The organism is Nonomuraea aridisoli (genome assembly GCF_003236395.1).
Lineage (GTDB): Bacteria > Actinomycetota > Actinomycetes > Streptosporangiales > Streptosporangiaceae > Nonomuraea > Nonomuraea aridisoli.
On sequence record NZ_POUD01000004.1, the window covers coordinates 1 to 55,182 of the forward strand.

Below are 55,182 nucleotides of genomic sequence, written 5' to 3' on the forward strand. Positions count from 1 at the left end.
GTGGTGGGAGGGGTGGGCAGAAGCCGGACAGGGCTTGGCGGCAGGCGGTGGTGGCGGCGGTGAGGGTTTCCTCGTCGGGCTTGCCTTCGGACATGGCGACGGCCGCCGTCGCGCTCACCGCCCCGATCGCCGCCCCACCATCGCGTACGCGGTCATCCGGTCGATCTCGCAGGCGCTCGCGAGCGCGGCGGCGAGCCGCTCCAGGCGGGCGTTCGAACGGTCGATGGACGCCTGCGGCGAGACGACGGGCGTCGTGCCGGGCCTGGTGGTGCCGCAGGACGCGGTGAGGTGGTTCCCGGTGGGGTGGATGCGTGTCGCCGCGCCGTACGGGGCCGGGCGGTGGTGGGTGCTTCTCGTCCCGCTGGCCATCGCCGTCGCGGCCGTCGCGGTCACGTACGTCGTGGCGGGGCGCAGGGAGCTGGGGGCCGGTCTGCTGCGCGACCGCGCCGGCACCGGCGGACCGGTACGGGGCCGGCTGCGCGGCACCGCCGGGCTGGCGTGGCGGCTTCACGGGGGGCGGGTCGTGTCCTGGGTGACCGCCCTGGGGCCCTCGTCGCCGTCGGCGCGGCCGCGTTCGCCCGGCGGGATCTGCTCGCCTGAAAGGAAGCGCAAATACGACGGGAGGCTACGCCTGGGCTTTACCCGGAACAATCCAGCCTTAGAGTAATCGAACCACGACCCAAAGTTACGATGGCGGAAGTTCGCGCATCTATCGCTCCAGGGGGGCTGGAATGACTGACGAGACCCGGGCCGACGAGGTACGGATCGACACACTGGACGGCGAGGCCGCGCTGCTGCACGTTCAGGACGACCCCGTGGCCGCCGCGGCCGTCGACGTGGCGGTCGAGACCGAGCTGCTGGACAACGCCCCCGCCCGCGAGGCGGTGGAGGCCCGGCGCGAGGCCGAGCGCCGCATCATCGGGCTCCCGGATGAGGAGCGGGCGCGCGTGCAGCGGCTCCAGCAGGAGCTGCGCACCATGGGTGCCGAGGTGTGGCCGGTCGCCCGGTGGTGGGGCTACGAGATCCGCCTCAACGAGTCGGCCGCCCTGCTGTCGGCCGAGATCCCCCAGCTCGTCGGCGAGATCGCGGGCATCATGCTCGGCGCGTGGGTGGCCCCCGTGGTCGAGCGCAGCGTACGCGCCAAGGCCGACTGGATCGCCTCCATCGCCCGCCCGTACGGCGTCAAGCTGGTCTCTCCCTGGACCGCCCCCGGCATGCTCGTCCCCGCCCGCCAGGACGGCCGCATCCCGACCGACGCCCGGCTCTACTGGACCGTCCACGAGCCGGGGGAGGGCTGGAGCCCGGCGCAGCGGTTCGTCGAGCACTTCGACGTGTCGGGCGCGGCGCTCGCGGTGTTCCAGGACCGGCTCCACCTCGTCCACCGCGGCGTCGCCGGCGACTCCGCCCTGTGGTGGACGGCCTACGACGCCGAGGAGGGCTGGCGCGAGGACGAACGGTTCCCGAGCCACCTCACCGACGCGGCTCCGTCGCTGACGGCCTACGACGGGCAGCTCTACTGCGTGCACCGCGGCGCGGGCGACGACACCTCGCTGTGGTGGACCCGCTGGGACGGCTCCGCCTGGACGCCGGACGAGCGGTTCCCCGGCCACTTCACCGACGAGGCCCCGGCCCTGGCCGCCTACGACGGGCAGCTCTACTGCGTGCACCGCGGCGCCGGCGACGACACCTCGCTGTGGTGGACCCGCTGGGACGGCTCGACGTGGACGCCCGACCAGAAGCTGCCCGGCCACCACACCGCGAAGGCCCCGGCGCTGGCGGTCTACCGCGGCCACCTCTACTGCGTGCACCGCGGCGCCGGCGACGACGCGTCGTTGTGGTGGACCCGCTGGGACGGCTCGGAGTGGAGCCCCGACCAGAAGCTGCCGCGCCACCACACGGCGCAGGCCCCGGCGCTGACCGTCTTCAAGGACCGGCTGTTCTGCATGCACCGCGGCGCCTTCGACCACAACCTGTGGTGGGCCGCGTTCGACGGCGCCGCCTGGACCGCCGACGAGCAGGTGCCAGGGCACCGCACCTCCGAGCGTCCGGCGGTCATCGCCTACCGCGACCGGAACGCCAGCCACGACCAGCTGCTCTGTGTCCACCGCGGCTGAGACGAAGGGCTGAGACGAAGGGCTGGGACGAAGGGCTGGGACGAAGAAAGTGCCGGCTCGCGCGAGGCGGGCCGGCACTTTCGTGTCCGTGACCTACCAGCCGGCGAGCTGCTCCAGGAACCACTCGATCAGCGGCTTGGACACCGCGCCGTGCGCGCGGTTGGCGGTGTCGCAGCAGAACGCGTCCAGCAGCGTCTCGTCCTTGGGCAGGTCCCTGAGGTCCCGGTAGAGGTCGGCCTGCCACCGGTACGGGTCACGGGCCAGCGCGATCGCGCTGACGGTCGGGACGAAGCAGCTGTCGCGCAGCCGCTCCTGGATCGGCAGCCCCATCGCGTCGGCGACCCGCCCCCACGAGTCGAGCGTGCCGCCGGGGGCGCCGTCCCACGCGGCGACGTGGGAGGTGGCGCTCGTCCACACCGGCGGGCCGAGCTTGATGGTGCCGATGTTCTCCAGGGCGCCGCCGTCCGGCTGGACGCGGGCGGTGAGCTGGAGATCGGCGGACTGCAGGTCGAAGACCGGCGTGCCCGGCCCCAGGTCCAGGCCGGTGCCGGTGCCGAGCCCGCTCGCCAGCCCCAGCTTGTACGGCCGCATCGGGAACCAGCCGACGCGGCGCAGGTCGTCCAGGAACTCCTGGCGCAGCGGGTTGGCGGTCACCGGCCCCGAGTAGTCGGCGCTGTCGACCCAGCCCCACAGCAGCTGCTGCGCGGCCGGGCTGCGGATCAGCTCGGCCTGGCCGGGCTCGCCGCCCACCGGCGGCTGCAGCGCCTCGTGCAGGTACGCCAGCTGCTGGAGCACCAGCGGGATCCAGGCGCCGAGGTGCGGCGTGTCGTAGGAGAAGTACTTGTCGGTCTGGTGGTCGAGGCCGTCGGCCTCCATGCGGGCCAGGGCGTACCGGGTGACCATGCCGCCCATGCTGACGCCGCCGACCACCAGCGGGGCGTCTCCGGCCCGCTCGGCGAGGACGCGCTGCACGCAGCTGACCGCGACGGCGGCGTTGGCCTGCAGGTAGGTGTGCCGCTGGTTGAAGCCCAGCAGGACGACGTCGATGCCCATCGCGCGGAGCCGGTCCAGGAAGCCGGGCCTGCCGTCCTGGTACGGCGTGTTGAAGTGCCGCCACAGGGCGTCCAGGTCGCTCGGCCCGTGGCCGAAGCCGTCGGCCAGGATCAGCGGCCGGGTGAGCGTGCGGTGGCCCTCGGCCAGGTGGACGGCGGCCCGTCCCTTGGCGGTGACGCCCTGGTGCGGGCGGTCGCCGGTCAGCTCCCAGGTCGTCTCAGGCCTGCGGGTGTCGGCGTCCCCGTCCCGCTCGGCGGAGAACCAGACTCCCTGCCAGCCGAACGCGTCGGCGATCTGCTCGCCCTGCTCGTCGCTCAGGCTGTTCCTGATGCCCTGGGCTCTGGTCTCGACGTCGATTCTCGGTTCCTGCGCCATGATCGTTCCTCTCGCTACGCTGCGCGGCCGACTGGGGCCACTGACGCCACACTACGGTGACGTTCAGTGACGGAACGGGGACGGAATGCAGTGGCACGGTCATCTTCCCGTATCGTGTTTTCGCAGGTCAGATGAGGTATGCGCCGTTTCGCAGGCCGACGCGTGACACCCCGCCGACCGGGGGCAGGGGGGCAGGAGGGACAGCGGCAGCGAGCAGCTCGGGGGAGTCATGCAGGCGTTCTGGATCGACGCCACCCACGAAGGGACGCAGGAGCGTTACGGCGAGGAGTTGCGCAGGTGGCGGCACGCGTTCGCGGACGCGGAAGGGGAGCAGGGCGCGGGCGGCGTGACGCTCGACCCGGCGCACTTCGCCGCGGCCGCCTGGGAGGCAGCCACCCGCCCCGCCGCCGAGTTCCCGTACGTACGGCGCCACTCCCGGGTGCTGGACGCGGCCTGCCGCCGGCCGGAGGAGGCCAAGGGCCTGCTGGCGGTGGTCGAGCTGGCCGTGCCCGCCCCGGTGCGGGTGCCCGCCGGCTGGGCGGGCTGGCAGCACGAGGGCGGCGACGACCGGACGTACGCGCCGCCCCCGTACGAGCGGCAGACCGCGCTCACCACGCTGGAGCTGCGTGTGCCGGTGCCCCCGGACCGGCTGCCCACGCCCACGCACGCCAGGGCCGCGGGGCTGCCGAACCTGGACGACGCGCAGGCCTCGCTCGAAGCGCTCGTGGCCGAGCTGAACACGATCGTCGCGCCGTTCCTGCGCGAGCTGGAGGGCGGCGGCGACGCCGGTGCGATGCCGGAGTGGCTGCGCACCCAGATCGAGGCCGACAAGGCGACGGCCGAGAGCGCCGGCGGACGCGCCTGGCGGTACGTGCCCGCCCACGAGGGCAACCGGCTGGAGTTCGACGAGGAGCGCGGCGTCGAGGCGATCGGGTTCCGCGAGGGCGACCTGCTGCAGCCCGTCGAGGCCATCCACGTCGCGCTGCACGACCCGGCCGACGTGATCGCCCGCTGCGAGGCCGCGCTGGCGCTGCTGGCCTTCCACGGCCGTGACTGCGAGGAGTGCTGGTCGGGGGTGCCCTGCCGGTCCGTACGGCTCCTCGCGACCGGTTACCGGTGCCGTCCCGGCTGGCGCGACGAATGGGCGCTGCCGCCGGTCGGCGAAGCAGAGCCCGGCGGCGAACCGAAGAGGGGATGACAGGCATGACGAGACGGGACGACCATCCCGACGACGAGTTCTTCGCTCCCGTGCTGAAGGAACCGCCGGCGCCCGAGGACGTCAGCGAGACGGGGCAGGTGAGCGACACCGGCGTGCCGGACGTGTCCGGCGCGGGCCGGGGAGACTGGGACGAGTCTCCGCCGCCCTCCAACAGGCTCAGCGTGACCCTGCTCGTGACCGGCCTGGTGCTGCTCGCGGGGGTGGTGCTGACCGTGCTGGCGCTGATCGCCGGGCGCCCGCTGCTGGCGATCGTGCCCGCCGTGGTGGCGCTGGCGGCCGCTTTCGGCCTGGTCGCGTACGGCGTGCGGCGTACCCGCTCGAACGGCGGGCCGCCCACCTTCGGCTGAGGTTTCACCCCGTTCGGCTGGGTATTCGCCCTGCTGGACGGCATACGACAAGGAGCCCGCAATGCCGCTGATCGATCGTGAATGCGTACGGCGACTGCTGGAGTCGGACGATCCGGACGCCACGCTGGTGTTCGTCCGGGGGGACTGCGTGGTCCTGCCGGGCGGGGAGGTGGACGACGCCCACAAGGGTCTCGTCATCGCCCGGCGTGACGACATGCTGCCCCACGTGCCGGACGGCGCCCCGACGGACCAGGTGCTCGACGACCTGGCCCATCGGCTGGACAACGTCGTCCGCGACCTGGGCGGCTGAGCTCAGAGGTGACCCTGGCTGCCGGCCGATGCCAGATGGCGCAGGTCCTGTGACAGGCTGTCGCGGACCTTGTCCATGATCTTGCCCTGCGTCGCCTCCTCGGTCACCTCCAGCACCACCCGCGCCAGGTAGGTCGCCCGCGACGTGTCGACCCCGGCGCGGTCGGCTACTCGTTGCACGAACTCCTCCCGTCCGAAATGTTGCCCCGAGCCGAGGCCGCCGAGGACCTCCGTACGCCGGAGGTGCTCGCCGATCTCGTGGGGCAACTGGGCGGCCAGGTGGTCGGCGAGCCCTTCGGTGATGCGCTCGCCGAGCGTCTCCAACGTCGCCCTGCACGCCCGCTCGGCCTGGTCACGAGCGCCGAGGTGTGCGCGTGCCTGTACCTTTCCGATGAATTCGTCGTGTTGCACGATTCCTCCACACGGCTTGGTGTCTGCCCTGTGCGTGGATTTCCTGAGACGAGTATCCGCCCGCTGTGGCGGGCGGCCCTCCCCGCGCGCATACCCGTCGCGACTATACGGAAACGACTCCGCGGAGCCGCTCGCCCGGCGGCCTTTTCCGGCATGGTTCTTTACTGATTCCACACCCATGTTCGACGCAATGTCCGTTTTTATGATAAAATTGCCCCTTATTGAGCCGTGTAGCGTCTCAAGGGGTATTTTGTGGAAAAAGGCACTGAAGGCCAGGTAGATCAGGACGTCTACGTGCAGCAGGAGCTGCACCGGCTGCGCGACAGCATCGACAACCTCGACGCCGCCCTCGTCCACCTGCTGGCCGAGCGGTTCAAGTGCACCCAAGAGGTCGGCCGGCTCAAGGCCCGATATCAGTTGCCGCCCGCCGATCCCGAGCGTGAGGCGGCACAAATTCGCCGGCTGCGCGCGCTCGCGGAGGAGTCGAAACTCGACCCCGTCTTCGCCGAGCGGTTCCTGAATTTCATCATCGCCGAGGTGGTCAGGCACCACGAGCTGATAGCGGCCGCCGCGCGCGGCAATTAGACCCGGGCGAGGAAGGCGAGCACGCGCTCGGTGAGCAGCGCGGCGGCCTGCTCGTCGTAGGAGGGCAGGCTCGGGTCGGCGAAGCCGTGGCGGTCTCCGGCGTAGAGGAACAGCTCGGCGTCGGGGGCCGACTCGACCAGGGCGCGGGCCGCGTCGAGGTCGCCCTCGCCGGCGAAGACCGGATCGGACTCCATGCCGTGCACCTGCACCGGGACGTCGCCGGGCCACGCCTCGCCGAACTCGGAGACGGGCACGCAGCCTTCGATCAGCAGCGCGCCCTTCGCCCCGGGACGCGTCTGGGCCAGCAGCTGCGCGGGCAGCACGCCGAGCGAGTAGCCGGCCAGGACCAGCCCGGCGGGCAACCCCTCGGCGGCGGCCCGGCCGCGCTCGATCAGCGTGCCGAAGCCGATTTCCTGGGCGTGGGCGACGCCCTCCGCCGACGTGTCGAAGACCCGGCCGTCGTACAGGTCAGGCAGGTGCACGGTGTGGCCGGCCGCCTCCAGCACGCCGGCGAACGAGCGCATCCCCGGCGTGAGCCCGTGCGCGTGATGGAACAGCAGGACGTCGGCCATGCCGCCTCCTCGGTTCGATCAGGTTTTCGAAGAGTATGTCACGGCCAGGGCCTCGGCGTACGCCCCTACGCGGGCAGCTGAAAGTGCCAGACGATCAGCGCCGGCGAGCCCTCGACGGCCGCCCGCGCCGCCTCCGGCGCGAAGCCGACCAGGGACCACGGCCACAGCTCCCACGGCACGAGACTCGCGGGCCCGCGCTCCGGCGGGTCGTCCGGATCGGCTGCCGGCGACGGCTCCTCGCAGCGCCGCACGGCCAGCCCCGCCCGCAACGCCGCGCGCACGTAGTCGCCGGTCCGGTGGTGGTACGTCGCCACCCGCCCCGGCGACCCGTCGGCCAGCCGTACGGGCGGGACGACGCCGCGCGCCACCCCCTCGGGATGGATGTCGGAGGTGATCACGTGACCGCCCGGCCGCAGCACCCGGGCGAACTCGGCCAGCACCGGGTCGAGGTCGGGCACGTGGGCCAGCGCCAGCGAGCAGACCACCAGGTCCACCGAGCCGTCGTCCACCGGCAGGCGGCGCAGGTCGCCGAGGCGGAAGTCGCCGTCCGGCACGCGTACGCGGGCCCGCTCCAGCATGTCGGGCGAGCTGTCCACGCCGAGCACCCGATGACCCCGCCCGGCCAGCGCCGCCGCGAACCGGCCGGTGCCGCAGGCCGCGTCGAGCGCGACCCCCGCGGGCAGCTCCGCCACGATCTCGTTGACGATGGGCTCGTCGTAGTCGAACGCCGAGTTGGGCCCGTCGTACGTCTTGGACCAGATGCGGTAGCCGTCGACCGTGTCCACGCGGGCGACCTCCACGCCCGCGCCGGCCAGCGACTCGTCGTCGAGCAGCTTGCGGATCTCCGCGACGCGCGCCTCGACGAACGCACGCCCGTGCTCTCCGGTGAACGACCGCATCAGGGCCATGCCCTGCAGCCCCAGCACGTACGCCAGCGGATGCTCGTACATCATCAGAGGGACGCTAACCGGGCGCACCGGCCGGATGCCACCGAATATCGGGCTCGGGCCCGCGTCCGGGCCCGAGCCGGCCGGGTCAGGTGACGTCGGCGTTCTGGGCCGCCTGGTAGACCGCCATCGCCTCGTTCCCGAAGAAGGGGCCGAACATGAAGTTCGGGGCGAAGGTGTAGGTGAAGCTGTTGACCGAGTTGAGCCAGCCCTGCCCCGTGGACTCGTCGAAGCCCTGGAACCACGGACCGCCGCTGGACCCGCCCGTCATGCCGCAGCGCAGCCCCTGGTCGCGGGTCTGCACGGTGTCGTCGAACGCCTGCCCGCTGCAGTAGATCAGGTCGGACCCGTCGAACGGCTCGGCCGCCGGGTAGCCGAAGGCGTAGTTCTGCCGGCCGCGCGGCTGGTTGAACGCCACGCCCTGGCCGCCGACGACGTCGGTCAGCGTCCGGCCGTTCAGCGGGGCGACGACGACGGCTGCCACGTCGAAGTTGATGTCCTCCTGGTCGTTCCACTGCCGCGTGGTCAGCATGCGCGAGGCCGCCCACGTCCCGAACGGCCGCCGGCCGTCGTCGAAGGCGGGGACGAACACCCAGTTGCGGTGGGCTGCGCCGTCGAGCTTCACGCAGTGCCCGGCGGTCATCACGACGCTCTCGTTGGCGCTGGTCACCGCCGTCCCGGAGCAGGAGGAGTTGCGGCCGTCGGCGGTAGTGAAGAAGACCCGCCCCACGGTGCGCACGACGGCGCCGCCGTCCTCCCAGGTGAGCCCGGAGCTGTTCGGCACCGCGGCGGCGAGCGCCGTGCGCCCCGTGGTGGCCGAGGAGCTCTGGTAGGTCCACGGCGTGGAGCGGGTCGTGGTGGCCGCCGTGCCCCGGGAGGCCCAGGGCGTGCCGCGGGACGGGCCGTTCGACGAGGTCGCGCGCCGGGGCGGGGGCGCGTCCAGCGGCTGCGCCGCCCGCATGCGCTGCGAGGTCCAGTACCGCAGCACGGTCCTGCGTTCCGACCAGGAGTCCGTGGCGCTCCATCGGGCGGGCCTGGGGTCGGGGCCTGCGGCGGCCTGAGCGGTGCCCGGGAGCGCCGGCGCGCAGGTCAGGGCGAGCGCGGCGGCGATGAGCAGGGCGGCTCTGCGGTGCATTGACGTACCTCCCGAAACGCGGAATCTGCCGCTCGGAGGTACGTACGGTCACCGCCATATTCCTCAATTCCTGCTCATGCCGATATAGCACTATCACGGAGCGCATGAGTGCCGACACCGACCGTGAGGAGAAAGGCAGTCTGGGGCCGGATGGTGATGCTCTTTCCGGCTTCTTTCCTCGGAGGGGAAATTCGGATACGGCGTGGCGTTACAGGGTCGCTGTCCGTAACTGTAACCATCGTTGATGGTTCTCGTGCCTGGCCGTTTCGGCAGGCCAATCGGGCTGCACGCCGGCCTGCGACTCACGCGACCATGGGTCGCATTCCGAAAGGTAACGGTATATGTTCACCCGGGATAATCGGACAAAAGTTACAGCCGACTCGGCGCGGCCGAGGGTGCGCCACTCGCTGAAGAAAGCGGCGGGACTGGCCAAACACGGTGCCCTCGCGATGGCGCTGGTCGCCACGATCGCCCCCGCGGCACTGGCCGCTGACCCGTTCGGCATCGAAGACGACATGCCGCCCGCGAGGCCGAGGCCGATGCCGACCCCGACCCCGACCCCGACGGCGTCGCCCTCACCCACCGAGACGGTGTTCGACGACGACCGCCGCCGGCGCCGCCATCATGTCCACATCCACCGGGAGCACGGCCGCTGCTCGCCGCACACCTTCTGGCGCGTCCACAGCCTGTCGCCGAGGAACTTCTTCCTGCCGCGGACCAGGTTCATCGACGGTCCCGGCGGCACGATGACGGTGACGGTCACGCGTGAGCACGAGGTGACGGCCTTCCTGGAAACCGAGAACGAGCGCACGTGGACCCATACGCGGCGCCTGTTCGAGCGCCGCCGCACCGACGACGCCTTCGAGAACCTCAACGTCGCCGACGTCGTCCACCAGCTGCGCAAGCTCGGCCTGCCGCACCTGGAAGAGCGGCACATGGTCTTCGCCGGGCACGAGTACACCCGTGACATCAGCGACAAGAAGTACGGCAACATGTGGTACCGGGTCTTCGGCTACCGCATCGGCTACTCCGCCTGGCGGGTGCTCGGCACGTGCCGTCACGTCCCGGTCGCGCGCGGCCTGGTGAACGTCCCCTCCCGCGTGGAGGGCTGGCGCTACTGGGAGACCAAGCGCCCGATGTTCAAGGGCCGGCGGCTTCCCTGGAAGAAGTAGCGCGTCACCGCAGGTCGAAGGGGGTTCTCGTAACCGATTCCCGGGTATGAGAGTGGCTCGGGGAGCGCCTTCCGCGACGCCGCCGTCCGGCCGGCGCCTCCCTTGCCTTCCGCGAGGAGGACACCATGGCCGTCGTTCTTCTGGCCATCGCGCCGCTCATGATCCCGCCGTCGAGTCCCGGTGGCCAGAGTTCCAGCCGCTCCCGGCGCCGTCGGCGCCGGCACCGGCGCTTGTGACGCCGACGACCACCCAAGCGCAGCGCGGGGGAACGACAGGGTCTCCCTGCGCTGCACCGGCCGCGGACGCAGCCCTCCTCCCCGGGCGCGCCCGCAGCCGGCATGTAAGGCCCCGTTCGATTTCCGCAGAACGGCTCAGGACGGCTCAGGACCGCTCGGCGAACGACGCCAGGACGATGCCGAGCGTCCGCTGGTTCTGGCCGGACGCCTTGGCGTCGGTGGAGTTCACCCAGTAGACCAGGGTCCGGCTCAGGTCACTCCAGCGAGTCGGGCAGGCGGGGCGCGGGCAGGCCGCTGGTGTGATCCGTCTTCTTCACGATGACTCCAGGTCAAGAGGATGATCAGTGCGCCCATCGTGCTCGCCGCGGGGCCCGGGGCGGATCGCCGCCGCGGGGGATTTCCCCTCGCTCGTGTGAGGGAGGCTCGCAATCCCCCGCACCGGCGATGTGCCCCGACGCCCGCGGCGGTGAGGATCTTCGCCATGAACCCTCGCATCTCCTTCGTCGCCGCGCCGCTGCTCGTGCTCGCCTACGGCGTCATCCGGATCCTCGACGGGCTCGACGGCAGCCGGGGCCCCGGTCTGGCCTGGACCACCGGGCATCTCGCGTTCATGGCGGCGCTCGTCCTGTTCGTCCAGATCTTCTGGCGGATGCGGGCGATGGCCGGGCGGAACGCGCTCGCCACCGTCACCGCGGCGCTCGGCACCGTCGGCGTCGCGACGCTGCTCGCGCAGTTCGGCATCGACATCGTCGTCGGGTTCATGGCCGCCGACCACGCCGCCATGGGTCCGCTGTTCGACCAGGTGCGGAGCGTGCCGGGCGTGCGGCTCGCGGTCTACGACGGAGGGCCGTTCCTGTTCTACCTGGCCCAGCTCGGCCTGGTCGTCCAGCTCGCCGCCCGGCGCCGGATCAAGGCGTGGACGCCCGTGCTCGTCCTGCTCGACCTCGCCCTGCCGTTCGCCGACAAGGATCTCATCCCGGTCGGCGCCGTCCTCCTGCTCGTCTCCTTCCTGCCGCTCGCCCGCCGGGCGGACGAGGGGACGGCGCGGCCCGCCGCGGCGCTCGCATGACCCGCCCGGAACCATGGGATGCCATGTCCGAGGTACGGGTTCTCGCACGGCCGCGCCGATGGGCGAACGCGCTGCCGCCGATCTGGGTGGACTCCGCGCTCGCTGCCGCGGTGCTGGTCGCCCAGCTGTGGCCGCTGCTGTCCCGCGACAACCCGCACGGCGGACCCTGGCACTGGTGGGGGTACGTCTCCGTGATCGCCGCCACGGCGCCGCTGGTCTGGCGGCGGCGCTCGCCCGCGCTCGTGCTGGTGACCTCGCTCCTCCTGGGCGAGAGCTACGACCTGGTGGACGAGGTGGCCGCCCAGCCCATCTGGTACGCCGGGCTGGTGGCGCTCTACACGGCGGCCGCCTACTCCGGGCGGGTGACGCGCGTGGCCCTGCTGACCGTGACGCTCGGCGGCGGACTGCTGATGGTGGGCTCGTGGGAGACCGCGATGCGCGGGATCGTGCTCTTCGTGGCCGCGTACGCCATCGGCCGGGCCGCCGCGGCCTCCCGCGCCCGGGCGGCGGCGCTGGAGGAGCGGGCCGCCCGGATCGCCCGCGACATGCACGACATCCTGGCCCACGCCGTCAGCGTCATGGTGGTCCAGGCCGAGGCGGGCCCGCTGGCGGTGGAGCGCGATCCCGCGCGGGCCGTGGCCGCCTTCGACGCCATCGCCGCCGCCGGGCGCGACGCGATGGAGCAGTTGCGCCGCATGCTCAACGTCCTGAAGGAGGAGGAGGGTCCGCGGGGGCCGCAGCCGACGATCGCCGCCCTGCCCGCGCTGGCCGAGCAGATCCGGGCGACCGGGCTGGACGTGACATACTCCACCGCGGGCGAGCCGCGGCCGATGTCGCCCGACGCCGAGGTGGCCGCGTACCGGATCACCCAGGAAGCCCTCACCAACGTCGTCAAGCACGCGGGCGCCGGCCGCGCCGGCATCGCCCTCACCTGGCGGGAACGCGAACTCATGATCGACATCACCGACGACGGCCGGGGCCGCGGACCGGGCCTGCCGTCCGGCGGCAACGGGCTGATCGGCATCCGCGAGCGGGCCGCCGCGTGCGGCGGCCCCACGCCAGGCCGGGCCGCCGCCGGAGCGGCTGGCCGCGCTCACCGCCCGGCGAACGCGAGACGCTGCGGCTCATCGCGCGCGGCCTGTCCAACGCCGAGATCGCGCGGGAGTTGGTGGTCAGCGAGCACACCGTGAAGACGCACGTCAGCAACGTGCTCACCAAGCTGGGGCTGCGTGACCGGGTGCAGGCCGTGATCGCCGCGTACGAGACCGGGCTCACCGTCCCCGGCGGGCACTGAGCCGTCAGAACGACGCGGGCCCGATCAGGCTCATCAGTCTCCGCATCTGGTGGGGGACGTCGCGCACCTCCACGTCGCCGCCGGCGGCGAAGTCGCGCAGCGTGCGCACCGCGGCGACGTCGGCGAAGGTCACCCCGGACAGGTCCACGATCAGCTCGTCGTCGATGAGCCGGGCCCGTTCCAGCGTTCGCCGCAGCTCGGCGCTGTTACTGCCGTCGATCTCGCCGGACAGCCGGATCACCGAGGGGCCGGGCATGATCGCGCACGTGATCCGCAGGGTGTGGTCGACGTACAGCACCTGTTCGGGCGGTGCCCAGCTGAGAGCCGGGCCGGTCGCCTGGTCGGCGATGCGGTGGGGGTCGAGGGCGGCGTCGTGGCTTGTGGTCATCACCTCAGCCCATCGGGGCGGTCCTTCGCTCGGGGTCGGTCAAACGGCACCGGATCGGACAGATTGGCCCTTTCAGGATAACGGAGTAACGAGAATACCGGAATACTTTTTCGTTAGTGGATCTTCGCCCATGCGGCCTGTCCTCCCCTTAAGTCGATCACAGACGAAAGGTCGGTGATCGACCGCGATTAGGCCCTACTCGATCGGCGTAACTCGGGTTACATTCACGTTAATTTGCCCTCTCTTATCCCCCGAGTAGACCGAAGGAGAGGCGTGAGAGCGAGAACCGCGATCGCGGCGTTGACGGCTGCGGCATTCCTCCTGCCGGCCACGGTGGCGCAGGCCGCCGGGGCCACCACCGCCGTGGCACCACCCCCCGACGACCAGTTCCAGAAGGTCACGCTCAACGATCATCCCGGCGAGCCCATGGACCTCGCGGTCCTGCCGGACTCCCGCGTCCTGCACACCACCAGGCAGGGCGAGGTCTGGCTGCACGACCCGAAGACCGGGCTCAACACCCTGGCCGCGGAGATCGACGTCTACCAGCACGACGAGGAGGGGCTGCAGAGCATCGCCCTGAGCCCCGGCTTCGGCAAGGGCTCCAAGAAGGACGACTGGATCTACCTCTACTACTCCCCGCCGCTCGACACCCCGGAGGACGACCCGGACACGCCGGACGTCAACGAGGGCGACGCCCCGGAGACCGGCACGCCGGAGGACTTCGAGCCCTTCAAGGGCCACATCCAGCTGTCGCGCTTCCGTTTCACCGGCTCGACCATCGACCTCGGCACCGAGCAGCAGATCCTCCAGGTCCCGGTGGACCGCGGCATCTGCTGCCACGTCGGCGGCGACATCGTCTTCGACGCCAAGGGCCTGCTCTACCTGGCGACCGGCGACGACACGAACCCGTTCGCCTCGGACAGCTTCGCGCCGATCGACGAGCGCGCCGACCGCAACCCGGCGTTCGACGCCCAGCGCAGCTCCGCCAACACCAACGACCTGCGCGGCAAGATCCTGCGCATCAAGGTCGGCGAGGACGGCTCGTACACGATCCCGGACGGCAACCTCTTCGCGCCCGGCACGGAGAAGACCCGGCCCGAGATCTACGCGATGGGTCTGCGCAACCCGTTCCGCATCGAGCTCAACCGGACCAACGGTGACCTGTACGTCGCCGACTACTCGCCCGACGCGCGCCAGCCCGATCCCGAGCGCGGTCCGGCGGGGCAGGGCAAGTGGACGATCATCCGCGAGCCCGCCAACTACGGCTGGCCGTACTGTGCGACGGCGGAGCTCCCGTACGTGGACTACGACTTCGCGACCGGCGAGTCGGGTGAGCCGTTCGACTGCGCCGCGCCCGTGAACGAGTCGCCGCACAACACCGGCCTGCGCGAGCTGCCCCCGGTCGTCCAGCCGGACGTGTGGTACGGCTACAGCCTGTCGCAGGAGTTCCCCGGGCTCGAGACCGGCGGCATCGGGCCGATGGCCGGGCCGGCGTACGACTTCGACCGGCGTGACACGCGCGGCAAGAACCCCGTGGCCTGGCCGGAGTACTACGACGGTGTGCCGCTCTTCTACGAGTGGACCCGCGACTACATCAAGGCGTTCCACCCTGACGGGCGGATCGAGGACGTGCTGCCCTCGGTCTTCTTCGACGCCCCGATGGACATGGAGTTCGGCCCCGAGGGGGCGCTCTACGTGCTCGAATACGGCAACGACTACTTCGAGGTGAACGAGACGGCCCAGCTCTCCCGTATCGACTACATCGGCCACACGGGCAACCACAGCCCGATCCCGGCCGCACAGGCGTCGGTGACGGCCGGCCAGGCCCCGCTCGCCGTCAGTTTCACCAGCGAGGGCACGAGCGACCCCGACGGCGACCGGCTCAGCTACGCCTGGGACTTCAACGCCGACGGCAAGGTCGACTCGCGTGAGCCCGCGGCATCGTTCACATTCAGTGAGAACGGCGTCTACGATGCCACGTTGCGGGTCAGCGACCGCGCCGGCATGTCGGCGGCGACGTCGGTGCGGATCGTGATCGGCAACGAAGCGCCGGTCGTGGAACTGGTCCGGCCGGTCACCGGCCAGCCGTTCGAGTTCGGCGACGTGGTCGAGTTCGAGGTCCGGGTCACCGACGACCAGCCGGTGGACTGCGACAACGTGGTGGTGAACTACGAGCTCGGCCACGACGATCACACCCACAACCTGAGCGTGGCCCGCGGCTGCACCGGCAGCTTCCAGACCACCGCCGGCGGCCACGATCCGGAGGCCGACAACCTCAGCGCCGTCTTCATCGCCGAGTACACCGACCCGGGAACCGGCGACCTGCCGGAGCTGACCGGCAGCGACCAGGCCGTGCTCCGGCCCAGCGAATAGGAGATCGACCCATGTGCTACGGCTACCGTCCGACCAGGCGCGGCCTGCTGGCCGCGGGGCTCGGGCTCGGCGCGGCCGCGTTCGCCGCCACCTCGGTGTCACCGGCCGCCGCCGCGGCCGGCCCGAAGAAGCCGAAGGGGCGGCGCGTGCCCCCGGGCCAGATCAGCATGCAGATCTACAGCGTCCGCGACGACCTGGCCAGGGACTACGACGCCACGCTCACCTACCTGGCCGAGATCGGCTACCCGAAGGTCGAGCTCGCGCTCGGCTACTTCGGGCGCACGGCGGCGCAGCTGCGTGAGTTCCTCGACGGGCTCGGCCTCCACGCCAGCTCCAGCCACGACGGCATCAGCCCCGACGACGCGGCGCTGGAGGCGAAGATCTCCAACGCGCTGACCCTGGGCCAGAGCTACATCGTGGTGCCCTACCTCGACTCCCAGAACCTGGACGACTGGAAGGGCTGGGCGGAGCGGATGAACGTCGAGGCCGCGGCCGCCCGGTCGGCCGGGCTGCACTACGGCTACCACAACCACGCCCACGAGTTCACCACCGACCTCGGCGGCGGCACGACGCCCTGGGACGTGCTCACGAGCGAGCTCGACCCGAAGCTGGTCCACCTGGAGATCGACATCTACTGGGCGGTCACCGGCGGCGTCGGCCGCGGCGCGGCGGACCCGGTGGGCTTCGCGATCGACGTGATCCGCGACGCGCCGCAGCGCGTGCTGCAGTACCACGTCAAGGACCGGCACCTGGACGGCGACATGGCCGACCTCGGCACCGGGACGATCGACTTCCGGCGCGTGTTCGAGGCGCACCGCGTGCGGGAGTACATCGTCGAGAACGACACCCCCGACGTCACGCCGCGGCGTACGTCGGAGGTGGGCTACAGCTACCTGCGGAACCTGCGCTACTGAGATCACGACGCCGAGCCCGGCCCCGTGCCGGGCTCGGCGCCCTCAGGCGACGCTTCCGATGACCGGCTCGCCCGTCGTCTCGTAGGTGACGTAGACGACGCCGGAGCCGGTGGTCCGCGTGCCGGTCAGCTTCAGGCCGGCCGCGGCCGTGCCCTCGGCGAAGATCCGCTTGCCCTCGCCCAGCACGACGGGGAAGACCAGCAGCCGGTACTCGTCGACCAGGCCGGCCTGCTGCAGGGAGTGGATGAGCCGGCTGCTGCCCTGGGTGACGATCTCGCCGTCGGTGCGCTTCTTGAGCTCGGCGACCGTCTCGGCGGCCTCGCCCACCAGCACCTCGGTGTTGCGCCACGCGGCGGTCATGGGCGTGCGCGTGGTGACGTACTTGTTCATGTCGTTGATCCAGGCGCCCTCCTCGTCGGGGACGTCCGGCCAGTGCGCGGCGAGGATGTCGTACGACCGGTGGCCCAGCAGCATGCCGGTCGCGTTCGCGAACACCCCGCCCATGATCTCGCCGAAGCCCTCGTCCACGTGGGGGGCGAGCCAGCCGCCGTAGGGGAAGCCGTTGTCGTCGTCCTCGCTCGGGCCGCCGGGGGCCTGCATCACACCGTCCAGCGACACGAACGCCGCGACCACCAGCCTGCTCGTCATCGTCGACTCCTCTCGGGTGGGGGCGTCCGCCCCGCTGTCTGTGTGACCCAGCTTGGCGGGGACGGTTTACGGATCCCTTAAGGCTTTCCTACGGTCGCGCGCTTCGGCCCTCCATCCCGGTGACGGTGATGGTCCCGGTGGTGGCGCGCAGGCCGAATCCGTAGCGGAACCGGCTGCGGACCTCGGCGGTCGTCAGCGCGCCGGCGATGGAGGTGGTGTACAGGCGCCGCCACGTGCCGGCGTGCTCGGCGTACGACGTGAGCGTCTCACCGGTCAGCAGCACGGCGAGGCGGTCTCCCGGCTGCAGGGTGGCCGGGATCTGGTCCGCCACGTCGAGGAACTCACCGTTCACGCGAACGTCGAACCCGGTGGTCCCACGGGTGTTGTTGTACCAGGCGGTGGCGTAGTCGCTGTCGTCCTTGATCCAGCCGACGAAGACGCTGTCCTCCTGCTTGCCGGTCTCGGCGAACGAGCCTATGGTCACCACGCTGACCGCCTGGTCGGAGGCGAGCGCCCTCCCTCCGGCCATCAGGCCGAAGTACGGCTCCGTGCCGGTCCCCCTGAAGCGCCCGTTGCCGACGGTGACGTCGGGCAGATCCTCGCCGGAGAACGGCTGGTACGTGACGTACCCGCCGGAGGCGCCTCCGGCGAACCGGTCGTCGAGGGCGACCACCGGGAGCGCTCCCAAATCGAGCGTGGCACCCGGCCGCACGCGGGCCGACGGGCTCTCCGGCTGGACCGGCTGCACGGACGACGATCGGCTCGGCTTCGCGGACGCCGACCGGCTCGGCTTCGTGCTCGGCGACCGGCTCGGCTTCACGGACGGCGATCGGCTCGGCTTCGTGCTCGGCGACTTGAGCGGCTTCGCGACCGACGACGAGAGCGGCATCGCGACCGCCGGCGGGCTCGGCTGCGCGGCCGACGGCTGGTTCCCCTGTGCGAGGGCCGGCGTCTCCCGGCCGCTGAGCCAGGACGGCACCACCAGCACACCCGCCGTCACGAGCAGCGCCGCGCCCCCGGCCGCCACCGCGAGCACGGCCCCCTTGGAACGCCGCCGGCGCGACCGCCCGGAAGCGTTGGTGATCTCATGCTGGTTGTACGGCCGTGGCAAGGGGCCGCCGCCGGTGAGGGCGCGCAGCACCTGGTCGGCGGACGGGCGCACCGCCGGGTCCTTGGCCAGGCAGGCGAGCACCAGGGGACGCAGCGGCTCCGGCACGCCCGACACTTTGGGCTCGCCGTTCAGGATGCCGTGAAGGATCACGGGGATCGCCGAGCCGGGGAAGGCGCTGTGCCCGGTCGCGGCGAAGACCATGCTCCCGGCCCACGAGAACATGTCGGAGGCCGGGGTGAGCGGCCGGTTGGCGAACTGCTCCGGCGACATGTACGACGGCGTGCCGGTCACCTGCGTGTTGGTGGTCACGTGGTCGAACGCGCGGGCGATGCCGAAGTCGATCACGACCGGCCCCTCCGGGCCGAGGATCACGTTGGCCGGCTTGAAGTCGCGGTGCACGACGCCGGCGGCGTGGATCGAGGCGAGCGCGGTCAGCGTGGAGACCGCCAGCCGTTCCAGCCCGCTGCCCCTCCGGGGCCCGTCGCGCTTGACCAGCTCGTCCAGGGACGGGCCGGGGACGTATTCGCTGACGATGTACGGTTGCTCGCCCACCAGACCCGTGCCGATGATCCGGGCCGTGCAGAAGGCGGCGACGCGCGCCGCGACCTCCGCCTCGCGCAGGAACCGGCGCCGCGTCTCGGGGTCGGCCGCGAGTTTGCGGTGCAGAACTTTGATCGCCACCCGCAGGCCGCCGGGGGCCTCACCCAGGTAGACCGTGCCCTGGCCGCCCTCCCCCAGGACGCTCAAGATTCGGTGTTCACCGAGCTGCCCGTGTTCCGGCGCGCGATGGACGGTCACAGCACCACTCCGCAAGAGTCGGACGATCTTTCCATGTCGCGATCAGAGTAGCCGCGTACTGGGAAGTAAGTCCGAAAAGAGGGGAATCGCCCGGTACGTGTCCCGTAGGCTCGAGTGCATGAGCGGAACGTACGCGTCCGCGTGCCGGCTCACGCCGAGCGCCGTGATCGGTCCGTCCACGATCCACGGCACCGGGCTGTTCGCCGTCGCGCCGATCCGCCCCGACGAGGTCGTGATGCGGTTCGGCGGTCAGGCCATCGACGACGCCACCCTGGCCCGGCTCGCGCCGCCGTACAGCAGCATGACCGTCGCGGAGGGCGTCCACCTGCTGCTCGACGTCGACCATCCGGTCAGCCGCGGCAACCACTCCTGCGACCCCAACCTCTGGCACCGTGACGCCACCACGGTGGTGGCCCGGCGCGCCGTCGAGCCGGGGGAGGAGCTGACCATCGACTACGCCACGCACACCGGGGTGGAGAGCTGGTCGATGGAGTGCCGCTGCGGCACGGCCCTGTGCCGCGGCGTCGTCTCCGGCCGCGACTGGCGCCTGCCACGCCTGCGGGCGGCGTACGGCGAGCACTGGAGCCCACCCCTCCTCGCCCGCATCGCCGCCCACGGCTGATCCGGGACATCCGTTGAGCGGCCCTGGGATGAGAACAGGACACTGCATGGCTATACGGGGGCAGATGTAATGATGCGATCCCTGTGATGAGCAAGGTGGTGGAGTGGGATGTCCGGGAGCGTTGACGTCGCGGAGCTGAAGCGACGTATGGGGCGGGTCGGGGTCTGGACCGGCATGTTGAGCCGGGAGTCGGCGGCGTTCGAGCGGGACGCCGCCGCGGAGATCGAGAGTCTCGGCTTTGGCACCCTCTGGGTCGGTGAGGTTCCGATCAGCAAGGAGGCGTTCACGCACTCGGCGGTGTTGCTGGGCGGCACGCGGTCGTTGCTGATCGCCACGGGCATCGCCAGCATCTGGTCGCGTGACGCGGTGGCCGCGGCGAACGCGGCGAACACCTTGACGGAGGCGTATGACGGCCGGTTCGTGCTGGGCCTGGGGGTGAGCCACGCGCCGTTGGTGAACACCCGGGGGCACGACTACGGCAAGCCCGTCTCGGCGATGCGCACCTATCTTGACGGCATGGACCAGGCCGAGTACCAAGGCCCGCTCCCGCAGCCCGCGCCGCGGCTGCTGGCGGCGTTGCGGCCGAACATGCTGGAGCTCGCGGCGTCGCGGGCGCAGGGGGCGCACCCGTACTTCGTCACCCCCGAGCACACCGCGCGCGCCCGCGAGATCCTCGGCCCCGATCCCGTGCTGGCGCCCGAGCAGACGGTGCTCCTGGAGACCGACCCCGAGCGGGCGCGGGAGGTGGGTCGCCGGTTCACCTCGCGCTACCTCGCCATGCCCAACTACGTGAACAACCTGCGCGCCCTGGGCTGGGACGACGCCGACCTCGAGGGCGCCGGCAGCGACGCGCTGGTGGACGCCCTCGTGGTGTGGGGCGAGCCGGAGAAGGTGATCGAGCGCGTACGGGCCCACCTCGACGCGGGCGCCGACCACGTGTGCATCCAGCCCCTCGCCGACACCTCCCAGCAGATGCTCGAACACCTCCGCATCCTGGCCGAATCCGACGTCATCGCCTCCTGACACTCCGTTCGGGTGAGAGGGCTGCCCCTGGGCAGCCCTCTGCCGTCTTGGAGGACGTCACCTCTTCGACAGGCCCAGGGTCTCGGCGGCGGATTCCAGGGCGGCGAGGTGGTCGTCGGGGGTGCGCAGCCCGGCGTTCATGGTGTTGATCGCGATGTGCGTGGCGCCGGACTCCTCCCACCTGCGCGCCGTGGCGGCCAGTTCGTCCGCGTCGCGCGTCCAGCCGAGGCGGCCCTCCATGCCGAGCGCCGACGGATCGCGCCCCGCCTCGGAGGCGGCCTGCTCGACCATGGCCTTCGCCTCGTCCAGCTCCGGGCCCGGCCCCATCTGCGGGAACCACCCGTCGGCCAGCCGTCCGGCCCGCTGGTACGCCCGGGGCGACTGCCCGCCGAACCAGAGCGGGATCGGCCGCTGCACCGGCAGCGGCGCCAGCCCCGCCCCGGTCACCCGGTCGAACCGGCCCTCGAACGTGATCGACTCCTCCGTCCAGAGCCGGCGCAGCAGCTCGACCTGCTCCTCGACGCGCCTGCCCCGGCTGCCGAAGTCCTGGCCGAGCGCCTCGTACTCGACCGCGTTCCACCCCAGCCCCACGCCGAACCGGAACCGCCCGGACGTCAGCAGGTCGATCTCGGCCGCCTGCTTGGCCACCAGCGCCGTCTGCCGCTGCGGCAGGATGATGATGCTGGTGACGAGCTCCAGCGAGGTGATCGCGGCGAGGAAGCCGAAGAGCACCATCGGCTCGTGGAACGTGGACCGCACGTCGTAGGGCCCCTGCCAGCCCTTGTGCACGGCGGGGTCGGCTCCGACGACGTGGTCGAAGGCGATGAGGTGCCGGAAACCCAGCTCCTCCACCCGCTGCCCGTAGGCGCGCACCGCGCCGACGTCCCCGCCCATCTCGGTCTGCGGAAAGACGACACCGATCTGCATATATGGCTCCGCCCGAAGATCCTGCTCGATGAACGACCATCATCACCCGCGGCCCCGCATCACCGCCCGCCGACGCTCCGAGCCGGCCGGCCGGCGTCAGACGACAGCAAGCTTCTCTTCGATGCGCGGCGAACGTGACAGCGGTTCGGCGAGATGGGTCTCATCGAAGGTTGTCGTTTCGGCGTGCACTCCACACTGCCAGCCCGGCCACCAGGACGAGAACGCCGGCGAGCCAGAGGATCCCCTGGAGTGGCAGGGCATCGACGATTGTGCCGCCGGCCAGCGCGCCGAGACCGATCGAGAGATTGAACACCGCCACCCACAGAGCGGAGGACTCCTCGACCGCTTGTGGCGCGGACCTGATCATCCACGTCTGGAGGCTCGTGGAGACTCCGCCGTACACCAGGCCCCAGCCGATGAGCAGCACCGCCCCGCCCGCGGCGGTGAGCCCTGCCATGGGGTAGAGCAGCACGGTCACCCCCAAGGCGGCGGCGATGGTGAGGACCGTTGCATGGAGCCTCTTCGCCACGGCGGCACCCGCGATGAAGTTCCCTGCGACGCCCGCTATGCCGAATCCGAACAGCAGAGGCCCGATGAGTCGCGCGTCGATGCCGGACAACTCCTGCAGCACCGGGCTGATGAACGTGTAGGCCGCGAAGTGGCCGGTCACGATGAGGAAGGTCGCCAGGATGCCGACCCGGACGCCCTGATTGCGGAACTGGTCGGCCAGCCGCCGCAGGCCGACGGGCTGAGCAGCGGTCAACGGTGGCAGCACGGCCAGCAAGGCGATCAGTACGACCAGGGCGAGCGCGCTCAGCGCTCCGAACGCGATCCGCCAGCTCGCCAGCCCGCCGATCACCGTGCCGATGGGGACGCCGAAGACGTTCGCTGCCCCGACGCCGCCGAAGATGATCGCCGTGGCCCGCGGTACGAGCGGGGCGGAGACGAGCCGGACGGCCAGACCCCCGGCGATGGCCCAGAACCCGCCGATCGCCACCCCGACCAGCACGCGGGCGCTGATCAGGAGCGCATAGTTCGGGGCCAGGGCGGAGGCCAGGTTGGCGAGCGTCATGAGCCCCATCAGGGCGACGAGCAAGAGCCGGCGATCCATCCTGCCGACGAGTACCGGGACCACCGGTGCGGCGACGGCGGCGACGATGCTGGGGACCGTGACCATCAGACCTGCCGCCCCCTCGGAAACCGACAGTGCCGATCCGACGGGGCTGAGCAGTCCGATGGGGAGCTGCTCGGCCGTCACCAGGAGAAATGTGCCGAAGGCCACGGCGGACACCGCGAACCAATGATTCTTCGCCGACGCGTCTCGCCCGGTCGTCGCAGGGTCCGTTGCCGTCACGTCGTGTCTCCCCTCTAATTCGGGAGCGATCGCTCCCATATGACGGCACACCCTAATACGGGAGCGATCGCTCCACAACGTTGGTAGAGTGGCGACCATGGCACGGCCCAGGGAGTTCGACGAGCAAGACGTGATCGCCAAGGCGACCGACCTGTTCCGGCGCCGCGGCTACAACGCCACGTCCGTCCGCGACCTGGGCGCCGAGCTCAGACTCAAGCAGAGCAGCCTGTATCGGGCCTTCAACGACAAGCGCACACTGTTCTTGCGGACGCTGGACCACTATCGGGCGACGGAGTCCACGCAAGCCGAAGAGCAGCTCAGCGCCCCCGGTCCCAGCCTCGAAGTCCTGCGGGAGTGGTTGATCTGGATGATCAGCCACGAGGCCGGTCGCGGCTGCTTCGTGGTCAATACGGCTGCCGAACTCGGCACCACCGACCCCGAGGTGCGGCAGAGGACCGAGGCCGCGTTCGAAGTCACCAGGCGAACCCTGGCGTCACTGCTGCGCCGCGGCATCCGCGACGGCGACCTGCCCGCCGCATTGGACGTCGACGCCGCAGTGGAGTTGCTGTTCACGACGGTGCTCGGACTGCGCGTACGCGAACGCGCCGGACACGACCCCCAACGGCTCGCCGCAGCGATCGACTTCACGATCAAGACGCTCGCGACATCTGCGACCTGACCACGCCCTTCCCGGTTCCACGACGGTCACCGTAGTGGGGATCAGTGGGGTGTGGCCTTGGCTCCGGTGGGGGCGATGGGGTACCAGGCGTCGTCGGCTCCCCGGCCGCGCATGTCGCCCGGCCGGGTGTCACCCGTGTGGCGGTAGACGGGCCGGCCGCCGATGGTGAGCTGGATGGTTCCGTCCGGGCGCTGGATGGCTCCGACGGCGGACGGGTCGACCCCCGGGGAGAGGTAGACCTTGCCGCCCTCCCGGATGGTGACCGGGGGGAAGACCAGCGCGCAGGCGTCGGCGCAGCTCGACACGTTCGGGGCGTCGTGGTCGGAGCGGTAGAGGGTGGAGCCGTTCACGTCCGTCAGGTACGCGCCGACGGCGTCGGACGAGGCGACGGCGAGCTGCACCCACTTGGCCGGTTGCGGCTGCGGGATCGCGCCCACCGGGGTGCCGCCGTCGCCGGTCAGGCCGTGCTCCGCGGCCGTGCCGCCGACCAGTTGCAGGCCGGTGTTCGGGACGGACGAGGACGGTGGCGTGGCCGAGGCGGTGGGCTCCGCGTCCACGAGGACGAGGGTCTTGGCGCAGGCGGACGTGCCGAGCAGGGCGAAGAGGCAGGCGGCCGCCAGCCGCACGCCTACGTGGGTGCGCCGGTCGTGGGTGAAGGGCATCGTGTCACTCCTCGAACCGGGTGTCCGGGACCTGGACCGTGCGCAGGGCGCCGTCGCCGAGGTGCAGGTGGCCGCGACCCGGCTGGATCGGCTGGCCGATGACGCCCCGGGACAGCCGCACGCCCACCAGCTCCCCTTCGGCGAAGTTCTGCGGCGAGAGCAGCAGGCCCGAACGGTTGCGCTTGACCTGGGCGATCCAGCCGCCCAGGGTCGTGGAGAGCACCTCCGCGTTGCCGCCCGCGACCACGCCCCAGCCGGGCCCCGCGCCGCCCCGGGCGAGCAGGGTCAGGTCCGGTTCGAGGTCGGAGCGGGCGAGCAGCTCGGCGTCGTCCACGACGATGACGCCGTACTCCTCGGGCACCTTGCGCAGCGCCTCCCGGAAGGCGGCCTGGGTGATCTCCGCGTCCGCGAGGACGGCGGCGACGCCCGAGGCCCCGGAGAGCCGCCGCAGCGGCGAGCGCGCCGGGGTCAGGACGATCAGCCCCGCGCCCGCCTCCAGCAGCGATGAGGCGATGGCGGCCAGCGCGGTGCTGCGCCCCGAGCGGGGCGGCCCGGCGACCACGAACGTCGGCACCTCCGCCAGGTCGGGGCCGAGCACGCTCAGCGTGTCGCCGCCGACGCCGGCCATCGGCCGCGTGGGGGAGAGCCCGCCGGGGCCGCGCAGCGCACGGGCCTCGGCGTACGAGATCACGTCGGGCAGCACGTCGAGGCGCATCGGCCGTCGCCCGGACGGCACGCCGCTCTCGCGGGCGGTCAGCTCCTGACCGAGGGCCGCCAGCGCACGGGCCTGCCCCGAGCCGGTGAGGTCGGGGCCGAGGACGGCGATCTGGACCTCGCTCAGGTCTCGCGCCCTGATGCCGCGGCCGGGCGGCAACTGCTCGGGCACGTTCCTGGCGCTGAGTCCGATCACGTTGTAGTCGCCGCGGTCGTTGAGGCGCAGCACGATCCGGTCCTCGGTGGTGCCGGCGTACCGGCTGGAGCCGAGCAGCCGGTCGCCGGCGAGCACGAGGTGGATCCCGGCGGCGGCGCCGTCGCGCATGAGGCGGACCAGGCGCGTCAGGTAGCTGCCGTTGTCGTGGACGGCGTAGTCGCGTTCGAACACCTCGAACCGGTCAAGCAGCACGACGACGTGCGGCGGGCGTTCGGCCGGCGGGAGGAGGCGGCGCAGCTCGGCGAGGTCGGCGACGCCGCGTCCGCCGAGGAGCGCCTGGCGGGCGGCGAGCTCGGCCACGAGCCGGTCGAGCAGCCTTCCGAGGCGCTCGATCTCGGTGCGGTCGACGACCGTCCCGCAGTGAGGAAGCGCGTTCAGGGCGTTCAGCGCGCCGTTGCCGCAGTCGATGCCGTACAGGTGGAGGTCCGCGACGCCGTGCGCGCGGGCGAGTGCGGCGGCGAGCGTGCGCAGGACCTGCGATCTGCCGGTGCGCGGTGAGCCGATGACGTGCAGGTGGCCGGTGCGGTCGAGGTCGAGGACGAGCTCGGCGCGGCGCTGCTCGCCGGGCAGGTCCACCAGCCCGTAACCGACCGCCGGCAGCCCGTCCGACTTGAGCTCGGCCGGGGGCAGGTCGGACAGGTGCAGGATGTCGGGCAGGGCCGGGAGCCAGGGGCTGGCCTGGCGCGGGATGCCCGCCGTCCGGGCGGCCGCGGCGATCGCCTCGGTGAGCACGGCCAGGTCGGTGGCGGTGCCCTGCCCGGCGGCGGCCGCGCGGGCCGGCGTCTGGGTGACGGGCCCGCCGAGCTCCCGCCAGTCCACGCGCACCACGCGCACCGCGGCGCCGTCGGCGCTCACCTCGTACGCGGGCCGCCGCCCGCCCACCCGTCCCGCCTGGAACGGCAGCAGGGCGGCGGGTCCGAGCCGCGCGAACGCCCGTCCCGGCGTACGCGGCGAGATCTCCCCCGCGTCGGGCGCGTCGATGATGTCGCGGCTCTCGTTGACGTCGGTGGTGCGCAGCGCGATGCGCAGGTTCGTGTTGGCCCGGATGTCCGCCGTCACCGCGCCCGCGGGCCGCTGGGTCGCGAGGACGAGGTGGATGCCGAGCGACCGCCCGCGCTGCGCGATGTTGACCAGCCCGCTGACGAAGTCGGGCAGCTCCCGCACCATCGAGGCGAACTCGTCGATGACCAGCAGCAGTCGCGGCAACGGCGCCAAGGAACCGTCCCGGGCGCGTCTGTCCTGGTAGTCGGGCAGGTCCTTGGCACCGGCCCGGGCCAGCAGCTGCTCGCGGCGCCGCAGCTCCGCGCCCAGCGAGACCAGCGCCCGCTCGACGAGGTGGGTGTCGAGGTCGGTCACCAGGCCGACCGTGTGCGGCAGGTCCGCGCACTCGGCGAACGCGCTGCCGCCCTTGTAGTCGACCAGCACGAACGTCATCTCGTCGGGCCGGTTCGCCACCGCGAGGGAGGCCACCAGGGTCTGGAGCAGCTCGGACTTGCCGGAGCCGGTCGTCCCGGCGATCAGCGCGTGCGGGCCGTCGCGTACCAGGTCGACGGTGAAGTCGCCGTCGAGGCCGGTGCCGAGCACGGCCCGGGTGCCGCGTCCCGAGGCCGTCCAGCGGGCCAGGATCGTCTCGGGGGCAGGCGGTTCGACGCGCAGGACGTCCAGCAGCCGGACGGCGTCGGGCAGCGCCGCCCCCGCCTCCTCCGAACGGCCGGCCGCCCGCAGGGGAGCCAGGGCGCGGGCGACCTCGTCGTACCAGTCGGGGCGGGGCGAATCGGGGCGTACCCGGGTCATGGCCACGGCGCCGCGGGTCCGTACGGTGAGACCGCCCTCGCCGGGGGCGACGACGGCGCCGCACTCCTCGGGCAGCAGCCGCTCCTCGGCCTCCAGGCAGACGGTGTAGACGCCGACGGACGGGCCGTCGCGCAGCAGCGTCACGACGCCCGGCAGGGTGCGCACGCGGCGGGCGTCCTCCATGACGACGAGCACGGACGGGCCGGACGGGCCGGCGCCCGCGGCGAGCCGGGCGGCCACCAGCCGGCCCAGCTCGCCGAGCCGCCGGGCGACCGACTCGGCGCCGGTGCCGACGAACGCGTACGTGTCCTCGCCCTGCGGCCGGGTGTGCGGCAGCCAGCGCGTCCACGACCAGGCCCGCTCGCCGGCGGCCGAGGTCAGCACGCAGACGCGCAGGTCGGCCGGGCTGTGCAGGACGGCGGCCTGGGCCACCAGCCAGCAGGCCAGCGACCCGGCCGGCTCCCCGGCGAGGCCCACCACGCCGCCGTCGCGTACGGACACCGGCACCGGCACGTCCTTCAGCATCGGCGAGGCCCGCCGCCGGTACTCCTCCTGCGCCCGGTCCTCCACGGTGATCGTGGCGGGCACCTCGGCGGTGCCGACGCGGACGGTGAGGAAGTCGGGGTCGTGGCGGCGCCGCTCCCACAGCCGTTCCGACGGCAGCGCGGCCATCCGCAGCAGCGAGGCCGGGTCGGGCAGCGCCAGCCGCCGGTTGTGCTGCTCGGCCAGGACGGCGGCGGTGATGTCCGCGCGGACGCGGGCCACACGTTTCTCGTGCTCGGCGAGCTGCTCCTCGTAGCCGACCCGGCTCTGCTTGCGGTTGCCGGACTGCGTCAGCAGCGCGCCGATCGGTGACAGCAGCGCGAAGAAGACGAACGCCCACGTACCGGTCACCACGATCGCGACGACGGCGGCCAGCGCGGGCACCAGCAGGATCGGCAGCAGCGGCAGGACGCGCCGCTGCGGCTTGTCCGGCGGCGCCGGCAGCTGGAAGTGCGGCGACGCGGTGTCGGGGACGAACCGCGGCGGCCGGTTGAACTCCAGGCTCAGCCCGTCGGGTGTCAGCGGGGCCCGGTTCGGCGTGGTCGTGGACAGCTCCAGCAGGTTGGCGCCCGCCTCCAGCTGACTGCCCTCGGGCCAGGCGGCGGCGCCCGACAGGGTCTCGCCGTCCAGCAGCGCGCCGCCCGCCGGGGTGACCTCGACGGAGGCGTCCACCCGGACGAGCACGCGCACGGCCACCGGAGGAGCGGCCCCGTCGAGGCGGACCCGGCAGGCGGGTGCGCTCCCGATGTCGTAGTCACCCGGCGGCAGCCGGTAGACCGTGCCGGCGCCGGGGCCGCTCACCACTCGGAGCTCGACCGTGCCCTCGGCGTCCTCGCGCACGGGCGGCGGAACGCCGAGGCCCAGGTCGAGCCCGTCCCGTACGCCTGCCTCCGCCAGCGTCGCCGCCGGGTCCGCGGGGTGCGGGCCGACGTACAGCGCGGGCGCCTCCGGCACGCCGTGGGGTGACACGACCCGGGCCAACTCCGCGGCGAGCTCCCCCACGCGGGCGGATGGCTCGGCCTCGACGACGACGGCCGCCGGCGTCTTCGGACTCCGCGCGTCGCGGACGCTGACGTTGATGCGCACGGTCGGGACTTCCTCGTCAGGCGGTGGCCGTGAACTGGCTGGCGATCTGCTGGTCGGCCTCCTGGAAGCTGGTGCCGGCCGTCTTCAGCACCTGGCTCATGTCCTGCAGGCTCTGCGTCACCTGCTCGAAGCCCTTGCTGAACTCGTCGAACCGGGCCTGCATCGCCTGCTGCGCGGTGGGGGTCTGGAAGCCCTCGCTGAGCAGCGCCTGCACCTGGGTGCGCACGCCGTTGAGCCGGTCCTGCAGGTCGGTGAAGGCGGCGCTCAGCGCGTCGGACGTCTGGGCCGTCTGGTTGAGATCAACGGTGAAGTCGGGCATCGGGACTCCTCTGGTCGGGGATCGAGACGTGGCGGATCACGGGGGCGGGACGCCTCTCCAGCCCCAGGCGTCACTTGTACACTGACGCACCGGGAGAAAGGTAGCAGGTGGAATTTTGAGGGTGAAAACTTCTGTGCTGCATCGCGTTCCGCCTGCTCAGCTCGCACTCGCGGTGCTGCTGGCGCTGGGCGCGCTGCTCTGGCCCGCGCCGCCCGCGCTCGCCGCCCCCGACGGCGATCTCGTGAAGGTGTACGTCGTCAAGACCCCCGACCAGAACGGCGGCCTGCCGGAGAACCTGCGCTCGATCGCCCAGCGCACCCTCGGCGACCCGGGTCGGTGGAGCGAGATCTTCGCCCTCAACCAGAACCGGCTGCAGGCCGACGGCGGCGCCCTCGCCGACCCGGCCGACCTCCACCCCGGCTGGCTGCTGCGCCTGCCCAAGGACGCGAGCGGCCCCGAGGTCCGGATGGCCCGCGAGACGACCAGCGTCGCCGGGCTCGGCATCCCGCTGCCCGCCGCGATCGCGGCGGTGGTGGCCGTCCTGCTGGGCCTGGTCACGGCCGGGGTGCTGGCCCGGCGCAGGCTGCGCGCCGCCGCCCGTGCCGTGGGCCGCCGGGCGTACCGGCTCGGCGATCCGGTACGGCGTTCGCGCCGGCGCCGTTACCGGGCGTCCCTGACGCAGGTCCTGGCCCAGGACCTGGAGACCCCGGCGCGGGCCGCCCGCGCCGTACAGGACCTGGCGGCGCGCGAGCCCTCGGCGCGCGGCTCCGTGCACGCGGTCGTGGTGAACCGCGAGGACGTGACGGCCTGGGTCGACACCGCCGCCTGGCCCCCGGCCCCGTGGGAGCCGGTGGACCGGGCCCGGTGGCGGCTGGCCTCCCGGCAGGCGCCCGCCCGGACGACGCTGAGCGGGCCGGCGGTGGCCGCGCCGCTCGCGCGGGCCGGCGTACGCGACGACGGCGGCCAGGTCTTCGTGAACCTCGGCCGCCTCGACGGCATCCTCAGCCTCACCGGGGACGCGGACGTCGCCCGCGACGTCGTGCACGGGCTGATGGCCGACGTCCTGCGCACCCATCCCGGCCTGCCGGTCGCCGTCGTCGGGGCCCCGCCCACCGCCCTGCCGCCCGGCGCGACCCTGGTCGACCCCGCCGAGCTCTTCCACCAGGCGCCGCCCTGGCCCTCAGCCCGCGGCGGCGGCGCCGTACGCGCCACGGCCCGCCGCCGCGACCTGCGCGGGCTGCTGGTGGTGACCGGCACGCCCACGGCGCAGGAGACCGAGCGGCTGCACGCCGTGTGCGCCGCGAGCGGGCTCGGCTGGACGGGCCTGGTCTGCGGCGACGTCGACGGGGCCCACTGGCGCTGGCACGCCGCCGCCGACGGCGACGTCACCATCCCCGCCCTGAACGTCACCGTGACGGCTCCATCCTGTCGGCTTTGAGCTATATGCTCCTGCGCCATGCCGACCTCACCCACGTCGCTCGATCTGGCCTTCGCCCTGCTCCGGGAGGGCCGTCTGGTCGACGCCGAACAACTCATGGTGCGTGAGCTGCACACCACCGAGCTCCAGTACGGCCGCGACACCCCGCAGTGGGCGTCCGCCCAGTGCGATCTCGGCACCGTCCTGCTCAACTCCGACCAGCCCGAGCGGGCCGTGGAGTGCTATCGCGCCGCCTGCTCGATCCCGCCGCCCCAGGACCGCGAGGCGCACAAGGACCTCCTGACCTACCGCCTCAACCTCGGCATGGTGCTGGCGATGTCGGGGCGGCTCGACGAGGCCGAGACCGAGCTGCGCCACAACCTGCGCGAGCGCCTCGCCTTCTACGGCCCCGAGCACGCCGGTTACGCCTTCGGCCTGGAGCCGCTGGCCGACGTGCTGTTCCGGCGCGGCGACCTGCACGGCGCCCGCGCGGCCGTCGAGGAGACCATCGGCATCTTCTGGCGCGACGGGCACGAGCGGGTCGCCACCGCGCTGGCGCTGCGGGCGCGGATCGTGACGGCCGCCGGCCACCAGGAGCCCGCCTTCCCCGCGCTTGAGCAGCTGCCGGACGAGATCGTCGAGGAGATCGCCCGCGCCGTGCTGAACCAGACCGGCGAACACCCCGGCTCCGACCTGATCGTGCTGCCCCGCCTCGCCGAGGCCCTGGAGGCACGGCTCGGCCCCGACCACCAGATGACGCTGAACGTGCTGTCCCAGCTGGCCAACGCCGGCCGCGACGGCGACGACGAGAGCGGCCGGGTCGAGGCGATCCAGAAGGTGCTCGCCTCGTACGAGCGGCAGGGCAGGCACGACGACGCGCTCATGGCCGAGCTGGGCCTGGCGATGGCGCAGAGCGACGCCGGCGACCTCGACGGCGCCCTGGTGACGTACGCCCGGGCGCGGGCCCGCGCGGAGCGCATCGGCCGTCCCGAGCTGACCGCGCAGGTGCTGCGGAACTGGGGCCTCGCGCTGTCGGAGGCCGGCCGTACGGGCGAGGCGGAGCCGTGCCTGCGCGAGGCCGTGGCGGCGGCCGAGTTCAGCGGCGACGCGGAGCTGCTCGGACGCTCCCGGATCGCCCTCGGCCTCTTCCTCCAGCACCAGGAACGCCTGGCCGAGGCGGCCCAGGTCGTCGAGGCCGGGCTGGCCACCCTCGACGTGGCGCACCGCGACGCGGTCATCGGCCGCAGCCACCTGGGCGCGATCAAGGAAGGCCGCTCGTGCGGCTGCGGCGACATGCCGGGCGCGATGGCGGAGGCGTTCCGCGAGTTCGTCCTCGCCCGGCTGCCGCAGGACCTGCTCGCCGGCCTCGACGTGACCATCGCCGACGGCGACTTCTCCCTCAACGTCGAGCTGCGCCGCGAGCCCACGGAACAGGAGCTGGAACACCTGAACGCGGTCGTCCAGACCGCCACCGCCGAGTTCCGCCGCCGCCTGACGACCACGAGCTAGCCGGGCTCGCCCGCCGTCAGATCCAGCCGCGGGCGGCCGCTTCGGCGCCGGCCTGGAAGCGGGTCTCCGTGCCGAGCCTGGTCATGATCGTGGCGATCCGGCGGGTGGCGGTCCGCGCGCTCACTCCCAGCTGCCGGGCGATGGCCTGGTCCTTCAGGCCGGCCTTGAGCGTCGTACGGACCGACGCGCCGGCCGGCTCGCTGCTGCCGCTGCTCGTCCGCCTGCCGGAGGACGCGACCTCCATCTTCGACGGCGGCGTCATCGTCGTGACGGCGGACGACCCCGACGACCCCGCGATCACCGTGGTCGAGCCGGAGCCCGGCCGGTACGCGCTGGCCGTCTTCTCGTTCGGAGTCGCGGAGACGTCGTTCACCACGCAGGTCAACACGGTGCCCGTCAAGGGCGGCAGCGGCAGCCTCACGCTCTCGCCCCGTCACCCCGAGGTGACGCCGGGGACGCCGATGGACCTCACGCTCTCCTGGTCCGGCCTGACCGGCACCGGGCGGCACACCGGCTACCTCGAATACCCCGACGGCACCGGCACCGTGGTGTCCGTCGGGTGAACCGCTGAAGGGTCGCCGGCCCCCGCTCGGCGACCCTTCAGCGGCTACCAGGCGCCGTTGGCGGAGTAGAGCTGCCCGCGGACGGCGCCGCCCGGGAACTGGCCGGTGTGCAGGTTCGCGTACCAGTTCTTCGGGTTCCTGGAGATGCCCTTGGCGGTGTCCTTCTTGATCGACGCGGTGCCGGCCAGGCCGTTCACGCCCTTGGGCAGGCCGTCGGCGTCGGCGAACAGGTCCACCGCCACCGGGCCGTTCTTGCCCTTGGCACCGCTGTGGATGTGCGCCACGGTCGGCGGGGCGATCCCGTTGAACAGGGTCGCGTACTCGATCTTCCCGCCCTTGATGTCGAACAGCCACTCGGCGAAGCCGTCCTTGTCGCCGACCTTCTGGCCGGGAGCCGGGACCTCCTGCTTGCCGTCGGCCTTGACGTGGAACCTGCTGCCGTTGCCGATGGCGAGCACCGAGGCCAGGTTCACCGGCTTGATCCGGTACAGCTGCGCGCGCACCGCGCCGCCGGGGAACTCGCCGGTGTGCAGGTTCGCGTACCAGTTGCCGGGGTTGTTCGTGATGCCGGCCAGCAGGTCCTTGTCCTTGACGGTCACGGTGCCGGACACGGCGCTGCTGCCCTTGGGCAGGCCGTCCATGAAGAAGCCGATCTTGACGTCGCCGTTCTTGCCCTTCTTGCCCTGGTGGATGTGGAACATCGTGGGCGTGGCCGTGCCCTCCCAGCGGACGGCGTACGAGACCTTGTCGCGGTCGATCACGAAGACGGCGAGCGCGCTGCCGTTCTTGTCGCCGACCTTCGGGCCGCCCTTCACCGGCACCTCGTTCTTGCCGGTGAGCTTGGCGGCGAAGTAGACGGGCGCGGCGTACGGGGAGGCGTCCGCCTGGGCGGCGCCGGGCACGACGGCCGCGCTGAGAAGGCCGGCGGCCAGGACGGCACCGGGAAGGGCGAGGGCGCGCTTGTTCATGGTGAACCTCTCGGGTGTGCTGGCGAGGGGCCGTCGGGACACGGCCGGAAGCTGACACCGAAGACCTTGCCGCGAACCCCGCCCCACGAGTACGTACAAATCCGCACTGACCCCCGAACGTGCAGAAGTACGGGTTTGCGCCGGCGTTGGTGTCCCTGCCGCCGTCGATCCCGGCCTGGGTCGTGGAATACGGGCGGGGTGGGGGATGTTGGAGGCGAACAGCTTCAAATTTCAATAATTGACGGAGGGATTGTTATGGCCATCGCCTTCATGCTGGTCATGAGCGTCATCATGGGCAGCGTTCTCACCGGTGGCGTGGCCGCCGTCGTGCTGAACGGCATCAAGGGCCGCCAGTGGCCGGTGCTGTTGCGGCGGCGGGTCGTCTACCGCGGCTTCGTCGTCCGCTGAGCGGGTTCTTCGCCCGCAGGCGTTTTCCCTGGCAGCGGGCATGGAAGGCTCCGAGTGCCGACCATCGCCCGCGACCAAGGGGGAGTGCGCGTGCAGGAGATCCTGTCGACGATCTCGGGCTTCGTCTGGGGCCCGTTCCTGCTGATCCCGTTGCTCCTGCTGACGGGCCTCTACCTCACCGTCATGCTGCGCGGCCTGCAGTTCAGCAGGCTCCTGTACGCCCTGTGGCTCGCGCTCATCAAGCGCAAGGACCCCACCGGCGAAGGGGACATCACCCACTACCAGGCGCTGTCCACCGCCCTGGCGGCCACCGTGGGCGTCGGCAACATCGCGGGCGTCGCCACGGCCATCCACTTCGGCGGGCCGGGCGCCGTCTTCTGGATGTGGGCCACCGGCCTCGTCGGCATGGCCACCAAGTACACCGAGGCGTTCCTCGGCGTGCGGTTCCGCCGTACCGACGCCAAGGGCGAGCAGAGCGGCGGCCCGATGTTCTACCTGACGTACGGGGTGGGCGGCAGGTTCGGCGCCGCCCTCGGGGTGTCGTTCGCCGTGTTCGGCGCGCTCGCGGCGTTCGGCATCGGCAACATGGTGCAGTCCAACAGCGTGGCCCACGCGATCAACGCGCAGTGGAACGTTCCCGCCTGGCTGACCGGCCTGGTCATCACGGTGCTGGCCGCCACCGTCATCCTGGGCGGCATCAAGAGCATCGGCGCGGTCACCAGCGCGTTCGTGCCCGTGATGATCCTCTTCTACGTCCTCGGCGCGTTGTGGGTCGTCATCGCCAACATCGAGAACCTGCCGGCCGCACTTGAGACGATCATCAGCGACGCCTTCACCGGTACCGCGGCCACCGGCGGATTCGCCGGCGCCGGCGTCCTGCTGGCGATCCGGTACGGCGTGTCGCGCGGCATCTTCTCCAACGAGTCCGGTCTCGGCACCGGCGGCATCGCGGCGGCGGCGGCCAAGACCACCGAGCCGGCGCGGCAGGCGCTCGTGTCGATGACCCAGACGTTCATCGACACGCTCGTCGTCGTCAGCATGACCGGCCTCGCGATCGTCGTCACCGGTGCGTGGCAGAGCGGCACGAACGGCGCCCCGCTCACCGCGCTGGCGTTCAGCCGCGGCCTGCCCGGCGAGTGGGGCGGCCTCGTCGTCACCCTCGGCCTGATCTTCTTCGCCTTCTCCACGCTGCTCGGCTGGGCCTACTACGGGGAGCGCTGCATGGACCGCCTCTTCGGCCGCGGGTCGGTGACGCCGTACCGGCTGCTGTTCATCGTGCTCATCTTCGTCGGCACGGTGCTGGAGCTGGAGACCGTCTGGACGTTCTCCGACATCATGAACGGGCTCATGGCGCTGCCCAACCTCATCGGCCTCGTCATGTTGTCCGGTCTCGTCGTCCGGGAGACCCGCGCCTACTTCAACCGGCCCGACTGGCAGCGCGTCCCCGTGGCGTGACGTCTACTGTGGACGGCATGAACGATCACCGTGAGCTGCGGGCCGGTGACCGCGAACGCGAGAGGGTGGCCGAGATGCTCCGCGTCGCGGTCGCCGAGGGCCGCATCACGCTGGAGGAGCTGCACGAACGGCTGGATCGTGCCTACTCCGCCCGCACGCTGGGCGATCTGGACGACGTCGTCGCCGACCTGCCGGGCTCGGAGGAGCTGCCGGCGGCGGGCCCGCTCGTCACCCTGGCCGGAGCCGACGTGCTGGAGCTGCACACCCTCAGCGGCCGCGTCGAGCAGACCGGACAGTGGGTGGTCCCGGAGCGCATGAGCGCCAAGGCCGGACGCTGGGGCAAGGTGCGCATCGACTTCACCAGGGCACGGTGTCCGCACCGCGAGGTCGTGCTCGACGTCGAGATCACCTCCTGGTTCGGCGACATCGTCATCGTCGTGCCGCGCGGCTGGCGGGTCCGCGACGACGAGGTGGTCCGCCGCTGGATGGGCGCCGTCCACAACCTGGTGCCCGAACCGCTCGCCCCCGACGGCGTCACCGTACGCCTGACCGGCTACGTGCAGACCGGCGACGTCTGGGTGAGATACCGCCGGGTGTGACCCGCGCCCCGCGACCGCGCGTCTAGGGGAACTGCGTCCAGGCTTTGACCACGTGGCAGCCCTGGGAATCGCCGGAAACGGTGGAGGCCGGTCCTGGCCGGCCGGAGACCTTGGTCACCCACGGGCCGACGACCGTTCTCGTGTAGGGGTAGTGAGCCGAGTTGCAGGTGGCGGCCACGCGGTAGCTGCCGAAGCCGCTGTTGCACAGCGCCCCCGCCACGTTCGTCGACGTGTTCACGGAGGTGTAGCACCCCCATACTTCGGCGTGCGCCGGGGCGGCGACTCCGGCGAGGACCATCGCTCCGCCCGCCGCCGCTGCCAGGACCTGTGCGAACCTTCGCATGACGTCTCCTTCGCCCGCTTTGTTTACGGGCTTCATCGTCCTGTGGTCATGTGGGCTCGGGACAGGGCGCGAGGAGGACATCCGCCGGACATTTCGGCAACGTGGGCGCCGGTCTCAGCCTTGCCGAAGGGTGACGCCCGCGGGCAGGCCCGTGACGTGGGCGGTGCCGGAGGGGTCGACGGTCGCGTTCACGGAGGCGCCGGCGACGCGGAGGCCGCGTACCGACAGGGCGCCCAGGGGAGCGCCGGGCAGCGGGCGCAGGACCGCGCGGCCGGCCGGGACGTCCGGGTGGAGCCCGACGGCGGCGTGCACGATCGCGACGGCCGCCGCCGCCGACCACGCCTGCGGACGGCAAGCAGCGGGGTACGGCAGCGCGTGCCCCATGAGCGCGCGGTCGTCGCCCGCGTGCAGCTCGGGCAGCCGGTACGCGAAGCCCTCGGCGGCCGACAGCAACCCGTCCGCCAGGCGGGCGGCGAGGCCGCCGTGGCCGGAGCGGGCCAGCCCCGAGATGACGATGGCGGTGTCGTGCGCCCAGACAGAGCCGCAATGGTAGGAAAGCGGACTGAATCCGGCATCCCTCGTGGACATCGTCCGTAGGCCGAAACTTCCGGACATGGACGGATCTTCCAACGTCCGCGCGATCCGCAGCTCCTCGGCCGGCGTCAGGATGCCGGTGCCGAGCAGGTGGCCGATGTTGCTGGTCAGCGCGTCCACCGGGCGCTTGTCGCGGTCGAGGGCGAGCGCGGGATGGCCGGCGTCCAGCCAGAACCGCTCCCGGAACCGCTCCGCCAGCCGCCCCGCGTAGTCACGCCACCGGTCCGCGCCCGGCCTGCCGAACGCCTCCAGCAACGCCGCCCCCGCGACGGCCGCCTCGTACGCGTACCCCTGCACCTCGACCAGGGCGATGGGCGGCTCGGCGCGGCCGCCGTCGTGAAAGCGGACGGCGTCGCCGGAGTCCTTCCAGCCCTGGTTGGCCAGGCCGCTCCCGCTGGTGTCGATGTACTCGAGGAAGCCGTCGCCGTCGGCGTCCCCGTGGTCGGCCAGCCAGCCGAGCGCCGACTCCAGCGCGGGCAGCAGCGCGCCGACCTGCGACTCCGGCATCCCCCAGCGCCAGGCGTCGTGCAGCAGGGCGATCCAGAGCGGGGTGGCGTCGATGGTGCCGTAGTAGGTGGCCGGCAGGCGCAGGTCGTTGCCCTCGACGGCGAACTCGCCCCGGCGCAGCTCGTGCATGATCTTGCCGGGGGCCTCGCCGGAGGTCGCGTCCACCTTCGCGCCCTGGTGGCGGGCCAGCACGCGCAGGGTGCTCGCGGCGAGCTCGGTGCCGAGGGGGAGCAGCATGCGGGCGGCCCAGATGCTGTCGCGGCCGAAGAGTGTCAGGAACCAGGGGACGCCCGCGCCGAGGAACGTGTCCTGCGGGGCCGCGCTCTCGGCCAGCCGCAGCGCCTCCAGGTCGTCGAGCGACTGGCGGGCCAGGCGTACCAGCCGGGCGTCGTCCGCCTCGATCTCCGGCCGGCTCCACTCCCGAGGGCCCGCCGGCGCCGTGACCACGGCCTTCGGGTCGGTGACGCGCACGCCCCACCGCAGCGTGACCCGCTCCCCGGGCGCCACCGTCACCTCCCACCGCAACCCTCCGTCGGCGTACGCGCCGCCCGAGACGGTCACGCGGGTGTCGCCGGAGCGCCAGGCGAGCCCGCCGCCGCTCTCACGAGCGAGCGGAACGGTCGCCCCACCCGACTTCACCACCTCGATGGGGGCGAGGTCGCAGCTCAGCGCTACGGTGACCGTGCAGGAGAAGGGGTCCGCGGCCGTGGAGGCGAGCGTGATCTCCTCGTCCATGGCACCGGGGGTGACGCGGCGGACGCGGTCGACCCGGACGGTGGGGTCGGGCGTGCGGTCGCCGAGCCAGCGGGCCAGCGAGACGAAGCGGGACGACCCCGGGCCGGACACGGCGTGGCCGATCGGCTCCGGCTCGCGGCCGTCGATGGCGAGCGTGGCCTGGGAGAGCACCCGCGCGTCCGCGTGGAAGAGCCCCTGCACTCCGGCCGGTCGGATCTGGCCGTCCGCGCCGCTGAGCGCGGTCGTCGGGGCCAGGACGGTACTGACGAGGTCGTGCAGCAGCGGTTGGAGACGGCGATCACGCAGCTGGTCGGGCACAGTGAGAACCTCTTGACACTCCGTTTACTTGAACGATCTAATCATGGCATATAGAAATTTGATCGATCAAACGGTCAGAAGGGTGATATATGGCGGAAAAGGTGACGATCGCCGATGTGGCGCGCCACGCCAACGTGTCCCGCCAGACCGTGTCGAACGTGCTGAACTCCCCCGAAGTGGTCAAGGAGGAGACCCGGCAGCGGGTGCTCGCCGCCGTGGAGGCCCTCGGCTACCGGGTGAACGCCGCCGCCCGCCAGATGCGCACGGGCCGTTCCCGGCTGCTGGCCGTACGGATCGAGACGACCCAGGACGGCATCAACGTCTTCGACCGCTTCCTGCACGGTCTCACCGAGTCGGCGGAGCGGTCCGGCTACCGCGTGCTGCTCTACACCGCCGCCGACGACCACGCCGAGATCGCCACGATCGAGCAGCTGCTGGGCGAGTTCGAGCCCGACGGGTTCGTGCTGACCAGCACCCACCACGGCGACGCGCGCGCCACCTGGCTGGCCGGTCGCGGCCTGCCGTTCGTCAGCTTCGGCCGTCCGTGGGGCGCCTCGGAGGTCGCGCACCCGTGGGTGGACGTCGACGGCGCCGCCGGCACCGAGGCGGCCACCCGCCACCTGCTCGGCCTCGGGCACCGCCGGATCGGCTTCGTCGGCTGGGAGACGGGCTCCGGCGTCGGCGACGACCGCAGGTCGGGCTGGTCACGGACGCTGGCCGCCGCGGGCCTCGACGCCGACCTCGCCGCGGAGACGGACGGTTCGTCCGCCCACGGCCAGGCGGCCGCCCGCGAGCTGGTGGATCGCGGGGCGACCGCCCTGGTCTGCGTCAGCGACGCGGTGGCGCTCGGCGCGCTGCAGGTTACCCCCGACGTCGTCGGGTTCGACGACACCCCCGTGGCCGCCGCCATCGGGCTCACCAGCCTCAGCCAGCCCCTCGCCGAGGCCGCGGCCCGCTGCGTGGAGCTGCTCGCCGACCGGCTCGCGGGCAGGCCCACCGCCACCCACGCGCTGCTCACTCCCTCCTTGGTCATCAGAAAGGAACCCCGCTCATGAAACGCCTCGCGATACCCGCGGCGGCAGCCCTGCTCCTGTCGGCCACGGCCTGCGGCAGCGGCTTCGAGGACCAGCAGGCCCAGCCGCAGCAGCAGACCGGCGGCCCGGCCGCGCTCCAGGTGCTCATCGCCTCCTCCGGCGCCGCCGAGACCGAGGCGGTCGAGCAGGCCGCCGACACCTGGGCGAAGGCCACCGGCAACACCGCGAAAGTCACCCCGGCCCAGGACATCAACCAGCAGCTCGGCCAGGCGTTCGCGGGCGGCACCCCGCCGGACGTCTTCTACGTCGACGCCTCGCGCTTCGCCGACTACGCCAGCGTGGGCGCCCTGGAGCCGTACGGCGACAAGATCTCCGACGGCCAGGACTTCTATCCGAGCCTGCGCCAGACGTTCACCTACGACGGGAAGTTCTACTGCGCGCCCAAGGACTTCTCCACGCTGGCCCTGGTCGTCAACGACGACCTGTGGAAGCGCAACGAGCTCACCGACGACGAGATCCCGACCACCTGGGACGAGCTCACCGCCGTCACCAAGAAGATCAAGGGCGTGACACCGCTGGCGGTCACCGACGCCTGGGACCGGCTCGGCGTCTTCATGGTCCAGGCGGGCGGCTGGATCACCAGCGAGGACGCCACCCAGGCGACCGGCGACAGCCCGCAGAACCTCCAGGCCCTGCAGTACGTCAAGGGCCTGCTCACCGGCAAGCAGGCCCAGTACGCCAGGGCGCTCGACGCCGGGTGGGCCGGCGAGGCGTTCGGCAAGGGCCAGGCCGCGATGACGATCGAGGGCAACTGGATCAAGGGCGCGATGAAGGCCGACTTCCCGGACGTGAAGTTCTCCGTCCACGAGCTGCCCGCCGGCCCCGCGGGCAAGGGCACGCTGTCCTTCACCAACTGCTGGGGCATCGCCGCCAAGTCCGCGAACAAGGCCGCCGCCATCAGCTTCGTCGAGGCGATGACCAAGACCGACCAGCAGATGGCCTTCGCCGAGGCGTTCGGCGTCATGCCGTCGCGCCAGTCGGCCAAGGACGCCTACCTCAAGGAGTTCCCCGCCGACGCCGCGTTCGTGGGCGGCGCCGAGTACGCGCGGGGCCCGGTGAACGCCCCCAAGATGGACAGCGTCCTGTCCGACTTCAACGCCGGGCTGCAGCAGCTGGCCACGCAGGACCCGAAGACGATCCTGGCCAGGCTGCAGAAGAACACCGAGAGCGCGCTCGGCGGCTGACGTCATGCGCAGCCGTACCAGGGAGAACCTCGCGGGGTGGCTGTTCGTGGCGCCGGTGGTGGTGATCCTCGGGCTGTTCCTGCTACTGCCGATCCTGATGGCCCTCTGGGTGAGCCTGACGGCATGGAACGGGCAGGGCAGCCCCTTCACGGGCGGCGTGCCGTTCGTCGGCGTGGACAACTACGCGCGGTTGTTCACCGAGGACGGCCTGGCCCGCCAGGACTTCATGACCAGCATCCGCAACAACCTCTACTACGTCGCCGCGGTCGTGCCGTTGCAGACCGCGCTGGCGCTCTTCCTCGCGCTGGTGGTGAACAGGCGCAAGGCGTTCTTCCGGACCGCGTTCTACTTCCCGTCGGTGACCAGCTCCGTCGCGATCAGCGTGGTGTTCCTGTTCATCTTCAGCAACTCGGGGGCGATCAACCAGCTGCTGGCGTTCGCCGGGGTGGACGGGCCGCAGTGGTTCTCCGACTCGCGCGGGGTGATCCAGCTGCTGATCGGCGAGCCGCCGGCCGCGCTCACCGAGCACGGCATGCTGGGCCTGACCTGGTGGGACTGGCTGGCCGGGCCGAGCGTGGCGATGTGCGCGATCATCACGCTCGTGGTGTGGACGACGTCGGGGACGTTCATGCTGATGTTCCTCGCGGCGTTGCAGAACATTCCGAAGGCGCTCGACGAGGCCGCCATGATCGACGGCGCCACCCGTCGCCAGCGCTTCTGGCGGGTGACGCTGCCGCAGCTCAAGCCGACGATGTTCCTGGTGCTGACGCTCGGACTGATCGGCAGCTGGCAGGTGTTCGACCAGATCTACGTGATGAGCCAGGGCAATCCCGCCAAGACCACGCTGACGCCGGCGTACCTGTCGTACCGGACGGCCTTCCGCGACTTCGACTACGGTGCGGGCACGGCGATCTCGTTCGTGCTCTTCCTGATCATCGTGCTGCTGACGCTGTTCCAGCGGTGGGCCATGAGGGAGCGGAAAGCATGAGGCGGCTCGTACTGATCGTCTTCTCGGTCGTCTTCGTCTACCCGTTCGTCATCCAGATCGCGAACGCCTTCAAGACCGACCCGGACGCCGCCGCCAACCCGCTGTCGCCCATCCCGCACCCGGCGACGGTGGCGGCGTTCGAGCGGGTGTTCCTCGGCACGGACATGCCGCTCTGGCTGGGCAACTCGCTGCTGGTCACCGTGGTGGTCACGCTGGGGCGGGTGCTGCTGGACTCGATGGCCGGGTACGCGCTGGCCCGGCTGCGGTTCCGCGGGCGGCGCGGGTTGTTCGCGGCGGTGATCGCGGTGATGGCGGTGCCGGGGGTAGTGCTGTTCATCCCGAAATTCCTGGTCCTGAACCAGCTGGGGATGTACAACTCCTATCTGGCGCTGATTCTCCCGCTGATCGCCGACGCCACCGGCGTCTTCGTGATGAAGCAGTTCTTCGAGTCGGTCCCGCGCAGCGTCGAGGAGGCGGCCCGCATCGACGGCGCCGGCACGTTCCGCGTCTTCTGGTCCGTGGTGCTGCCGATGTCGCGCCCGGCGCTGGTCACGCTGACGATCCTGTCGTTCCAGGGCTCGTGGAACGAGTTCCCGCACACCCTGGTCGCCGTTCAGGACCCCGCGCTGTTCACGCTTCCGCGCGGGCTGGCCGACCTGGTCAGCGGCTCGCTCGGCGGCGGCACCCAGTTTCCGCTCAAGCTCGCCGCCGCCCTGCTGGCGACCATCCCGGTCGCCGTCATCTTCGTCATCTTCCAGCGCCACTTCGTCCGCGACCTCAACGAGGGAGCGGAAAAGGGCTGAACGGGCGGTCCCGCTCCTGGGACCGCCCGGCGTGTGGACACCGTAGCCACGGATCCGTCCCCATCCACCTCGTCAGCCGCCACCGCCGCTCCGGCACCCGCACCGCCCTCTTCGGCCGGCCCGTCAGCGCAGGGGGTAGCCGTAGCGGAGCATGCCGGGGGCGGTGAAGGCGGTGATCAGGCGGCGGCGGCCCGGGCGCATCACCGTGCGCCACTCCTCGTCCGCCCGGAGCGGCACCTCGCCCGTGCGGATGCGCATCGGGTTGCCCGCCACGCTGTGGTCGACGGGCAGGTCGATCGTGCCGTCGCCGAGGAACGGCAGGTCGGCCGAGGGCAGCCCGGCGAACTCCAGCACTCTCGACAGCTCCTCGCGCGGCCGGTTGACGAAGTCCTCGTACCGCATGAGGGTCCACGGGGTGCGGGACAGGCGGAAGGACTCGATGACGGCGTTGAAGGCCAGCCACTCGGCGGCGGTCTGCGCCGGAGAGTGGGTGGCCATCAGCCGCCCGCCCTTGTCGGCGCGGTGGACCTGGCGCGACCAGGAGTGCACGACGCCGTGCGGGCCGCGGACGAGCTGGACGATGCGCAGCTCGATGCCGGGCACCCGGCGCAGCAGCAGCGCGGAGGTGGGGAACTTGGAGGAGTCGACGATCACCGGGCTCTGGCTCACCTCGGCGATCCCGCGGTAGACCTTGGCCATGGTCTCGGCGTACGTCTGGACGTCGCGGCCGAAGGCGCCGGAGGCGCCGGGCAGCACGTGGCGCGGGGCATGCCGGATGCGCATGACCGAGCGGTGGACCCGGGCCATCTCGGGGGCGTCCACGTTGCGCCAGCCTCCGAACGCGGCCCGGCCGACCGCCTTCCAGAACGGGCAGCGGCGGAAGCGCCTGCTGCACCCGCAGAGCTGGTTCTTGGTCACGCCCTGCGTCCACAGGTAGCGCAGCTCGCCCACGCAGGCGGCGCCCTCGGCCGCGCCGAGGGCCCGGGAGACCAGCGTGCTGCCCGATCGGCCGTGGCCTCCGACGAACAGGATGCGGATCAGCTCTTGGCTCATGGAAACAGAGAGGTAGATGGGGTCATGGGGACGCCAGCCTACGGTCCCGCGCCCCCTGACCGAAACCGGTTCGCGAAAATCACCACTCGCGTCAGCCCGGCGCCGGGTCCCCTGGGCGGCCGGAAAATGGTTGGCTCCGGGCTCACGTCCTGCGGCAGCATGGCCACGGTGGGTGTCGGCGTTCGGGGGAGGGCGGATGACTGTGCTCGCGGCGGGCGAGGGCTCCCGATCAACGGCGACGCCGCGAAAATCGGCGGTTCTGCTGGCGCTGCGCCACTACTGCGGTGAGCTGAGGCGCCAGTGGCCGGTCGCGGTGCCCGCGCTGACGTTGCCGGCGCTGGGCAACATCTGCCTGTTCTACCTGGCGCCGCTGGCGGTGGCCGGGCTCGTCGGTCACCTGGCCGGCGGTGGTGACGGCGCCGTCGCCACGCTCCTGCCCTTCGTGCTCGGCTTCGCCGGGATGTTGCTGGCGGGCGAGGTGTTGTGGCGGCTCGGGCTGCACTTCCTCAACCGTACGGACGCCCGCGGCATCGAGCGGCTCGGCGTGGTCGGCATGGACGAGCTGCTGGCCAAGGACGCCGCGTTCTTCCACGACAACTTCGCGGGCTCGCTGACCAAGCGCGTGCTGGGCTTCTCCGGCCGCTTCGAGGAGTTCGTCGACACGCTCGCGTTCTCCATCATGGCCAAGCTGGTGCCGCTGGCCTTCGCCTCGGTGGTGCTGTGGCAGTACCACCCGGCGCTGGTGCTCGTCCTCGTGGGCGCCATCGTCGTCACCGGCTTCCTCGTGGCCCCGCTCATCCGCCGCCGCCAGGCGCTGGTCGACCAGCGCGAGGCCGCCAGGGTCCGGGTGTCGGGCCACGTCGCCGACGTGCTGGCCAACATGGACACCGTGCGCGCCTTCGCCGCCGAGGATCGCGAGGCCGCCGAACACCGGGTCAGGATGGCCGAGGCGAGCAGGCTGTCGCTGCGCTCGTGGGACTACGGCAACCTCCGCGTCGACACCGTCGTCGCCCCGATGTCGGTGCTCACCAGCGCGGTGGGCCTGCTGCTGGCCGTGGCGCTGCGCGGCGGTCTCGGCGTGGAGGCCATCGTGGTGACGTTCACGTACTACACGAACGCCATCGGCATGATGTTCGAGTTCAACCAGATCTACCGGCGCATGGAGAGCGTGCTCACCGAGGCGGCCCAGTTCACCGAGCTGCTGCTCGAGCCGCCGACCGTGACCGACCCGGCCGATCCGCAGCCGCTGCGCCCGGCCGACGCGGGTGTGCGCTTCGAACGGGTGCTCTTCTCCTACACCGACGGCCGGCCGCTGTTCCAGGGCCTCGACCTCGACATCCCGAGCGGCCACAAGGTGGGCCTGGTCGGCCAGTCGGGCGGCGGCAAGACCACCCTCACCCGGCTGCTGCTGCGGCTGATGGACATCGACGGCGGCCGCATCCTGATCGGCGGCCAGGACATCACCCGGCTGCGCCAGGCCGACCTGCGCAGCCTCATCGCGTACGTCCCGCAGGAGCCGGCCATGTTCCACCGGTCGCTGCGTGACAACATCGCCTTCGCCCGGCCGGGCGCCACCGACGACGAGATCCTCAGGGCCGCGCGGGCGGCGCACGTCACGGAGTTCGCCGAGTCCCTGCCGGACGGCTTCGACACCCTGGTGGGCGAGCGCGGCGTCAAGCTCTCCGGCGGTCAGCGGCAGCGCCTCGCGCTCGCCCGCGCCATCCTGCGCGACGCCCCGATCCTGCTGCTCGACGAGGCGACCAGCGCCCTCGACTCCGAGAGCGAGATCCTCGTCCAGGAGGCCCTCTGGCAGCTGATGCAGGACCGCACCGCGATCGTGGTCGCCCACCGGCTCAGCACCGTCGTCCGGATGGACCACCTGGTCGTGCTCAACCGCGGACACATCGTCGAGCAGGGCACCCACAGCGAGCTGCTCCAGGCCGAAGGCCCCTACGCCCGCCTGTGGCACCACCAGTCCGGCGGCTTCCTGATCGAGAACGACGCCCCCGACGCCCTCCACCGCTGACCCGGTGGAGGGGACGGGCCCCACCGGTCGGCGCTACGCCGGTCGCGGCGGCCAGACGTCGGTGTCGAGGAAGGACTCGACGGCCGTCGTCACGTCACCGAGCACGTCGGCCGTCGCACGCAGCGGCCCCGGCACCTTCATGCCGTGGTCGGCGCCCTCGACCTCGACGACGTGCGGCGTCAGCTCCCGCGCCAGCGCGCCGTCCCAGAGGCTGTCGGCCGTGCCGCCGACGAGCAGGAACGGCTCCGTCGCCCGCCGCAACGCGGCCACGCACGCGGGCACGGTGAGCACCGGCGTCAGTCAGACGCCCGCCAGCCCGCGATCGGCCGCGACCGCGGCCCCGAACGAGCCGAGCGACTTGCCGATCAGCACCGGCCGGGCGAGCTTGGCCACCACGGGCGTCACCTGCCCGCTGACCCAGCGCGCCGCCTCCTCCAGCACCAGATCCTGCGGCGGCCGCCACGAGATCAGCTCGACGGCGGCGTCACGGCGGAGGGCCGCTTCGCCGACGTAGGCGAGCAGCCCGGCCAGCGGTCCGTACCGCGCGCCGGGGATGACGACGGCGCTGCGGCCTGCGTTCATGTCCGCCTCCCGTCAGTTGGCGGGGTTGTTGGTGTAGATGGGGGTGATGTCGGCGTCGTCCGCGGCATCGAGCAGCTTGTGCATCAGCTTGCCGTCGAACGCCACGACGCGGATCTCGTCCTTCGCGTTGTTGTCCTGCTCCCAGCAGTACAGGTGGGACTCGCCGTACCAGCCGAGCACCTTGTCGCAGTCGGAGGAGAACCGGCGCACCTGCTTGCCGGTGGCGGCGTCCCAGAGGCAGTGGTGGCCGTCGCCGCCGTCGGGGCAGTCGGTCACGAACGTCTTCCCCGACGGCGAGAAGATGTCGATCGTGCCGGACGCCAGCGGCCCCACCCCCGGAAGGTCGCGCGTGGGCTTGCCGGAGGCGTCGAAGAAGCGCAGCCCCTCGTCCTTGCCGTAGTCGATGACCACGCCCTTCTCGGCGGCGTCCCAGCCGAAGTCGCTGTCGCGGATGGAGGCGTCGTCGACGTCGACCACGCGCACCTTGCTCTGGGCGACGTCGTTGTGGGCCACGTTCACGACGGCGAAGCCGACGGAGATCCAGCTCTCCTTGCCCTTGTCGTCCTCGATGCGTTCGTTGAGGTTGAGCAGGATCTTGGAGTTGTCCTTCGACCAGGTGCGGATGCTGGTGTCGAGCGGTTTGCGCACGGTCTTGACGCGGAAACTCACGCCGGCCTGGCGGTCGGTGATGAGGATCGAGTCGTAGCCGTCGGAGGTGTAGTCGTGCGGCCTGCCCGCGAGGTAGCGGCCGTTGGGGGAGACCAGCGACTCCAGGTTGCCCGGATATCTGTCGAACTGGCCCCGCAGCGACTGCCGGGCGTAGTCCACGTCCTCGTCGAGCTTCTTGTCGTACATCTCGTACGCCGTCAGCGTGATCGGGTCGGAGGCCCGCTCGTAGAGCGTGACCTTGCCGCCGGGCAGCGTGGTCTTGACGGGCGTGGCGGGCGCGGAGGGAGTCGTCGGCCGCGCCGGCGGGGCGCTGGACTCGGCGGCGACCGGCGGGGGAGGGCTCGACCACAGCCGGGTGGGCACGGCGATCGCGGCCGCCACGACGACGGCCGCGGTCGCGACCCCCGCGCCGATGAGCACCGGCCGGCGCGACGGCCTGCGGGTGCTCGGGGCCTCCTTCGGGGCGGCCTGTCTCGTGCCCTCCACCAGGGGGTGCGCGCCGGGCGCCGGGTTGCGCAGCAGGCGGCTGATCACGTCCATGGCCGTCGGCCGCCGCGCCGGATCCTTGTCCAGGCACTGCTCGGCCACCTCGCGCAGCCGTCCCTCGAGCCCGCCCAGGTCGGGCGGCTCGCTGAGCACCCGGTTCATCACGGCGTGCGTGACACCGGTGCCGAACGGCGCCCGTCCGCAGGAGGCGAAGACCATCGTGCCGGCCCACGAGAACATGTCGGCCGCGGGCCCGAGCCCGTGCCCCATGATCTGCTCGGGGGCCATGTACGCGGGCGTGCCGATCTGCGTGCTGCTCGTCATGGTGGCCGGGCCGAGCGTGCGCGCGATCCCGAAGTCGATCACCCGCGGGCCGCCGGTGCCCATGATGACGTTGCCCGGCTTGAAGTCGCGGTGCACCACGTGGGCCTCGTGGATGGCGGCGATCGCGGTGGCGGTGCCGATGGCCAGCCGCTCCAGGTCCGCGCCCGCGAGCGGGCCGTCCTCCCTGACGACCCGTTCCAGCGAGCGGCCCTCGACGTACTCGCTGATGATGTACGGACGGCCGCCCTCGACGCCGGTGCCGAGCACGGTCGCGGTGCAGAACGGCGCCACCCGGCGGGCGACCTCGGCCTCCTGAAGAAAGCGTGCGGCGATCTCCTCGTCGCCGGACGGGCTCAGCCACTTGACGGCCACGTGCGCGCCCATGGGCGTACGGGCGAGGTAGACGACGCCCTGGCCGCCCTGCCCCAGCCTCCCGATGAGCTCCAGGCCACCTAACTCCTGAGGGTCACCGGTCGTCAGCGGCGTGAAGTCAACCATGCGGTCATTCTCACGGCCCTCAGTCGATCTCCCACAGTCCTACTGGTAGGTAACTACGACAGAATAACCTTCCGACGAGGATCGGGAGCCCTCCCGGCGGCACGCGGCTACCGTGGAGATTCTGCGCAGTGTGGGGAGGATCGGCGGCATGACAGGCACAGCGCGCAGACCCAGGACCAAGGTGGAGTTCCTGCCCAAGGGCTCACTCGCGGACGGTCTCCCCCCGGCCGTGCCCGGCACTCTTTACGTCCAGGGCGCGGGCGGCGGCATCCGCGTCGCCCCCGACGCCGGCTTCGACGTGGTGTTCGGGCGCTGCGAGCCGGACGTCCACGTCTGCGTCGGCCCCAACGACCCGTACGTCAGCCGACGGCACGGCTACCTCACCTGCGAGGCCGGGCGATGGGCGCTGTACAACCTCGGCAAACTCCCCATCCGACTGCCGGGCGGGCAGCTCGTGCTCACCGGGCACCGTACGACGCTGCCGGTGGCGTACACCCCGCTGTTCATCGTCGCCCCCGAGCAGGAGCACCTGCTCGAAGTGCGGATCGTCACGAGCTCGCCGCCCCCCGGCCCGGAGGACCGCCGGGAGGCCGACACCCGCGAGCCGGCCGGCTGGCCCCTGAGCCCGCTCGAACGCCTCGTCCTGGTCTGCCTCGGTCAGCGCTATCTCCGGCCCGACCCCTGGCCGCAGCCGCTGCCCTGGGCCCAGGTCGCCGACGAGCTCTCGCGCCTGCGCCCCGGCGAACACTGGACCGCCAAACGCGCCGCCCACATCGTCACCCAGACGCGCAGGCGGCTCAGCACCAAGGTCCCCGGTCTCCTGGAGGAGGAGATCCCGCCGCCGCTCGGCAACGCGCTCAACCACAATCTGATCACCGCCCTGCTGGCCAACGCCACGATCGGCCCGTCCGACCTCCGCCTCCTCGACGAGCCGCCCGAGTGACTCCCGGCGCCTGCTACCCATAGACCATGATCTTGGACTACGTCCTTCTCTTCATCCCTGCCTTGCCGCCGCGGCGACCAGACGGAGCACCTTCGCCGGAAGACGATGAGACCGTCGCCTGATCCTCACGCCGCGCACCGGGCAACGCCCGGGAAGTCGCGCATGCGGCGGATGCGGCTGAGGAAGAGGACGGCGACGGACGAGAGCTGGGTGGCCGCCATGATCCACAGGGCCTGACGCACGCCGACGGTCTCGCCGAGCACGCCGCCGAGCAGGCTGCCCAGGGGCACCGCGCCGTAGTTCAGCGCGGACGTGCTCGCGGTGATCCGCGCGAACAGGGCGGGCGGGCAGTACCGCTGGCGGAAGGTGCTGGTCACGATGTTCGAGGCGACGACGCCGGCGCTCATGCCGAAGCCCGCGGCGGCGAAGAGGACCAGGCCCGCGCCGCCGCCGGCGAGCGGGCCGAGGAGCAACATCGGCGCGGCGAACGCCTCGCACACCAGGAACGCCCGCGCGGTCCCGGCCCGGGCGGCGAGGCGTCCCGCGACCATCGCGCCGAGCAGCCCGCCCGTACCGGCCACCGCCAGTACGGCCCCCACCTGCCCCGGCCCGGCGCCGAGGTCGCGGGTGAGGTAGACGACCTGGATCGACTGGTAGCCCATCAAGGCGATGTTCGACATGGCGCTGAAGGCGGTGAGCGTACGCAGGCAGGGATCGTGCACCACGAACCGCAGCCCGGCGCGGATCTCCGGCAGCAGCCGCCGTTCCGCGGCGGCCCGCCGTGCCTCGTGGACGCGGACGCGCCGCAGGCACCACACGGCGACGCCGAAACTGACCGCGTCGGCCAGCACCCCGCTCACCGCACCGAACGCCTGCCCGAGCAGCCCCGCGAGCCCAGGCCCCGCGATCCTGGCGGCCGACTCGCTGCCCTGGAGCTTCGCGTTGGCCTCCATCAGCCGATCGCCGCCGACCAGGATCGGCAGGAACGCGCGGTAGGCGAGGCTGAAGAACACGTTCGCGACGCCGCCGGCCAGAGCGGTGACGACCAGGTGCGCCACCGTGAGCCGGTCCAGCCAGGCCGCGATCGGCACGGTCGCGAACACCACCATGGAGACGGTGTTGCAGGCCAGCATCACCGGCCGTTTGGGCAACCGGTCCACCCACGCCCCGGCGGGCAGCCCGATCAGCAGCCACGGCAGCCACGCCGCCGCCGTGACCAACCCGACGACGAACGTACCGGCCTCCAGCGTCATCACGCTGACCAGCGGCAACGCGACAGCGGCCACCGAGCTGCCGAGCACGCTGATGGTCTCGCCGGCCCATAACAGCCGGAACTCCCGCATCCGCAGGAGCGTGGCGGCGCTCACGGCCTGGCGGGCACGGCGCGTACGGTCAGGAAGACGGACCGGCGTTCCTCGCCGTCGTCGGGGATCTCCCGGGCGGCCAGCTCGGTCAGCAGCGCGAGGATCTTCTCTTCCAGTTCGGCGAGTTCGGCGACGGACAGCCAGGCCCAGTGGTCGGAGCTGAACGCCGCGCGCCGCCACGGCTCGGGATAGGAGTCGCGCTCGGCGAACCACTGCCGGGCCAGCGCGGCCTGCCGCTCCAGGACCAGGGACTCGGCGGCCTCGGCCACGGGGTCGTCGGGGAAGTCGGCCGGCGACCAGTCGACCCGGCCCGACGTCGTGCGCCACCAGCGTTCGCGCCGGTCGCGGGCCAGCTCGGGGACCTCCTCGATGAGCTCGCCGGCCGCCAGGACCTTCAGGTGGTGGCTGATGCTGCCGACGGCCTGCCCCGTCCTGGCGGACAGCGCCGACACCGTCGAAGGGCCGTCCAGCCGCAACACGTCGAGCAGTCGCCGCCGCAGGGGGTGGGACATCGCGGCCAGCACCTTGGAGTCCCGGATCTCACGCCTCGCAGAGTCGGACATGCCGGGACCCTATATGTACAACACTTCTTGTACAACTACCCGGTACGACTACGCGGCGCCGAGGCCGTTGAGGAACGTGTCCACCACCAGATCGGCCGCCTGAGGGGGCGCCACGTCGGGGAACCGGTGAGCCATGCTCTCGACCAGCTGGTCGAGGACCGCCCGCGCCCAGGCCGGGGGGACGTCGGGCCGCAGGTAGCCCTCGTCGGCCGCGCGCTGGACGAAGGCGTCCAGCCGCGCGCTCTGCTCGTGGCGCCGGCGGTCGGCGTCGGGGTCCTTCTGCATCATGCGCCGCGTGTCGACGGGCCACTCACGGCTGACGGGGATGATGCCCTCGACGTAGCGGTGCAGCGCGACCGCCACGGGGGCCTCCACCAGCCGCGCCTCGTCGAGGACACGTTCGGCGGAGTCGAGTTTGGCCTGGAAGACGGCGCTCAGCAGGGCCTCGCGGGTGGCGAAACGGCGATGGACGGTCGTGCGGTCCACCCCGGCCTCGCCGGCGATGGCCGACATCGAGGTGCTCGGGTCCTCGGCCAGCAGCCGCGCCCCGGTGCGCAGGACGGCGGCCAGGTTGCGTGCGGCGTCAGCTCTCATGATGCCCTCCAGCCTACCAGCGAGTAGCACTTACCTCGATCATCCTCATCAGCAGGAGTGCGCTAGGAATAATTACTGCTACAGTCATGCTGCAGTTAAGCGCAGATCGTCCACACCACTCATGCGTCCGCATGCGGCGGGCGCATCGCAAGAAAGAAGGAGACGTGTCATGGCACGCACGTGGCTCATCACCGGCGGCTCCCAAGGGCTCGGCAAGGCTCTGGCGCTGGCGGCCCTGGAGGCGGGCGACCAGGTCGCGGTGACCTCGCGCCGCCCGGAGTCGCCGGCCGACTTGGCCGAAGCACACCCCGGGCGGTTCCTGGCCATGCCGCTGGACGTCACCTCGCCCGTGGCGGCCCGGGAGGTCGTCGCGGCGGTGACCGAACGGTTCGGCTCCCTCGACGTGGTGGTCAACAACGCCGGGTACGCCACCACCGGCTCGATCGAGGACTTCCCCGAGGACGAGTTCCGGGCGCAGATCGAGACGAACCTGTTCGGGGTGATCAACGTGACGCGGGCGGCGCTGCCCGTCATGCGCCGCCAGCGTTCCGGGCATTTCGTACAGATCTCCTCCATTGGCGGCCGGGTCGGCGGCACGCCGGGGCTGAGCGCGTACCAGACGGCGAAGTTCGGCGTCGAGGGCTTCTCCGCGGTGCTGGCCAACGAGGTCGCGCCGCTGGGCATCAAGGTGACCATCGTGGAGCCGGGCGGCATCCGTACCGGCTGGGCCGCCGGCGCCGCGATCGCGGCCGGCGGGATCGGCGCCGACTACCAGCAGACGGTCGGACGGTGGCTGGAGGAGTTCGCCGACTACAGCGGCAACGAGCCCGGCGACCCCGCCCGCATGGCGAAGGCGATCGTCGACGTCGTCGGCGTGCCGGAGCCCCCGCTGCGCCTGCTGCTCGGCACCGACGCCCTCGAGATCGCTCTGAGCGCGGAGGAGGCGCGACTGGAGGAGGCCAGGAAGTGGGCCGAGGTCAGCCGGTCGACCGATCTCGCATGAAGACCTTCCTGCTGACCGGAGCGGCCGGTGGGCTGGGCCGGCACCTGGTCGAGGCTGCTCTGCGGGCCGGCCACAACGTGCTGGCGACCGACCTGGCGGCCGACGGCCTGCCGGAGCCCCATGACCGGCTGCGGGTGCGCGCCGTGGACGTCACCTCCTCCGACGCCGCCCGCGCGGCGGTGCGGTACGCGGTCGACGAGTTCGGCGGCCTCGACGTGCTGGTGAACAGCGCGGGCCACCGCAGCGCCGGCTCGATCGAGGACATGCCGGAAGAGGAGTTCCGCCGCAACGTCGAGGTCAACTTCTTCGGCGCGGTCAACATGGTGCGCGCCGCCCTGCCGGTGATGCGCCCCAGGCGCAGGGGCAACATCGTGAACGTGTCGACCATCGGGGGCCGGCGCGCTCAGGCGGGGCTTGCGGCGTACCAGGCGGCCAAGTGGGCGCTGGGCGGCTTCACCGAGATCCTCGCCCGCGAGGTCGCGCCCATCGGCATCCGCGCCACGCTGGTCGAGCCCGGCGGCATCCGCACCCCGTGGGCGGCCGCTCCGCTCCCCATGCCGCCCCTGCACGACGAGTACGAGCCGACGGTCGGCGCCTTCGTACGGACGTACAGCGACAACCCGGACGTGCGGCGCGGCGATCCGGCGAAGATGGCGCGCGTGATCCTGCGGATCACGGACGAGCCGGACCCTCCGGTACGGCTCCTCCTCGGCTCGGACGCGGCCTGGCTCGCGCCGCTGATCGCCGAGGCGCGCGCCGCGGAGGACGCCGCCTGGCACGAGGTGAGCGTGTCCACGGACCTCGACGGGCTCGGCGACTTCTCGCGGACGCCGGTCGCATGGATGGTCCGGCCTTCACAGAAACCTTTCGACGAGAGAAGCAGCGACAGATGATCATCCGCGACAAGCTCTACATCGGCGGCTCCTGGGTGACGCCCAGCGACCCCGGCCTGCTGGAGATCCGTTCACCACACGACCGGTCCGTGCTCGGCCGGGTGGCCCAGGCCGCCGCCGCCGACGTGGACGCCGCCGTCGCCGCGGCGCGGAAGGCGTTCGACCAGGGGCCGTGGCCGCGTACCGACCCCAAGGAGCGGCAGGAGGTGATCCGGCGGGTCAACGCGCTGCGCGAGGCCCGCGCCGACGAGGTCGCCGCGGCCATCTCCGCCGAGAACGGCTCCGCGGGCTGGTTTACCAGGGCCGGCCAGCCGTTCCTGACCCTCCAGGTCAACGCCTACCTCAAGGCGGCCGAGGAGCTCGGCTGGGAGGAGGTCGTCGAGCCGTCGGATCCTTCGGTGCCCTACGACACCATCGTCAGGCGTGAGCCGATCGGCGTGGTCGCCGCGGTCATCCCGTGGAACTCGCCGTTCTCCGCGGCCACCGCGAAGCTGACGCCCGCCCTGCTGGCCGGCAACACCGTGGTGCTGAAGGTCTCCCCGGAGAACTCGCTGAGCATGATGCTCCTGGCCGACCTCTACCACGAGGCCGGACTCCCCGAGGGCGTGCTCAGCATCCTGCCCGCCGACCGGGAGACCAGCGAGTATCTGATCTCGCACCCCGGCATTGACAAGATCGCGTTCACCGGCTCGACCCGGGCGGGCCGGCGCATCGCCTCCATCGCCGGCGACCACCTCAAGCGGGTCAGCCTCGAGCTGGGCGGCAAGTCCGCCGCCGTCATCCTGGAGGACGCCGACCTCGCCGCGGTGATGCGCGGTCTGCGCTCCGGCTCCCTGGGCAACAACGGCGAGGCGTGCATCCTGCAGACCCGGATCCTGGCGCCGCGCAGCCGTTACGAGGAGATCGTCGCCGCGCTGAAGGAGATGGTGGAGTCGCTGAAGGTCGGCGACCCCTCCGACCCGGACACCTTCATCGGCCCCATGATCCGCCCGGACCAGCAGCAGCGCGTGATCGACTACATCAGGCTGGGCATCGAGGAAGGCGCCCGCCTGGTGACCGGCGGCCCCCAGGTCCCGGCCGGCCTGGAGAACGGCAACTACGTCACCCCCACCGTCTTCGCCGACGTGGACAACGGCATGCGCATCGCCCAGGAGGAGATCTTCGGCCCCGTCCTGGTCGTGATCCCCTACGACGACGAGGACGACGCGGTACGCATCGCCAACGACTCCGAGTACGGCCTGTCCGGAGGCGTCTGGTCCTCGAGCACCGAACGCGCCCTCACCGTCGCCCGCCGCCTGCGCACCGGAACCGTCACCCTGAACGGCTCACCGATCAGCTTCGACGGCCCCTTCGGCGGCTACAAGGCGAGCGGCATAGGCCGCGAATACGGCCCAGTGGGCCTGACCGAATACCTCGAACACAAATCCATCACCCGCCACCACTGACCCCCGATCGGGGAGTCCGTCCAGGGTGAGCCCATGCCGAAGGTCCTGATCACGGGAATGTCGGGGACGGGTAAGTCGACTGCCCTGCGGATCCTGGGCTCACGAGGACACCGGGTCGTGGACACGGACTACGGCCGGGTTGTTCGTGGCCGGTTGCACCAGCAACCAGGGGACGTTGATCGGCGGGTCAGCGTTCGCTGTCCAGCTGGGCCATCGCCTGGCTGGGGTAGCGGTCACCCCTGGC

52 protein-coding genes and 2 pseudogenes (1 of these 54 only partly in view) are annotated in these 55,182 nt (G+C 71.9%); 29 read left to right on the plus strand and 25 right to left on the minus strand.

Going from position 1 to position 55,182, the window contains the following annotated elements; translation table 11 throughout:
* Positions 1-114 precede the first annotated feature (114 nt).
* Positions 115-453, minus strand: a complete 339-nt coding sequence (locus C1J01_RS48960; RefSeq protein WP_146615436.1) for a hypothetical protein — start codon at positions 451-453, stop codon at positions 115-117.
* Between the two features lie 278 nt (positions 454-731).
* Between C1J01_RS48960 and C1J01_RS01690 the strand changes: the two genes are divergently transcribed.
* Positions 732-2,114 (plus strand): PLL family lectin, encoded by a 1,383-nt coding sequence (locus tag C1J01_RS01690; RefSeq protein ID WP_111175263.1) that lies wholly within the window; start codon positions 732-734, stop codon positions 2,112-2,114.
* Positions 2,115-2,207: 93 nt separating this feature from the next.
* On the opposite strand, the gene C1J01_RS01695 is transcribed toward C1J01_RS01690, so the two are convergent.
* Positions 2,208-3,542: an esterase/lipase family protein gene (locus C1J01_RS01695; protein ID WP_111175264.1), complete on the minus strand. Its 1,335-nt coding sequence runs from the start codon at positions 3,540-3,542 to the stop codon at positions 2,208-2,210.
* Positions 3,543-3,771: 229 nt separating this feature from the next.
* On the opposite strand from C1J01_RS01695, the gene C1J01_RS01700 reads away from it, so the two are divergent.
* The 3 genes from C1J01_RS01700 (at position 3,772) to C1J01_RS01710 (ending at position 5,418) form a co-directional block, all read left to right on the plus strand.
* Complete coding sequence (locus C1J01_RS01700; protein WP_111175265.1) at positions 3,772-4,740, plus strand: DUF6221 family protein; 969 nt, start codon at positions 3,772-3,774, stop codon at positions 4,738-4,740.
* Positions 4,741-4,745: 5 nt separating this feature from the next.
* Entirely contained in the window at positions 4,746-5,108 is a 363-nt protein-coding gene (locus tag C1J01_RS01705) for a hypothetical protein (RefSeq protein ID WP_111175266.1), read from the plus strand.
* A gap of 61 nt (positions 5,109-5,169) precedes the next feature.
* Positions 5,170-5,418: a hypothetical protein gene (locus tag C1J01_RS01710; RefSeq protein ID WP_111175267.1), complete on the plus strand. Its 249-nt coding sequence runs from the start codon at positions 5,170-5,172 to the stop codon at positions 5,416-5,418.
* Positions 5,419-5,420: 2 nt separating this feature from the next.
* Here C1J01_RS01710 and C1J01_RS01715 read toward each other — a convergent pair whose 3' ends face one another.
* The gene (locus tag C1J01_RS01715) at positions 5,421-5,828 is read right to left on the minus strand and encodes a DUF2267 domain-containing protein (RefSeq protein ID WP_111175268.1); all 408 of its coding nucleotides are present in this window, start codon (positions 5,826-5,828) and stop codon (positions 5,421-5,423) included.
* A 252-nt stretch (positions 5,829-6,080) separates the two neighbouring features.
* Between C1J01_RS01715 and C1J01_RS01720 the strand changes: the two genes are divergently transcribed.
* Positions 6,081-6,413, plus strand: a complete 333-nt coding sequence (locus tag C1J01_RS01720; RefSeq protein WP_111175269.1) for a chorismate mutase — start codon at positions 6,081-6,083, stop codon at positions 6,411-6,413.
* Here C1J01_RS01720 and C1J01_RS01725 read toward each other — a convergent pair.
* The 3 genes from C1J01_RS01725 to C1J01_RS01735 form a co-directional block, all read right to left on the minus strand.
* Positions 6,410-6,985 carry a dienelactone hydrolase family protein gene (locus C1J01_RS01725; protein ID WP_111175270.1) on the minus strand — a complete coding sequence of 192 codons (576 nt, stop codon included), beginning with the start codon at positions 6,983-6,985 and terminating at the stop codon, positions 6,410-6,412. The two genes, C1J01_RS01720 and C1J01_RS01725, sit on opposite strands and share 4 nt — an antisense overlap.
* Before the next feature lie 65 nt (positions 6,986-7,050).
* Complete coding sequence (locus C1J01_RS01730; protein WP_111175271.1) at positions 7,051-7,938, minus strand: class I SAM-dependent methyltransferase; 888 nt, start codon at positions 7,936-7,938, stop codon at positions 7,051-7,053.
* Positions 7,939-8,020: 82 nt separating this feature from the next.
* On the minus strand, positions 8,021-9,067 hold the full coding sequence (locus C1J01_RS01735) for a trypsin-like serine peptidase (RefSeq protein ID WP_111175272.1): 1,047 nt from the start codon (positions 9,065-9,067) through the stop codon (positions 8,021-8,023).
* A 449-nt stretch (positions 9,068-9,516) separates the two neighbouring features.
* On the opposite strand from C1J01_RS01735, the gene C1J01_RS01745 reads away from it, so the two are divergent.
* The 4 genes and pseudogenes from C1J01_RS01745 to C1J01_RS01760 form a co-directional block, all read left to right on the plus strand.
* A complete protein-coding gene (locus C1J01_RS01745; protein WP_146615437.1) occupies positions 9,517-10,239 on the plus strand; it encodes a hypothetical protein in 723 nt (240 codons plus the stop codon).
* Positions 10,240-10,956: 717 nt separating this feature from the next.
* Complete coding sequence (locus C1J01_RS01750) at positions 10,957-11,544, plus strand: hypothetical protein (RefSeq protein WP_111175275.1); 588 nt, start codon at positions 10,957-10,959, stop codon at positions 11,542-11,544.
* 23 nt (positions 11,545-11,567) lie between these two features.
* Positions 11,568-12,251 (plus strand): annotated as a pseudogene (locus C1J01_RS54045) (histidine kinase dimerization/phosphoacceptor domain-containing protein); the annotation flags it as partial.
* 364 nt (positions 12,252-12,615) lie between these two features.
* Positions 12,616-12,838 (plus strand): annotated as a pseudogene (locus C1J01_RS01760) (response regulator transcription factor); the annotation flags it as partial.
* Positions 12,839-12,842: 4 nt separating this feature from the next.
* Here the strand turns inward: C1J01_RS01760 and C1J01_RS01765 are convergent.
* The gene (locus C1J01_RS01765; RefSeq protein WP_111175277.1) at positions 12,843-13,226 is read right to left on the minus strand and encodes an STAS domain-containing protein; all 384 of its coding nucleotides are present in this window, start codon (positions 13,224-13,226) and stop codon (positions 12,843-12,845) included.
* A 273-nt stretch (positions 13,227-13,499) separates the two neighbouring features.
* Between C1J01_RS01765 and C1J01_RS01770 the strand changes: the two genes are divergently transcribed.
* A complete protein-coding gene (locus tag C1J01_RS01770) occupies positions 13,500-15,599 on the plus strand; it encodes a PQQ-dependent sugar dehydrogenase (protein ID WP_220039695.1) in 2,100 nt (699 codons plus the stop codon).
* A gap of 11 nt (positions 15,600-15,610) precedes the next feature.
* Complete coding sequence (locus C1J01_RS01775; protein ID WP_111175278.1) at positions 15,611-16,513, plus strand: sugar phosphate isomerase/epimerase family protein; 903 nt, start codon at positions 15,611-15,613, stop codon at positions 16,511-16,513.
* A 42-nt stretch (positions 16,514-16,555) separates the two neighbouring features.
* Here C1J01_RS01775 and C1J01_RS01780 read toward each other — a convergent pair whose 3' ends face one another.
* Positions 16,556-17,161: a dihydrofolate reductase family protein gene (locus C1J01_RS01780; RefSeq protein ID WP_111175279.1), complete on the minus strand. Its 606-nt coding sequence runs from the start codon at positions 17,159-17,161 to the stop codon at positions 16,556-16,558.
* Positions 17,162-17,249: 88 nt separating this feature from the next.
* Positions 17,250-19,019, minus strand: a complete 1,770-nt coding sequence (locus tag C1J01_RS01785) for a protein kinase domain-containing protein (protein ID WP_146615438.1) — start codon at positions 19,017-19,019, stop codon at positions 17,250-17,252.
* A gap of 169 nt (positions 19,020-19,188) precedes the next feature.
* Between C1J01_RS01785 and C1J01_RS01790 the strand changes: the two genes are divergently transcribed.
* Both C1J01_RS01790 and C1J01_RS01795 read left to right on the plus strand, forming a co-directional pair.
* Positions 19,189-19,692, plus strand: a complete 504-nt coding sequence (locus tag C1J01_RS01790) for an SET domain-containing protein (RefSeq protein ID WP_111175281.1) — start codon at positions 19,189-19,191, stop codon at positions 19,690-19,692.
* Positions 19,693-19,800: 108 nt separating this feature from the next.
* On the plus strand, positions 19,801-20,715 hold the full coding sequence (locus C1J01_RS01795) for an LLM class F420-dependent oxidoreductase (protein ID WP_111175282.1): 915 nt from the start codon (positions 19,801-19,803) through the stop codon (positions 20,713-20,715).
* A gap of 57 nt (positions 20,716-20,772) precedes the next feature.
* Here the strand turns inward: C1J01_RS01795 and C1J01_RS01800 are convergent, their stop codons facing one another.
* Together C1J01_RS01800 and C1J01_RS01805 are read right to left on the minus strand one after the other, a co-directional pair.
* Positions 20,773-21,642 (minus strand): LLM class F420-dependent oxidoreductase, encoded by an 870-nt coding sequence (locus tag C1J01_RS01800; RefSeq protein ID WP_111175283.1) that lies wholly within the window; start codon positions 21,640-21,642, stop codon positions 20,773-20,775.
* Positions 21,643-21,802: 160 nt separating this feature from the next.
* Positions 21,803-23,035 (minus strand): MFS transporter, encoded by a 1,233-nt coding sequence (locus C1J01_RS01805; protein WP_111175284.1) that lies wholly within the window; start codon positions 23,033-23,035, stop codon positions 21,803-21,805.
* Positions 23,036-23,093: 58 nt separating this feature from the next.
* On the opposite strand from C1J01_RS01805, the gene C1J01_RS01810 reads away from it, so the two are divergent.
* A complete protein-coding gene (locus C1J01_RS01810; protein WP_111175285.1) occupies positions 23,094-23,675 on the plus strand; it encodes a TetR/AcrR family transcriptional regulator in 582 nt (193 codons plus the stop codon).
* A 41-nt stretch (positions 23,676-23,716) separates the two neighbouring features.
* Here C1J01_RS01810 and C1J01_RS01815 read toward each other — a convergent pair whose 3' ends face one another.
* Genes C1J01_RS01815 through C1J01_RS01825 form a run of 3 tightly spaced genes read right to left on the minus strand, consistent with a single transcriptional unit; the run spans position 23,717 to position 29,010 of the window.
* Positions 23,717-24,337: a hypothetical protein gene (locus C1J01_RS01815; RefSeq protein WP_111175286.1), complete on the minus strand. Its 621-nt coding sequence runs from the start codon at positions 24,335-24,337 to the stop codon at positions 23,717-23,719.
* Between the two features lie 4 nt (positions 24,338-24,341).
* A complete protein-coding gene (locus C1J01_RS01820; RefSeq protein WP_111175287.1) occupies positions 24,342-28,691 on the minus strand; it encodes a type VII secretion EssC family protein in 4,350 nt (1,449 codons plus the stop codon).
* Between the two features lie 16 nt (positions 28,692-28,707).
* The gene (locus C1J01_RS01825; RefSeq protein ID WP_111175288.1) at positions 28,708-29,010 is read right to left on the minus strand and encodes a WXG100 family type VII secretion target; all 303 of its coding nucleotides are present in this window, start codon (positions 29,008-29,010) and stop codon (positions 28,708-28,710) included.
* Between the two features lie 133 nt (positions 29,011-29,143).
* On the opposite strand from C1J01_RS01825, the gene C1J01_RS01830 reads away from it, so the two are divergent.
* The 3 genes from C1J01_RS01830 to C1J01_RS01845 all read left to right on the plus strand — a co-directional run bounded on the left by C1J01_RS01830 (position 29,144) and on the right by C1J01_RS01845 (position 32,499).
* A complete protein-coding gene (locus C1J01_RS01830; RefSeq protein WP_146615439.1) occupies positions 29,144-30,448 on the plus strand; it encodes a LysM peptidoglycan-binding domain-containing protein in 1,305 nt (434 codons plus the stop codon).
* Positions 30,449-30,466: 18 nt separating this feature from the next.
* Positions 30,467-31,936 carry a tetratricopeptide repeat protein gene (locus C1J01_RS01835; protein WP_111175290.1) on the plus strand — a complete coding sequence of 490 codons (1,470 nt, stop codon included), beginning with the start codon at positions 30,467-30,469 and terminating at the stop codon, positions 31,934-31,936.
* 164 nt (positions 31,937-32,100) lie between these two features.
* Positions 32,101-32,499 carry a hypothetical protein gene (locus C1J01_RS01845; RefSeq protein ID WP_111175291.1) on the plus strand — a complete coding sequence of 133 codons (399 nt, stop codon included), beginning with the start codon at positions 32,101-32,103 and terminating at the stop codon, positions 32,497-32,499.
* Positions 32,500-32,543: 44 nt separating this feature from the next.
* Here the strand turns inward: C1J01_RS01845 and C1J01_RS01850 are convergent, their stop codons facing one another.
* Entirely contained in the window at positions 32,544-33,467 is a 924-nt protein-coding gene (locus C1J01_RS01850) for a CHRD domain-containing protein (protein ID WP_111175292.1), read from the minus strand.
* A 255-nt stretch (positions 33,468-33,722) separates the two neighbouring features.
* On the opposite strand from C1J01_RS01850, the gene C1J01_RS49520 reads away from it, so the two are divergent.
* From C1J01_RS49520 to C1J01_RS01860, 3 genes are all read left to right on the plus strand, one after another.
* The gene (locus tag C1J01_RS49520) at positions 33,723-33,875 is read left to right on the plus strand and encodes a hypothetical protein (protein WP_181448523.1); all 153 of its coding nucleotides are present in this window, start codon (positions 33,723-33,725) and stop codon (positions 33,873-33,875) included.
* 90 nt (positions 33,876-33,965) lie between these two features.
* Positions 33,966-35,330, plus strand: a complete 1,365-nt coding sequence (locus C1J01_RS01855) for an alanine/glycine:cation symporter family protein (protein ID WP_111175366.1) — start codon at positions 33,966-33,968, stop codon at positions 35,328-35,330.
* A 17-nt stretch (positions 35,331-35,347) separates the two neighbouring features.
* Complete coding sequence (locus tag C1J01_RS01860) at positions 35,348-35,929, plus strand: DUF1707 SHOCT-like domain-containing protein (protein WP_146615442.1); 582 nt, start codon at positions 35,348-35,350, stop codon at positions 35,927-35,929.
* A gap of 22 nt (positions 35,930-35,951) precedes the next feature.
* Here C1J01_RS01860 and C1J01_RS01865 read toward each other — a convergent pair whose 3' ends face one another.
* Entirely contained in the window at positions 35,952-36,272 is a 321-nt protein-coding gene (locus C1J01_RS01865; RefSeq protein WP_146615443.1) for a hypothetical protein, read from the minus strand.
* Positions 36,273-36,386: 114 nt separating this feature from the next.
* Entirely contained in the window at positions 36,387-38,426 is a 2,040-nt protein-coding gene (locus tag C1J01_RS01870; RefSeq protein ID WP_220039696.1) for an amylo-alpha-1,6-glucosidase, read from the minus strand.
* A gap of 89 nt (positions 38,427-38,515) precedes the next feature.
* Here C1J01_RS01870 and C1J01_RS01875 point away from each other — a divergent pair, with 89 nt between their 5' ends.
* From C1J01_RS01875 to C1J01_RS01890, 4 genes are read left to right on the plus strand one after another with little or no spacing between them, the layout of a single operon-like run.
* On the plus strand, positions 38,516-39,481 hold the full coding sequence (locus C1J01_RS01875) for a LacI family DNA-binding transcriptional regulator (RefSeq protein ID WP_111175295.1): 966 nt from the start codon (positions 38,516-38,518) through the stop codon (positions 39,479-39,481).
* Positions 39,478-40,704: a sugar ABC transporter substrate-binding protein gene (locus C1J01_RS01880; protein ID WP_111175296.1), complete on the plus strand. Its 1,227-nt coding sequence runs from the start codon at positions 39,478-39,480 to the stop codon at positions 40,702-40,704. Before C1J01_RS01875 ends, C1J01_RS01880 begins: the two co-directional genes overlap by 4 nt.
* 4 nt (positions 40,705-40,708) lie before the next feature.
* Complete coding sequence (locus C1J01_RS01885; RefSeq protein ID WP_111175297.1) at positions 40,709-41,692, plus strand: carbohydrate ABC transporter permease; 984 nt, start codon at positions 40,709-40,711, stop codon at positions 41,690-41,692.
* Positions 41,689-42,495 carry a carbohydrate ABC transporter permease gene (locus C1J01_RS01890; protein ID WP_111175298.1) on the plus strand — a complete coding sequence of 269 codons (807 nt, stop codon included), beginning with the start codon at positions 41,689-41,691 and terminating at the stop codon, positions 42,493-42,495. Before C1J01_RS01885 ends, C1J01_RS01890 begins: the two co-directional genes overlap by 4 nt.
* A 123-nt stretch (positions 42,496-42,618) precedes the next feature.
* On the opposite strand, the gene C1J01_RS01895 is transcribed toward C1J01_RS01890, so the two are convergent.
* Entirely contained in the window at positions 42,619-43,548 is a 930-nt protein-coding gene (locus C1J01_RS01895; protein ID WP_111175299.1) for a sulfotransferase, read from the minus strand.
* Between the two features lie 196 nt (positions 43,549-43,744).
* On the opposite strand from C1J01_RS01895, the gene C1J01_RS01900 reads away from it, so the two are divergent.
* Positions 43,745-45,574 (plus strand): ABC transporter ATP-binding protein, encoded by a 1,830-nt coding sequence (locus C1J01_RS01900; protein ID WP_111175300.1) that lies wholly within the window; start codon positions 43,745-43,747, stop codon positions 45,572-45,574.
* A gap of 33 nt (positions 45,575-45,607) precedes the next feature.
* Here C1J01_RS01900 and C1J01_RS51065 read toward each other — a convergent pair whose 3' ends face one another.
* The 3 genes from C1J01_RS51065 to C1J01_RS01910 are packed head-to-tail and all read right to left on the minus strand — an operon-like array spanning position 45,608 to position 48,133.
* Entirely contained in the window at positions 45,608-45,865 is a 258-nt protein-coding gene (locus tag C1J01_RS51065; RefSeq protein WP_220039697.1) for a hypothetical protein, read from the minus strand.
* A 9-nt stretch (positions 45,866-45,874) separates the two neighbouring features.
* Positions 45,875-46,156 carry a hypothetical protein gene (locus tag C1J01_RS51070; protein ID WP_220039698.1) on the minus strand — a complete coding sequence of 94 codons (282 nt, stop codon included), beginning with the start codon at positions 46,154-46,156 and terminating at the stop codon, positions 45,875-45,877.
* 12 nt (positions 46,157-46,168) lie between these two features.
* Entirely contained in the window at positions 46,169-48,133 is a 1,965-nt protein-coding gene (locus tag C1J01_RS01910) for a serine/threonine protein kinase (RefSeq protein ID WP_111175301.1), read from the minus strand.
* A gap of 148 nt (positions 48,134-48,281) precedes the next feature.
* On the opposite strand from C1J01_RS01910, the gene C1J01_RS01915 reads away from it, so the two are divergent.
* Complete coding sequence (locus C1J01_RS01915) at positions 48,282-49,076, plus strand: FHA domain-containing protein (RefSeq protein ID WP_111175302.1); 795 nt, start codon at positions 48,282-48,284, stop codon at positions 49,074-49,076.
* 125 nt (positions 49,077-49,201) lie between these two features.
* Here the strand turns inward: C1J01_RS01915 and C1J01_RS01920 are convergent, their stop codons facing one another.
* Genes C1J01_RS01920 through C1J01_RS01930 form a run of 3 tightly spaced genes read right to left on the minus strand, consistent with a single transcriptional unit; the run spans position 49,202 to position 51,597 of the window.
* Positions 49,202-50,419: an MFS transporter gene (locus C1J01_RS01920; RefSeq protein ID WP_111175370.1), complete on the minus strand. Its 1,218-nt coding sequence runs from the start codon at positions 50,417-50,419 to the stop codon at positions 49,202-49,204.
* A 20-nt stretch (positions 50,420-50,439) separates the two neighbouring features.
* Complete coding sequence (locus tag C1J01_RS01925) at positions 50,440-51,003, minus strand: winged helix-turn-helix domain-containing protein (protein ID WP_111175303.1); 564 nt, start codon at positions 51,001-51,003, stop codon at positions 50,440-50,442.
* Positions 51,004-51,051: 48 nt separating this feature from the next.
* A complete protein-coding gene (locus tag C1J01_RS01930; protein ID WP_181448524.1) occupies positions 51,052-51,597 on the minus strand; it encodes a TetR/AcrR family transcriptional regulator in 546 nt (181 codons plus the stop codon).
* 169 nt (positions 51,598-51,766) lie between these two features.
* Here C1J01_RS01930 and C1J01_RS01935 point away from each other — a divergent pair, with 169 nt between their 5' ends.
* Genes C1J01_RS01935 through C1J01_RS01945 form a run of 3 tightly spaced genes read left to right on the plus strand, consistent with a single transcriptional unit; the run spans position 51,767 to position 54,938 of the window.
* A complete protein-coding gene (locus C1J01_RS01935; protein ID WP_111175304.1) occupies positions 51,767-52,600 on the plus strand; it encodes an oxidoreductase in 834 nt (277 codons plus the stop codon).
* Positions 52,597-53,493 (plus strand): SDR family NAD(P)-dependent oxidoreductase, encoded by an 897-nt coding sequence (locus C1J01_RS01940; protein ID WP_111175305.1) that lies wholly within the window; start codon positions 52,597-52,599, stop codon positions 53,491-53,493. The genes C1J01_RS01935 and C1J01_RS01940 overlap by 4 nt, the downstream gene beginning before the upstream one ends.
* A complete protein-coding gene (locus tag C1J01_RS01945; RefSeq protein WP_111175306.1) occupies positions 53,490-54,938 on the plus strand; it encodes an aldehyde dehydrogenase in 1,449 nt (482 codons plus the stop codon). The genes C1J01_RS01940 and C1J01_RS01945 overlap by 4 nt, the downstream gene beginning before the upstream one ends.
* 187 nt (positions 54,939-55,125) lie before the next feature.
* Here C1J01_RS01945 and C1J01_RS01955 read toward each other — a convergent pair whose 3' ends face one another.
* Positions 55,126-55,182, minus strand: partial view of an aldo/keto reductase gene (locus C1J01_RS01955; RefSeq protein WP_220039699.1) — the final stretch only. Its footprint extends 939 nt past the window's final position; only the last 57 of its 996 coding nucleotides appear in the window; its start codon lies off the right edge, out of view — the gene reads right to left on this strand; the stop codon is at positions 55,126-55,128.

Coding starts and splice junctions, on each gene's coding strand:
- C1J01_RS01690 (WP_111175263.1), top strand. CDS start 732: ATGACTGACGAGACCCGGGCCGACGAGGTACGGATCGACACACTGGAC.
- C1J01_RS01695 (WP_111175264.1), bottom strand. CDS start 3,542: ATGGCGCAGGAACCGAGAATCGACGTCGAGACCAGAGCCCAGGGCATC.
- C1J01_RS01700 (WP_111175265.1), top strand. CDS start 3,772: ATGCAGGCGTTCTGGATCGACGCCACCCACGAAGGGACGCAGGAGCGT.
- C1J01_RS01705 (WP_111175266.1), top strand. CDS start 4,746: ATGACGAGACGGGACGACCATCCCGACGACGAGTTCTTCGCTCCCGTG.
- C1J01_RS01710 (WP_111175267.1), top strand. CDS start 5,170: ATGCCGCTGATCGATCGTGAATGCGTACGGCGACTGCTGGAGTCGGAC.
- C1J01_RS01725 (WP_111175270.1), bottom strand. CDS start 6,985: ATGGCCGACGTCCTGCTGTTCCATCACGCGCACGGGCTCACGCCGGGG.
- C1J01_RS01730 (WP_111175271.1), bottom strand. CDS start 7,938: ATGATGTACGAGCATCCGCTGGCGTACGTGCTGGGGCTGCAGGGCATG.
- C1J01_RS01735 (WP_111175272.1), bottom strand. CDS start 9,067: ATGCACCGCAGAGCCGCCCTGCTCATCGCCGCCGCGCTCGCCCTGACC.
- C1J01_RS01745 (WP_146615437.1), top strand. CDS start 9,517: ATGGCGCTGGTCGCCACGATCGCCCCCGCGGCACTGGCCGCTGACCCG.
- C1J01_RS01750 (WP_111175275.1), top strand. CDS start 10,957: ATGAACCCTCGCATCTCCTTCGTCGCCGCGCCGCTGCTCGTGCTCGCC.
- C1J01_RS01765 (WP_111175277.1), bottom strand. CDS start 13,226: ATGACCACAAGCCACGACGCCGCCCTCGACCCCCACCGCATCGCCGAC.
- C1J01_RS01775 (WP_111175278.1), top strand. CDS start 15,611: ATGTGCTACGGCTACCGTCCGACCAGGCGCGGCCTGCTGGCCGCGGGG.
- C1J01_RS01780 (WP_111175279.1), bottom strand. CDS start 17,161: ATGACGAGCAGGCTGGTGGTCGCGGCGTTCGTGTCGCTGGACGGTGTG.
- C1J01_RS01790 (WP_111175281.1), top strand. CDS start 19,189: ATGAGCGGAACGTACGCGTCCGCGTGCCGGCTCACGCCGAGCGCCGTG.
- C1J01_RS01795 (WP_111175282.1), top strand. CDS start 19,801: ATGTCCGGGAGCGTTGACGTCGCGGAGCTGAAGCGACGTATGGGGCGG.
- C1J01_RS01800 (WP_111175283.1), bottom strand. CDS start 21,642: ATGCAGATCGGTGTCGTCTTTCCGCAGACCGAGATGGGCGGGGACGTC.
- C1J01_RS01805 (WP_111175284.1), bottom strand. CDS start 23,035: ATGGGAGCGATCGCTCCCGAATTAGAGGGGAGACACGACGTGACGGCA.
- C1J01_RS01810 (WP_111175285.1), top strand. CDS start 23,094: ATGGCACGGCCCAGGGAGTTCGACGAGCAAGACGTGATCGCCAAGGCG.
- C1J01_RS01815 (WP_111175286.1), bottom strand. CDS start 24,337: ATGCCCTTCACCCACGACCGGCGCACCCACGTAGGCGTGCGGCTGGCG.
- C1J01_RS01825 (WP_111175288.1), bottom strand. CDS start 29,010: ATGCCCGACTTCACCGTTGATCTCAACCAGACGGCCCAGACGTCCGAC.
- C1J01_RS01835 (WP_111175290.1), top strand. CDS start 30,467: ATGCCGACCTCACCCACGTCGCTCGATCTGGCCTTCGCCCTGCTCCGG.
- C1J01_RS01850 (WP_111175292.1), bottom strand. CDS start 33,467: ATGAACAAGCGCGCCCTCGCCCTTCCCGGTGCCGTCCTGGCCGCCGGC.
- C1J01_RS49520 (WP_181448523.1), top strand. CDS start 33,723: ATGGCCATCGCCTTCATGCTGGTCATGAGCGTCATCATGGGCAGCGTT.
- C1J01_RS01860 (WP_146615442.1), top strand. CDS start 35,348: ATGAACGATCACCGTGAGCTGCGGGCCGGTGACCGCGAACGCGAGAGG.
- C1J01_RS01865 (WP_146615443.1), bottom strand. CDS start 36,272: ATGCGAAGGTTCGCACAGGTCCTGGCAGCGGCGGCGGGCGGAGCGATG.
- C1J01_RS01875 (WP_111175295.1), top strand. CDS start 38,516: ATGGCGGAAAAGGTGACGATCGCCGATGTGGCGCGCCACGCCAACGTG.
- C1J01_RS01880 (WP_111175296.1), top strand. CDS start 39,478: ATGAAACGCCTCGCGATACCCGCGGCGGCAGCCCTGCTCCTGTCGGCC.
- C1J01_RS01885 (WP_111175297.1), top strand. CDS start 40,709: ATGCGCAGCCGTACCAGGGAGAACCTCGCGGGGTGGCTGTTCGTGGCG.
- C1J01_RS01890 (WP_111175298.1), top strand. CDS start 41,689: ATGAGGCGGCTCGTACTGATCGTCTTCTCGGTCGTCTTCGTCTACCCG.
- C1J01_RS01895 (WP_111175299.1), bottom strand. CDS start 43,548: ATGAGCCAAGAGCTGATCCGCATCCTGTTCGTCGGAGGCCACGGCCGA.
- C1J01_RS01900 (WP_111175300.1), top strand. CDS start 43,745: ATGACTGTGCTCGCGGCGGGCGAGGGCTCCCGATCAACGGCGACGCCG.
- C1J01_RS51070 (WP_220039698.1), bottom strand. CDS start 46,156: ATGAACGCAGGCCGCAGCGCCGTCGTCATCCCCGGCGCGCGGTACGGA.
- C1J01_RS01910 (WP_111175301.1), bottom strand. CDS start 48,133: ATGGTTGACTTCACGCCGCTGACGACCGGTGACCCTCAGGAGTTAGGT.
- C1J01_RS01915 (WP_111175302.1), top strand. CDS start 48,282: ATGACAGGCACAGCGCGCAGACCCAGGACCAAGGTGGAGTTCCTGCCC.
- C1J01_RS01920 (WP_111175370.1), bottom strand. CDS start 50,419: ATGCGGGAGTTCCGGCTGTTATGGGCCGGCGAGACCATCAGCGTGCTC.
- C1J01_RS01925 (WP_111175303.1), bottom strand. CDS start 51,003: ATGTCCGACTCTGCGAGGCGTGAGATCCGGGACTCCAAGGTGCTGGCC.
- C1J01_RS01930 (WP_181448524.1), bottom strand. CDS start 51,597: ATGAGAGCTGACGCCGCACGCAACCTGGCCGCCGTCCTGCGCACCGGG.
- C1J01_RS01935 (WP_111175304.1), top strand. CDS start 51,767: ATGGCACGCACGTGGCTCATCACCGGCGGCTCCCAAGGGCTCGGCAAG.
- C1J01_RS01940 (WP_111175305.1), top strand. CDS start 52,597: ATGAAGACCTTCCTGCTGACCGGAGCGGCCGGTGGGCTGGGCCGGCAC.
- C1J01_RS01945 (WP_111175306.1), top strand. CDS start 53,490: ATGATCATCCGCGACAAGCTCTACATCGGCGGCTCCTGGGTGACGCCC.